The following is a 53,820-nucleotide window of genomic DNA, read 5'->3' as shown; positions in this document are numbered from 1 at the left end:
GTGACCTGATCCTTGCCCTCGTCGATGCGCTGGACTTGCGCCTTCTCGCCCTTGAACGGGCCGGCGATGAGTTCGACGATGTCGCCCTCCGCGATGCCTTCCACGTCCGGTTTCGGGGAGAGGAAGTGCTCGACTTCCGCCATCGAGGACTCGCCCTGCACGACGCCGTTGGCGTGGGGAATCTCGTCGAGGATGCGGTCGAAGACGTTGTGATCGTCCGCTTCCACCATCACGTAGCTGGTGAGCGAGTCCGGCGCGAGCGCGGCGTGGATCTCGTCTTCCTCACGGGAGATGATCATGTCCGCGACGGTGCGCTCCTGACTGGCCGTGGTTTTGACTGCGTAGATCCCCATCAGTTTACACCGGCTTGCTGCCAGGGATGAAGGTCATCACGGCGAAGATGATGAACCCGAGCAGTCCGACCAGCGCGATTCCCGCGCCGGCGATTTTCGCGATCTGGGAGAACTCCTCCCACGACGGCGTACTCGCCAGTTTGAGTACGCGGATGTAGGAGGTGAGATCGTATGGAACGTCCATAGCGGGTCGTACCCACTGGTGGCTTTTCTATATTGTGGTGCGCGACGACGAGCCTGCACTCCTCAGAGAGTATAGCGGCCACGAAAAAATCAGCCGACAGAGCGGCCGATACCCGCAATGGATCGTCCGAATTCGTTCGATCAGTCGTCAGTCAGCGCAGTTCCGCCCGATCCGTGTGTCCCCAGTTCGCTACCGTCACCGGCATCGCCGGTTTCGAACTGGTCGATAAGCTCCTTGAGGTCAGTCGCCTGACTGGAGAGCGACTGTATCTTCTCGGTGACCTCCGTGATCGACGCCGTCTGTTCCTCGGCGGACGCGGCGACGTTTTCGGCCTCGGCGGATGTCTCCTCGCTGATCGAGCCGACTTCCTCGGCCATCGAGACGACTTCTTCCATCGAAGCCGCCTGCTCGTCGGTCGCGTCGCTGATAGCCTGGACGCCGTCGTTGGCTTCATTGACCTGCTGGACGATACTGGTCAGCGAGTCGGTCGCGTTTTCGACCGTCTCTTTCCCGGTGTCGACGCTCTCGCCCATGTCCCGCATGTCTTCGACGGTGGTGTCCGTCCGGGATCGAATGTCGTCGATCATCGACTCGATATCAGTCGTCGCTTCCTGGGTCTCCTCGGCGAGCGTCTTGATCTCGCGGGCCACGACGGCGAACCCTTCGCCCGCTTCACCGGCCCGAGCGGCTTCGATGTTCGCGTTGAGCGCGAGCATGTTCGTCTGCTCCGCGATCTCGTCGATGAGCGTCGTGACCTCGCCGATGCGCTCCATCTCCTCTGCGAGGGACTCCACCTGTTCGATAGCCTCGGTGGACTTCCGTTCGAGCGCCTCGATTTCGGCGGCGGCCTGCTCGGCGTATTCACGGCCGGATTCGCCATCGTTGACGGCCTGCTGGGACTTCGATGCGACTTCGTCAGTGGACGAGGTGATTTCCTCGACAGTCGCAGACAGGTCGGTCATCTCGTCGCTCACCTGCTGGATGTTCCGGTTTTGCTCGTCAGCGCCTTCGGCGATCTGTTGCACCGACTCGCTCACCGACTCGCTGGCCGACCGCACCTCCTGTGCGCTTGCCGAAATGGTCTCCGTCGAACTGTCGACGGTGCCGGCGAACCCTTCGATGCGGTTGACCGTCCGTTCGAGTTCCGCGATCATCTCGTTGAAACTCTCCGCGATATCGACCATCGCGTCGTAGTCGCTGTCGGTGGCCATCCGCTGGGTGAGGTCTCCGGCCGCCGACTTGTCCATCACGTTGCTGAACTCGGCCGCCTTCGCTTCGAGGGCGGACGCCATCGACTCAGCGTCTTCTTTCGCCGCCTCCGCCTCGTCTCTGGCGGCCTCGACGTCAGTGATCAACGTCTGGATATCCTCGCCCATTTCCTCCAGCGCCGCACCGAACTCGCCGGGAATGTTCTCGTCGAGCGCCGGGTCGTCGAACCGCTTCGCAGCGAGCGCGTCGGCCTGGTCCGCGGCGGTCGTCAGGTACGCCTGCATCGACGCGAAGGAGTCGTACAGCTGTCCCATTTCGTCGACGCGCGTGGTCTCGGGGAGGGTACTGTTGATCTCACCCGCGGCGATGTCCTCGGCGCTTTCGGCCACGCGGGAGAGTGCGTTCGCGGTTCCGCGCCCGATTGTCACACCGACGACGAACAGCGCTCCGACGGCAAGCGCCACCAGGAGCGCGATGTTCTGGGAGACAGCCGACTGCAGTGCGAACGCGCGGTCCTGTGGCACGTGATACAGCAACGCCCACTCAGTGCCGGTCACGGGCGTGTACGCCATCACGTATTGCCCGTCTTCCATCCCCGTTCTGGCGGAGACGGACTTGTAACCGGTTTCGCCGTTCAGTGCTGCTTCGACACTCGTGTCGGTCGCATCCCCGGTCGCCGCGTACTCTTCGAGAATCGAGCTTTTCCGGTTGTCGAGTATGATTTGGCCGTTCGACCCGACGACTTTCACATCCCCGGTCGCAAACGGTGACGTGAACTCGTGGGAGCGAGCCTCGAGCGAGGCCGTCAGCACGACGTATTCGTCGGTACCGGAGACGGGCTGGACGAACGCGATAACCGATTCGTTACCGCTCTGGTACGCTTCGGACGTGCCCGTTGGTCCCGATGAGACGATTGCACCACTCGCGTCGGTCCACGGGTCGTCAACGTCGCTCAGTGCAACGCCGTTCAGGTTGTCGTCGGTGCTGGCGGTGACTGTGCCGTCAGCAGTATCGACGTAATGCAGCGCACGGACATCTCCCGGGAGCCCAATGAGCTTCTGTTCGAGCCACCGCTGGTGGTCTGTATCAGAGGTTGACTCGGACCGATCACCGATAGACGCCGCGAGGAACGACGCAGTGGATTGCTTGTTCGAGACCCAACTCGACACGGAACTCGACTGGGACTCTGCAACGCCGAGGATCTGCTCCTCGGTCTGTGACTCGACCAGGGACCCGGTGTCGAGGTGGATCGCTGCGCCGCCGAGCGCGAGCACGATGACCACGCCGAGCAACAGGACGCCGAACTTCGCCGCGTACCGCCGCCGAATAACGTCAGGGAGCGCACGCTCCGTCGCCTGAACCATCCGGCTCGGGAGCGAACTCATTGGGTCCCTCCCGATTTGAAGAACTGCGGTTGCAATAGCTCCAGTGACTCGACTGACCCGTTATTGACTCGTTCGATCAGGTACGAACTCAGGGGTTCAAGGTTCGAAGTCAGGTCAACGCTTCCGGACGCGCCCTGATAGTTCACTGCTCGGCCTGCGTCAGTGAGTGACCGAACACGACCGAAGTCACCGACTGAAACAGTGTGTCCAGACCCGCCGGAGACTGATTGAATGGTCTCGGCGATTGCCGGTCCGCTGGCTTCACCGGCCTGTTCGGCGGCACACGCCATCAAAAACAGCGCGTCGTAGGCGTTGACCGAGTACGCTCTGGGCTGGTCGATATCCGAGAGTCGGCGGACGAGTTCGAAGTACGCCTGCGTTCGCGCAGAGGACAGTGACGCACTGTAGAACCCATCGTAGTACGACGGGAGATCGCCGCCGAACATCCCCGCAGACAGGACCCATGGAACGTCGTACTCCGACTGACCGTACGCATCGAGGATGCCGCGCTCTTGCCCAGTGGCGCTGGTGAAGCTGACGGCATCGGGGTCGTTCTGGAACACGTCTGCGAGCGTGTCGTCGAACGATTCCGACGACGGGTCGTACCGAACATCGGCGACGACCTCGGCGTCTAGTGCCGCGCGTTGTGCCTCTGCCAGCCCGGCACCGAATGAATTGTCGATGCTCAGTAGCGCGACGGAGTCCGCGTCGATGTACAGCGAGTCGTCGACAGCTTTCGCCATCACTACCGCTTGTGCCCCGTCGTTCGGCACCGTTCGGCCGAAGTATTTCCGCCCGTTGGATCGGCCGGCGGTCGATAGTTGTGGGGCAGTACTGGCGGGGCTGACTTCCATAATCTCGTCGTTGGCCGCCTCGGGTGCGAGAGCGAGCGACGCGTCACTGACGAGGCCACCGACGAAACCGATGACACCACGGTCGACAAGCGTTCGATACTGCTCGACAGCGGTTTCGGCGCTAGCTTCGGTATCGAGGACGGTCACTTCGACGTCGGTACCGCCGATACCACCGCCTGCGTTGACATCGCTCGCTGCCTGCTCGACCATACGCTTGCCATGTTGCCCGAGTGGTGCGAGCGTCCCACTGAGTGGGAGGAGCGCACCAAACTGTACAGTGTCACCGCTCCCGCTCAGAGAGCCAAGGCAGCCGGACGAGAGTCCCAAGCTCCCAGCTGCAATACATTTTTTGAGAACACCACGCCTCGAATCTGAGTACATAGAGAAAGAGTCCGAATTTCCGGATAAACGCTTTTCGGCGAGAATATCACTTATGATAGGAAAAATGTAGATACAGCTGTACGTTCTGGCGATTAGAGAAAAATAAAAAAGCTGAGACGACGAGGCGGTTTAGTCGACGTAGTCGATGTCTTCGCCGAGTTGCTGGGCGGCCTTCTCCTGTTCGGCCTCGCTCTGGCCGTAGATCTGCGGGCTCTCGACACCGGTGACGACGATCATCGTCTCCATCTTGCCCTCGAACTCGTTGTTGACCGACGCGCCCCAGATGATGCGAGCGTCGGGGTCAATGCGGTCGTAGATCTCCTCGACGACGCCCTCGGCTTCCTCGATACTCATGTCAGGGCCGCCAACGACGTTGACGAGCGCGGAGTTCGCACCGTCGAACTCTACGTCCAGCAGCGGGGAGCGAAGCGCCGAGCGGATAGAGTCCTGGGCCTTGTTCTCGGAGTCGGACTCGCCGAGACCGATCATGGCGACGCCGCCGTTCTCCATGATGGTGCGAACGTCGGCGAAGTCCACGTTGACGAGGCCGGGTTTGGTAATCAGTTCGGTCATGCCCTTGACCGAGCGCATCAGCACGCGGTCACAGATCTTGAACGCGTCCTGCAGCGGCATCGACGGCGCGTAGTCCAGCAGGCGGTCGTTCGGCACGACGATGACCGTATCGGAGACGGAGCGTAGTCGTTCGAGCCCGGCGTCGGCGTTGGCACGGCGGCGCTCACCCTCGGCGGTGAACGGAATCGTAACGATAGAGATGGTGAGCGCGCCGGCTTCCTGAGCAGCCTGTGCGACGACCGGGGCCGCGCCGGTACCGGTCCCACCGCCGAGACCGGCGGTGACGAACACCATATCCGAGCCGTCGATGGACTGCTGGATATCCTCGATATCTTCCTGTGCGGCCTCCTCGCCGATTTTCGGGACCGAACCGGCACCGCGGCCGCCGGTACGCTTGCGGCCGATGAGAATCTTGGTGTCAGCGGCGACTTCGTCGGCGAGGTGCTGTGCGTCGGTGTTTGCGGCGACGAGCTTAGCCCCGTGGATTCCCTCCTCCATCATCCGGGTGACCGTGTTCCCGCCTGCGCCACCACACCCGACGACCGTGATCTTCGTCTCCAGGTCTTTGACGACGCTTGCCAGTTCCTCGTCGGACATCGTCCCCGACGTCGACATGTCCTGTGACGGCGTCGATGTCGTTTCGTCGACAGTTCCGCCAGCCGCGTCCTCCCCGTCTTGTTCTGCCTCGTCGATAGCGTCGTCAATTATCGAATCCATAATTTAAAGCGTCCTTGCAGACGAATAGTTATTAGTTTTCCCCCTGCGTCTGACGTCCGTCTGACGTGTTATGCCCCAGTTTCGACGGCTGACACGCCAGTGTTCACAGAGTATATCGACGTATACGCTCGCGCTGGAACCGCTCCGGGTCGATCTCTTCCCCATCGATTTCGACTGACTCGCCTGAGGCGAGTTTCCCGAACTTCGGTCCTTCTGGGATGCCGGCCGTGCGTGCGAGGTCTGGGTCGAACGCCACCTCGCGGGCGACGAGTTCGCCCGCGTTTCGCTCGACACTGTCGAAGCGCCGTTCCAGAATTTCGACGAGTGGCTCGACAACCACTTCCAGCTCCGTCGTCGCCGGACAGACAATCGGTCCGGTGAGCACGGTCCCGTTCTGTTCGGTCGCGTACCCGATGGACTGTCGTTCGACGGTCTCGCGCAGTGCCTCGTTATCGACGCCGCGTACGTCCGAGATAAGTTCGTCGGGGAGATCGATAACCGTCCACTCGCCGTCGTATCCGGGTGCAAGCTCTCCGAACCTGAGACCGTCGTCGACTGGCCGGACAGCGTCTTCCAGCGTCTCGACGAGGCCAAGGTCGACACCGGTCGTCTCCTGCACGAACGTCTCGCTGACGACGCGGTAGCCCAGCGATTCGATAGCTGCCTCGAGATCCGGCCGGTTGCCCTCCATGAGGGCATAGTCGGCCGCGCTGGCTCGGAAGGCGCGGTCGAGAACGGCATCGCGCTCCTCGTCGCTGTCGGCCCACTCCGCTAGTGCGTCCAACGACCAGTTGGCGGCGATGTGACCGACCGCCCAGTCCGTCTCGCGGACGACGCGCTCGAATCGCGGGGCGTAGTGACCGCCGCCGATACCGAGGAGGTGTCGGCGCGTCCCGTTCTCCCGTGGCTTGTCGGCCGGTTCGTCGGCGAGGTCCAGTATCGCCCTCGCGGCGGCCTCGGCGGCGTCTGGGTCCTCCCACTGTGGCTCCGCACTGCCGACCTCGACGAACATCGACGGGACGCCGACCGCCGTCGGGCCGTGGTGCGTACACTCCATGCCGACCTCGTAGTCCGGCGGGGCATGGCGCTGGAGCGCCGAAACCACAGCCTCGTGTGCACCGGGACAGGCGCGGGCGAACTGCCCGTCTTCGCCGCCGTATTCCGCGATGCCGAAGTTCCCAGTGTGGTGGGCTGTCAGGAGTTCATCCGTCTCGCCGGCGTGTTTCGAGGCGAACACCAGCAGGTCCAAGCTGTCGAACGCCGCCGCGACGTTGTCGATGTCCAGATGTAACGCCTCGAACTCACGGAGCTCGACGCTGTCTGTTCGGTACACTGTGCCGCCGCCCTCGTCGTCGGGCTGCGTTTCGTCGATGCTTGTTTCCCAGTCTCGCAACGAGTGCAGGAGCTCCCCGATGTGAGTCGATGCCGCATCAGCGTGTGAAACAACGATTCCGAGCATCAGTCGGCGTTCTCCGGGTGGATCGGTTCACGACCCATTGCGGTCCGGACGGCGTCTCCGGCCAATCCGAACAGGTGTTTCAGCGCCTCGCGGCGCTGGACGAACAGTCCGGCCCCGACGACGACATACAGCCCCGTGTACGCCAGCAGGAGGTCGTGGCTCGATAGCGGTACAGCGACGAGGTCCCTGATGATAGCGAACTCCAGAATCACCTGCGAGATGAACAGCACGAACAGCCCGACTGCTTCGCGGATACTGATCTCGAAGTTAACTAGGATGGCCAGCGCAAAGAAGGACTGGGCCGCCGTAATCCAGATTTCCGCGCCCTGTCTGGCATCGAACGGCAGGACGCCGTACCCGCCGAGCGCGATGGAGTACACCACCGCGATGGTCCCGATGAGCAGCGTCCACTGATTGAGTTTCGAAGAAATGAGAGCGTTGAACCCTGCCGTCGAGCGGGCCTTGTTGACCAGTACGGCGACGACGATGAGTTCGGGTGACTCGCTGGCCAGCGGGGCGACCCACTGGATCATGAAGAACTCAGGGATGCCGTTCGCGACACCGATCTCTTCGAGGCCGTGGGCGAACGGCTCGACCGCAGTGAAAATCATCGCGCCGGAGTAGCCAAACAGCACCAGGACGACGAGCGGCCGCCACGGTAGCGACCACTCCTGAAAGTACTTCGGCACGCCGACGGTGTGCTCGCTGTGTTCGATGTCGGACTTGAGCACGAGGCCGATGTACGCGACGTAGAGGCCGACCAGAAACAGCGTATCGAGGATACCGATACCGCCGCCGAGGGGGACGAAAAACGCCCACATCGTCGCCAGGAAGAGGAACGAAATCTCGGTCGCGATGTCGGTATCTAGCTGGACGGCGTCTTTCAGGAACCCGTCGCGTTTCTGTACTGCGGGGTCCCGCGTTTTCGCGGCGCGCCAGACGGTGAACACGGCGATACCGGCCCAGCCGATACCGATGAGGATGCGGTTCGCGCCGGTCATGTTCGCGATAGCCAGGTTCGCGTCGTGACAGGCACGAGCGAGCCCCCCAGTCGCGGACTCGATTTCTGCCGCCGTGAACTGCCGACAGGCTTCTGTCGTCGCGCCACCCGCTCCGGCGTTCCAGGCGTACAGCGCGTCGACGGCGTACTCGGGAGCCACAGCGAGAATGGCGAGGACGGCGATAGCGAACGCTCTCGGTACGTCTTTCTCGGCGGTTTCAGCGCCCCAGGCCAGAAGGAACGACGCCCCGAGGACGGCGAGCCCACTGACCGCGACGGTGGTCACGTTCCCGACCTCGATGCCGGAAACGAATAGGTAAATCCAGCCGACAGTCAGGGCCAGCGCGACTGCGACTTGCATCAGTGGATGGCGAAAACGACTCACTGTCGGAAGTGTGGCTGGGTCCGGCTGAAAAGCTTGCGAAAGTGTCGTCTGAGTACCCTGACCATTTGCTTGAGAGCGTGGCGTTCATACCACCGGGGGCGCTGGCGTTCGTATGGACGTTTACGGACTCATCGGCAACCCCGTCGGGCACTCGCTGTCGCCGCCGATGCACGAGGCGGGATACGAGGCACTGGGGCTTGACGCACGCTACGTCACGTTCGAACCACCAGCTGATTCCGGTGCCGAAGCCATCGAAGCGGCCGAGACGCTCGGGATCGACGGGCTAAACGTCACGATCCCGTTCAAACAGGACGTATTGACCGCCGTTGACCCCGCGCCGCTCGCTGAGCGCATCGGCGCGGTCAACACCGTTGATTTCACGGGCAAAACGCCGACGGGCTACAACACCGACGCGGTCGGTGCGGTCCGAGCGCTGGCACACCACGACGTGTCTCTGTCCGGTACGGCGGTCGTCGTCGGGGCCGGCGGTGCGGGGCGAGCGGTCGCGTTCGGCCTCGCCGATGAGGGACTGTCGGTGAAGATCGCGAACCGAACCGCATCGAAAGCCGACGGGCTCGCCGCTGAGGTCCCGAACGCGTCCGGCCATGGACTCGACTCGCTCTCCGGCCTGCTTGCGGACGCCGACATCCTCGTCAACTGCACGAGCGTTGGCATGGAGGAAGACGAGACGCCGGTCCCCGCTGATGCGCTACACGGCGACCTCGCGGTGCTTGATGCGGTGTACACACCCATTGAGACCCGCCTGCTACGGGACGCGGCGGCCGCTGGCGCAACGACAGTCGACGGTGCGTGGATGCTCCTGTATCAGGGGGTCGAAGCGTTCGAACGCTGGACCGGCGAAGATGCACCCGTAGATAGGATGAACAGCCAGTTGCGCGAACACCTGTAGCGAAACGGTCACCAGCAAGAGATTTGTGTGGGGGATAAATACGTCCATGTATGGGTCTGCTTCAGAAATTGAAATCCGTTCTCGGGCTTGACGGGACGGGGTCATCCGCGTCGGGGACCAATCGCGACGTGGACGTGACCGTCGAGCGAGAGCCCTCTACTGAAGACGAAGACGCCGTCAAAGGGACGAACACCGCGACGACTACCGAGACTGCTACCTCCGACACAGCGGACCAGACCGGTACCGACTCGGGGACCGGGAGCGACACGCCGGCTCCCGCGGACGAAGCGGCGACCGCGGAGTCACCGGCCACGGCCGACGACGAACCGTCTGCCGAAACTGCTGACGCCGCCACGGAGTCCGCCGCCGAATCCGAGCCGTCGGGCGACGACGCGGCCGGCGATTCGGAGGCCTCGCCTGCCGAGGAATCCGCCGAGGCTGCCGAGGAGACGGCGGAATCAGACGAGGCACAAGCCGAAGCCGACGATGAGGGGAGTACCGCTCCCGTTACGGACATCAAGGGCATCGGCCCCGCCTACGCCGACCGCCTCGCCGATATCGGCATCGAGACGGTGGGCGAACTGGCCGCCGCGGACGTGTCGGCCATCGCCGCCGACACCGACCTCTCCGAGAGCCGCGTCTCGGGCTGGGTCGAACGGGCACAGGACTACTGAGGCAGCCGCGACCACGCCGCGTCCGGCGTACCGTCGACCACTCGCTGAACCGCAAGGGAATTAGTCGCCGCGCTGTTTTCGTTCGGTAATGCCATCGGTCGCAACCGACCGGACCGCGTTCACCGACCTCGCAGCCGACGCACCCCCAGAGGCGCGCGTCCCCATCGAAGTCCGTGTGGACGTCGAGGACCCGTTTCTCGCCTATCGTCGGGCGCGCGACGAGACGGGCGGCGTGTATCTGGCGACCACCGGCGGCCAGTCGGGCTGGGGCTACTTCGGGACCGCCCCGGCTGACTTCCGCGAGGTCGATCCCAGGGAGGGGGGAACCCTCGCCACGCTGACGGAGTTCCTCGACGGCGAGCGACTGGTCCGCGGCGACTGCGACGTGCCGTATCCCTGCGGCGCTGTCGGGTGGCTCTCCTACGACGTGGCGCGGGAACTGGAGTCGCTGCCCGACAGCGCAGACGCCGACCGCGCCCTCCCGAACCTGCAGGTGGCCCGCTACGACCGCTTCGCCGCCTGGGAGGAACCACGTGGTGAGTCGGTGACGCTGCGCGTAACGGCCTGCCCGCGGGTCGGCGACTTCGAGACGCCCGGACTGGCCTACGAGTTCGGCAAGCAACACGCACTTGACCTCTCGCGGGCGGCCGTGGAGGGCGACCCCGCCGTCGGCGACCCGCCGGTCGAGGCCGACGAAGCCACCTTCGAGAGCGACTGCACGCGCGAGGCCTTCGCCGAGCGGGTCCGGACAGTCAAACAGTACATCCGCGACGGCGGCACGTTCCAGGCGAACGTCTCACAGCGCCTGCGCGCACCCGCCGCAGTCCACCCGGTCGAGGCCTTCGACGCGCTCCGGACGGTCAATCCAGCGCCGTACTCTGCCCTGCTCGAGTTCCCGGGCGTCGACCTCGTCAGCGCCAGCCCGGAACTCCTCTTGCACCGCGACGGCGACCGGATCGAGACCGAACCCATCGCCGGTACCCGCCCGCGGGCCGAGACGCCCGAGGCCGACGACCGACTGGAGGCGGACCTGCTCGACGACGAGAAGGAGCGGGCCGAACACGCGATGCTCGTCGATCTGGAGCGTAACGACCTCGGAAAGGTGAGCAAGTTCGGCAGCGTCGAAGTGTCGGACTACCGGCGCGTCGACCGCTACTCCGAGGTGATGCACCTCGTCTCGCTCGTCGAGGGCCGGCTCCGCGACGGCGCGACCTTGCAGGACGCCATCGCCGCGGTGTTTCCCGGCGGCACCATCACTGGCGCGCCCAAGCCCCGGACGATGGAGATTATCGACGAGGTCGAAGCCACGCGACGCGGGCCGTACACCGGCTCTATCGGCCTGTTCGGCTTCGACGGCCGGGCGACGCTGAACATCGTCATCAGGACCCTGGCCCGGTACGCCGAGGAGTACCACCTCCGCGTGGGGGCGGGCGTCGTTCACGATTCGGACCCGGACAGCGAGTACCAGGAGACGCTGGACAAGGGTCGCGCGCTTGTCAACGCCGTCGATGAGGCGCTGGGGCGGCGCGTCGACCTGGCGATGGAGGACCGGCAATGAGCGGCCGTCGTGACAGCGAGGGAAGTGGCGGCGACGGCACCATCGCTGGCGACGGCCCGGAGACAGACTCGCTGGCTCCGACCGTCCTGGTCGTCGACAACTATGACTCCTTCGCGTACAACCTCGTCCAGTACGTCGGCGAGGTGGTCCTCCGGCTCGGCGGGGCCGAGGACGACGTGGTCGTCCGGCGCAACGACGCCATCGACGTCGCGGGCATCCGCGAACTGGACCCCGACGGCATCGTCGTTTCGCCGGGACCGGGGACGCCAGAGGTGGCGGGCGTCTCGATGCCGATATTCGAGGAACTGGAATACCCCACCCTTGGAGTCTGTCTCGGCCACCAGGCCCTGTGTGCGGCCAACGGCGCACCCGTGGACCACGCCGAGGCAGTCGTCCACGGCAAATCCTCGTCGGTTACCCACGACGGCACCGGCGTGTTCGAGGACCTGCCGGACCCCGTCGAGGTCGGTCGCTACCACTCGCTAGCGGTCGACCGCGAGGACCTCCCCGACGTGCTGACCGAGACAGCGTACACAGTCAGTGACGACGCCTCTGAGGGCACTGTGGAATCGGCGTCAGCCGACGCTGCCACCGTCGACGGCACCGACGAGTCCCAGGTCGTCATGGGCGTTCGCCACAGCGACCGCCCGCACATCGGCGTCCAGTTCCATCCAGAGAGTATCCTGACCGACCACGGCAAGACCATGATCGAGAACTTCTGCCTGCTATGCAATACCACGTAGACGGGGCGCTCGTCCCCGAGGACGAGGCGACAGTGTCGGTGCGCGACCGCGGGTTCATGTACGGTGACGGGGCGTTCGAGACGCTTCGGGCCTACGGCGGCGACCCGTTCCGGTGGGACGCCCACCGCGAGCGCCTCCAGCGGACGGCCGAGACGCTGGGGTTCGCCGACGCCGTTCCCGGGGACCTCCGGGAGCGTGTCGACGAGACGCTCGCGGCCAACGACCTCGACGAGGCGTACGTCCGGCTGTCGGTCACGCGGGGCGTCCAGCCCGGGAAGCTCACGCCGGGAAGCGATGTCGACCCGACGGTCGTCGTCATCTGCAAGGGCCTTCCGCGGGGCGGGCTCGACGGCGAACGCGTCTGGGACGGACCGGCGTCGGTCCAAACGGTCCGGACCCGGCGGATTCCCGGCGAGGCCGTCCCGGCGGACGCGAAGACGCACAATTATCTCAACGGGATTCTCGGCAGACTCGAACTCCGGAAAGCCGCCGCTGGCGGCGAACCCGCCGACGAGTGTCTCATTCGGGACACGGACGGAAATCTGGCCGAAGGAGCGACGAGCAACCTCTTTTTCGTCACGGACAACGGCCTCCGGACGCCGAGTACGGACCTCGACCTGCTGCCGGGGGTCACCCGCGACGTGGTGATGGACATCGCCCGAGGCGAGGACTTCCCCGTCGAGACCGGCCACTACTCCCTCGATGCGCTACGCGACGCCGACGAGGCGTTTCTCACGAACTCGACGTGGGAAATCCGTCCCATCGGGACCGTCGACGGCATCTCGGTCGGGAGCGGGCCGATGACGAAGCTCCTCCAGCGGCTGTTCGACGAGCGCATCGAGGAGCAACACTACTGAGACCGAGTCAGTCTTGACGTTCGTCTCCGCAATACGCGAATAGGACCGGGACCGGCGGTTTGAAACGGCTTACTTCCTTACAAGTGGGTAGTATGGACGAGGACAGCCGCATCGTCTCGCTGGCGGAGGTACCTGATGACGGAACGTTTCTGTTCACTGTTCGCGACGGGTTCGACACCAAGGAAGCGCTTATTGTCGAGTTGTCCGACGCGGTCGTCGCGTTCGAGAACTACTGCCCACACTGGACAGATGTCCGGCTTGACAAGGGCAGTGGAGCGACGGTCCGCAACGGGGAACTGGTGTGTGAGAAACACGGGGCGACGTTCGAATCCGATTCGGGGCTGTGTAACTTCGGCCCCTGCGAGGGAGCGGTTCTGGAAGAAGTCGCCATCACAACCGAAGACGGTGACATCTATCTGACCGACGATCGTTACGAGTTCGAGAACCAGGGACCGTCGGGCGACCACGATCTCTCCTCGCGCGGTCGCATCGGCTTCTCCGGGAACTGAACGCACAGAACCGGTGCCGCTTGGAATCGGTCCTGTCTCAGCTAATCCGGTACGCCGGCTCCGAGACGGCTTCGCATTTACACTCCGGACACCGGCTCGGTCGGTTCGTCAGGTCATCGAAGTCGGTGAAGCCGCACTCCTCGCATTCGGGTGGGGCGACGAGAAGCTGTTCGTCGGTCGATTCCAGGGATTTCGAAATGTGTTCTACGTGCGTGAGCGCGTCGCTGGTCTGTATTTCGAACTCGTTCGCGATTGTCCCGGCGGCCATCGCTTCGTCGCGTAGTTGGTCAGCGATGCGCTGGCGCGTCGTCCGACTTGCCTCGCGCATGGGAAAAATTGGCATCCGACTGTTATAGGCTTTGTTCTGCTGTCGTTGCGTCACCGTTGCCGGCTCCCGTCCGGTTCCTGTCTCAGCCACGATACTTTATGACCACCGGCGGTGAACAGCGTGACCAACGGATGTTCGATACTATCCTCGTGCCGACCGACGGGAGTCCCGGTTCCGAGCGCGCGTTTGAGGCCGCCGTGGCGCTCGCAAGGACTCACGACGCCACCGTCCACGTCCTTTCCGTCGTTGATAAGCACGGACCCACAGACGACTGGGATTACGACGGCGACTCGCCAGCAGCGGCCTTCATCGAGTCCCAGGCCGACCACGTCGACAGCGAGGGCCTGTCTGTCGCCTCCGCCGTCCGCGAGGGAGTCGTCCACGATGCGGTTCTCGACTACGCCGACGAGAACGCCATCGACCTCATCGTCATGGGGACCCACGGCCGAACTGGTGTCCGGCGGTTCCTCCTCGGCAGTGTTACCGAAAAGATCGTCCGTCTCGCCGACGTACCAGTCCTCTCAGTCAAAGCTGACGCGGAGCCGGGAACCATCTCATTTGATGACATTCTGCTCCCGACCGACGGCAGTAGCGGCGCGGAGGCAGCTATCGAACCGACGGGCACACTCGCGAGCGAAACCGACGCCACTGTCCATCTCGTTTCGGTCGTGGACACGCGGTCGCTCGGTGTCGATGTCGGATCGAGCGTCATCGTCGACGAACTGGAGTCGGTCGCGACGGACGCAATAGGGGATGCGTCCGACCGACTCGCCGAGTTGGGAGTCGGAACGATTGAGACAGCGATCACTCACGGTACCCCTTACCGGGCTATTCTCGACGCTATCGAGGACGCTGACGCTGACCTCGTCGTCATCGGCACTCACGGTCGCACGGGCATCGACCGTTACCTGCTGGGCAGCGTCGCCGAGAAGTTGGTCCGAACCTCGCCGATTCCGGTGATGACTGTTCGAGCGTCGGACGCCGGTGAGGAGCAATAACACCGCTACCAGCGGTCTATCGTAGGGACGCCTAGCCGAGAAGACAGCGCTCGAACAGCACTCGACCGACCTATCCGAAGTTCTCGACCTTCGCGTCGTCAGTGTTGACCCCAGCAGCTTCCAGCGCTTCCGTGGCGGCGTCGAGGAAGTCCGCGAAGCCGTAAATGAACACCTGCCCGCCGTCCTCGACGGCGTTGGCGACTGGCTCGGTCAGGGACTCCTCGCTGCCGATGACCGCGATGAGCGCTCCGGCCTCGGCGAGCGCGTCCAGCCGCTCCTCGTGGACCGGTGCATCGTCCTGATACACGACTGCGGCCTCGTTCCCGTCCTCCAGCGCGCGCTCGGCAATACCTACGGCCGGACCGACGCCGGGACCGCCGGCCAGGACCACAACGCGGCTCTCGCCCTCGTAGTAATCCGACCCGAACGGCCCGGCGATACGGACGCCGTCGCCAGCTTCGAGCGCGCCGAGTTGGGGGGCCAGCTCGCCGTCGGGATCGATGCCGACAGTGATCTCGAAGGCATTGTCGACCGTCGGCGAGGAGATCGTATAGAACCGCGAGACGTCCTCCCCCTCAACGGGCAATGTCAGCTTGACGAACTGACCCGGCTGTGCGTCGAAGGCATCCGGTGTCTCGAAGTCGATTGCCACGGTATCGGGTCCGACATCTCGGACGGCAACCACGTCGAGGACTCGTTCATCCATACCCGAGAGTTGCCGTGACTGGGCAAGGGGGTTACGGTCGCGGAGTTTCACGCCCTTCGGAGCATGTTGCCGGTATTTTGCCACATACGGGTGATTATGCCGGTTTTCACTCGAAACTACCCCGGTATTCACTCGAAAACGAGTAGTGCGCGCGCGGGCGGTTACGGAAGGCTTTTCCTACCACGCTGGCTACCCGAGGGATATAATGCCAGAGGACCTGAACTGGGCCATCGGCGGCGAAGCCGGCGATGGAATCGACTCCACCGGGAAGATTTTCGCGCAGGCACTCTCCCGGGCTGGTCGACACGTCTTCACCTCAAAGGACTTCGCCTCCCGCATCCGCGGCGGGTACACCGCGTACAAGGTACGGACGTCAGTCGACCGGGTCGAGAGTGTCGTCGACCGACTCGACATCCTGATCGCACTCACCGAGCGAACCATCCACGAGAACGAGGACGAGCTCCACGAGGACTCCGTCATCATCTACGACGGTGAGCGCTCGACGATGCAGGACGTGGAAGTCCCCGGAGACGCGACAGCACTCGAAGTACCGCTAAAACGACTCGCAGAGGACGCGGGTGGGGCTATCATGCTCAACGTCGTCGCACTGGGCGCGGCGTGTGAGGTCACCGGTTTCCCCATCGAGAACCTCGACGAAAGCCTCGAAAAGCGCTTCGGCGACAAAGGCGAGGCCATCGTCGAGAACAACAAGGAAGCCGCCCGGAAGGGGCAACACTACGTCCAGGAGGAGTACGGCGAGTTCGACTACGACATGGAGACCACCGACGAGGACTACGTCCTGCTGAACGGCGACGAGGCCATCGGCATGGGCGCTATCGCCGCCGGCTGTCGCTTCTACGCCGGCTACCCCATCACGCCAGCAACGGACGTGATGGAGTACATGACCGGCCGCGTCGACCAGTTCGGCGGCAAGGTCGTCCAGGCCGAGGACGAACTCTCGGCTATCAACATGGCCCTCGGTGCGGCCCGTGCCGGTGCCCGAGCCATGACCGCCACGTCCGGTCCAGGTATCGACCTGATGACCGAGACGTTTGGACTGGTCGCCACCAGCGAGACGCCGCTCGTCATCTGTGACGTGATGCGCTCCGGTCCCTCGACCGGGATGCCGACCAAGCAGGAACAGGGCGACCTCAACATGACGCTGTACGGCGGCCACGGCGAGATTCCGCGGTTCGTCGTCGCCCCGACGACCGTCTCGGAGTGCTTCTGGAAGACCGTCGAGGCGTTCAACCTCGCCGAGAAGTACCAGACGCCCGTGTTCCTCGTCTCGGACCTCGCGATGGCCGTGACCGAACAGACGTTCTCGCCCGACACCTTCGACATGGACGAGGTCGAAATCGACCGCGGGAAGGTCGTCGACGAGAACGAGATCAACAGCTGGCTCGACGAGAAGGGTCGCTTCCAGGCCCACTTCGCGGCCGCTGACGGCATCTCGCCCCGAGCGTTCCCCGGGACGACTGACGGCGCACACATGACGACCGGCCTCGAGCACGACGAACTCGGTCGTCGGACCGAGGACACGGACGTGCGCATCGAGCAGGTGGACAAGCGCCAGCGGAAAGTCGAGACCGCCCGCGAGCAGGAGGACTTCGACTACCGCGAGTTCGGCGACCCCGACGCCGACACGCTCGTCATCTCCTGGGGCTCCAACGAAGGGGCCCTGCGCGAGGGGCTGACCCTGCTGGAGGAGGACGGCTACGACGTGCGGTTCCTCTCAGTACCGTACATCTTCCCGCGGCCGGACCTCACCGAGGAAATCGAGGCCGCCGAGGACGTCATCGTCGTTGAGTGTAACGCCACCGGCCAGTTCGCGGACGTCATCGAGCACGACGTCCTCGAACGGGTTCAGCGCATCAACAAGTACAACGGCGTGCGGTTCAAGGCAGACGAACTGGCGACAGAGATCAAGCAGACGCTTGACACACCTGCGGAGGCTACACAATGAGTTCCGACGTTCGCTTCACAGACTTCAAATCCGACAAGCAACCGACCTGGTGTCCCGGCTGCGGTGACTTCGGGACGATGAACGGCATGATGAAGGCGCTGGCAGAGACGGGCAACGACCCGGACAACACCTTCATCGTCGCCGGTATCGGCTGTTCCGGCAAGATCGGGACATACATGCACAGCTACGCCCTGCACGGCGTCCACGGCCGCGCCCTGCCGGTGGGCATCGGCGTGAAGATGGCCAACCCGGACCTCGAAGTGATGGTCTCGGGCGGCGACGGTGACGGCTACTCCATCGGTGCCGGCCACTTCATCCACGCCGTCCGCCGGAACGTCGACATGAGCTACGTCGTGATGGACAACCGCATCTACGGGCTGACGAAGGGGCAGGCCTCGCCGACCTCGCGCGAGGACTTCGAAACCTCGACCTCGCCCGACGGGCCGAACCAGCCGCCGGTCAACCCGAAGGCGCTGGCGCTGGCCTCCGGCGCGACGTTCATCGCGCAGTCGTTCTCCTCGAACGCACAGCGACACGCCGAAATCGTCCAGAAGGCCGTCGAACACGACGGCTTCGGCTTCGTGAACGTCTACTCGCCGTGTGTGACGTTCAACGACGTGGACACCTACGACTACTTCCGCGACGCCATCGTGGACCTCGACGAGACCGACCACGACCCATCGGACCGCGACCAGGCCAAAGACAAGATCCTCGAAAGCGAGAAGGAGTACATGGGCGTCCTGTATCAGGACGAGGACTCCGTTCCCTTCGAGGAGCGCGAGGGCGTCGACGAGTCGATGGCCGAGATTCCTGATGGCGCGCCCGAAGGCGCGATGGACCTCGTCCGCGAGTTCTACTAACCCACCTTTTTTTATCTCGCGCGCGAACCGCGCTCTGCTCACGGCGATTTCGCGGCGACATCGTGACGTCCTGAAACAGCGGCCTGCGGCCGCCGAATGCTACCTGGCGTTTCTATTGACTTCCCAAACAGGCCTTCTTGGTGATACATTCCGATAGCAAGTCGTGGTGAGTGCAACGCTGCTGAATGGGGTTCTTTATGACAACCGACTGAGGACTGTACGGAGATGGGTGACACGCTCGATTATGACGAGGCTGAAGCCCGGCAAGAGGAGGCGATATACAGAACGCCGGCCGCAGCGGCGCGTCGGGAGCGGGTCCGGACCCTACTCGCACCCGAACCAGGCGACACAGTTCTTTCTATTGGCTGTGGGCCGGGCTTCGAGCCGGCAGAGATCGGCTGGGCGGTCGGCAACGAGGGACACGTTCACGGTATCGACCGGAGCGAACCGATGCTCGAACTCGCCCGAGAACGTTGTGCCCCGCTCCCGCAGGTGACCCTCTCGCAGGGAGACGCCGATGCCCTCCCGGCGGCTGATGAATCTGTTGACCGGGCTGTTGCGGTACAGGTGTTCGAGTACCTCGAAACAGTTGCGTCGGCGGTTTCGGAACTGAATCGAGTCCTCCAGCCCGGCGGGTCCGCCGTCATCTGCGACGTCGACTTTTCGTCGCTGGTCTGGCGCAGTCCCAACCCCGAGCGTATGGCCCGCGTGCTTGACGCGTTCGACGACCACTGCCCACACCCACGTCTCGGCTCCCGTCTGGCTCCGATTCTCCGTGAGGCAGGTCTGGCGGTCGACCAGGTCGAACCGAACACTATCGTCAACAATCGACTCGAAGCGGGGACGTTCGCGTATCATCTCATGCAGTTCATCGAGGACTATGCGGCCGATCATGGGGCCATCGGGCGGACAGCGGCACGGGCCTGGGCCGATGACCTTCGGGAACAGGACGCCCGTGGAGAAACGTTCTTCAGCTTCACGCAGTTTTGCTATCTGGTCCACAAACCGAAGACGGCGTAGGCCGGGAACAGACAGGTGAGAGCGCCCGGTATCGTGGCTCCGGTTCGCACACACAATAGAATCGGGTTCGGACCCAAATGCCGGTATCCCTAACAGAGGGTATGCACGTTTTCTGGCACCAGCGGGACCTCCGGATACCGGACAACCGGGGACTGACTGCCGCCGCCGCGGACGACGAAGTACTATCGGTGTATGTTCTCGACACGGACCTACTGTCGACGGTCGGGAAGCGCCAGCGAGCCTTCCTGCTGGCGGGTGTCCGAGCGCTGAAACAGGCGTATCGGGACCACGGCGGGGACCTGCTCGTCAGGAAGGGGAGCGCCGTCGAGGTGCTCTCGAACGTCGTCGATGAGTACGATGCCGACCGGGTGTACTACAACGAACACTACCGGCCCGCACGGCGGAACCGCCAGCGGCGAGTCGACAAGTCGCTGCCGACGAAATCGCTGACAGACCTCGTGCTCGTCGACCCAGCGGGGCTCGATAGCCAGTACGAGAACCACAGTCGCTTCTACGACGACTGGCAGGCCCACCACAAGCTACCGCCCGTTGGCCGGCCCGATGCGGACTCGCTCGTCGACATGTCAGACCCGACGACGGCCCCGAGTATCGAGACGGAGCTCGACTTGCCCACACCCGGCTACGAGGGCGCACGGCAGCGGTACGACGACTTCCTCACCGGCGGTATCGAGACGTACAACAACACCCGAGATGATATGCGGGCCGCCGTCGAACGGCCGACCAGCGCCGTCTCGCGTATGTCGCCGTACCTCGCGGCGGGGATGATCGGCATCCGCGAGATGTGGCGGGATGCGTCCGACCGACATACAGAAGCCACCGGAGACACCCAGCGGAATATCCAGAAGTACCGCTACGAGCTCTCGTGGCGCGAACAGAGCTACCACCTGCTGTACCACAACCCGACGCTGCTGTCGGAGAACTACAAGTCGTTCCCGAACCGTATCGAGTGGGAAAACGACGAGGACAACTTCGAGGCGTGGAAGCGCGGCGAGACAGGGTATCCGTTCGTCGACGCCGGGATGCGACAACTCGAACGGGAGGGATACATCCACAACCGGCCGCGCCAGAACGTCGCGTCTTTCCTCACGAAACACCTCCTCGTTGACTGGCGTGAGGGCGCGCGCCACTTCCGGAAGCGACTGGTTGACCACGATCCCGCTACCAACGCCGCCAGCTGGCAGTGGACGGCCTCGACCGGAACCGACTCCGTGGACGTGCGCATCTTCGACCCGGTCGCACAGATGAGTAAGTACGACAGCGGGGCGGACTACGTTACCGAGTACGTGCCGGAGCTTCGTGGCGTCCCGGCGAAGAAGATTGTCGACTGGCCGACGCTCTCGGACGGCGAACGCGGGGAACTGGCCCCGGACTACTGCCATCCAATCGTCGACCGGAACGCCGCCTACGAGCGAGCACAACGCGTGTTCGAGACGGCGCTTGGGAAGCGGTAATCGGGTCGAACGTTTTGTTGACGCCGTTCTCAGTCCTTATTCACCATCACTTCGCTGGCCTTGATGACCGCTTCCACATCGTCGCCTTCGGCGAGGTCGAGCCGGTCAGCGGACCCTCGTGTAATCGTCGACGTGACTGTCTCGCCACCGTCCAGTTCGATGACGACCTCGGCCATCACTTCATCCATCGTCACTGAGCGAATCGTCCCGCTGAGATTGTTCCGGGCACTGAGTGCCATGCGAACTAGTTAGGAATGTAATAGTAATACAGTTGTCATCCCGGGAAGTATGGCCGCGGGACTGGCAGGCGGGCAGCCCCTGAAGTCACGAGCGGGCCGCGAACAGCCACGTTGCCACCGCGACGGTTCCGGTGACGCCCGTGAGCCAGATGTCCGTACTCAGATACAATCCCGGCGTCGGCGGGTGGTACTGCGTCAGCGGCCACAGCACTTCGTAGGACCGTCCAGAAGCCTTCAACAGGAGCGCATCGGCAAACAGGTGGCTGGCCGCCCCGAGCGACAGCAGCCCGAACACGCGCCGTCGGTCGGCGCGGTTCACAATAACTGTGCCCACGAGGACGGCGACGAACGCGCCGCCAAGCGTGTGGACACCAAGCCAGTCGAACGGAATACCCAGTGCCGCCTCGACGGCCGCAGCGTCCACGAGAATCTTGATCTTCGCCATATCCGGGATGAACGCACCAGCCATCCCCACAGTGACGTACTCGCCGGTGAGCCAGTCATACCGGAGTGACAGGAGGGTACAGACGGTGAACGCGATGAAAGCGTGCGAGAGTAGGTCCGGCATCAGATAAGTACCTCCCGTACCTTACCGAGAAGCGTCTGTATCGGCCGGAGACGGTGCTCTCGTCGGCAGAGCGACCACGTCTGCCAGTTCAGCCGCCAGCCACAGACAAGCCGCCCGAGAGTCCACAGGCCGGCGATGGCGGAAACGATGTACATCGCCGTATAGTTCACCGCTGGCACGCGCACGCTACTTTGTGCGGTGATGGTTTGGTCCGGGCCGAGTGTCCCGTACACCTGCAGTGATTCGCCTTCGGCGACGGCTTTGTCGACGTTTTGGACCATGATCGTGAGCGTCCCGCTGTGGTACTCGCCGTTGTCAGCGTACTCGTACCCGACGGCGATCTCGACTGGCTCGGTCTTAGTCACCGTGCCGGTCACCTGAACGGACTCGCCGACGTACCTGTCGTAGTCCGCAGCCAGTGCGTCCTCCGCGGGATAATCGCCCAGTTCGGGGGCTGGCGTGGCTGTACCGAGTCCGACCATGAGAGCGAACAGCACGGCCAGCAGTCCACAGATAGCTGTAACCCTGCCCACCCGCGAATGAAGCATTCAAATCTCGGTGCGGGCGGTGGGATATAAACTCTGGCGCTCGGGCCGGGCCGGTGTCACTTGTGGCCCTACTCAGGCTTGCCGGGCAGGACGTCCGGGTCGCCAGAGCGGTAGATGTACTCGACGGCGACGCCAGTCAGGGGCGAGTCAGCGGCCGTCGCATACGACTTCGCGAGATCGAGATACTGTTCGGTCACGTCGACAACACGCCGATAGGCGGCTTCGTCGTCGGGCGCGAGCAGGTACTCGGCGGTGACGGGCGTCAGTTGTCCCTCCGCGCGGTCGTCGTCGTAGTCGTCCACGTCGTCGAGCCACACCTGCGCGCCGATGATGGCGAGGACGATAGCCTTCGCGAATTCGTCGTCGATGTCGAGGCCAGCGAGTCGGTAGAGATCCAGCATCCCGTCGTAGAGGACGCCCACGCGGGCGTACTGAGTCTTGCTGTAGGGGAGGTCCTTCTCCGTCTCGGTGAGCGTCGCCGGCTCCTCGTCGTACTCGGCAAATTTGTACGTCTCGCGGATATCGGTCAGAGCATTGGCGTCACCGTCCTCTGCCGCAGTCATCAGCTCCCGGAAGTGGTCGTCACGGTCCTGATGGGCCTCGCTGAAGTCGACGGCCCACTGATAGGCCTCCTCGACGACAGGCGGCATATCTTCCAACAGGCCGTCGAGGTGGGACTGCAGTGCAGACTGGGCGACCTCGGCGACGCGGCGGCGGTCGGCCTCACTCGCGTCAAAGTCGACCTCGAAATCTTCGAACTCGTTGTCGTTGATAGCGTCGCGCATGTCGCCGTCGATGAGGGCCTCGATGGAGAGGCGCGTCATCTGCTCGGCGCGGACGACCATCTCGCGGGGCGCGAGGTTCTGTGCCGGCCCCTGTTCCAGCGCCGTCTCGTCGACCTTTGGGACCCCGTCAGCGATTGTGTCGGTGACCGGGTCGCCGGGGGCCTGCTGACGGGCGTTTCGGTAGACGTACCCCAGCGTCAACTGTGCAGGCAGGATGAGTTTCGTGTCGTAGGAGAACTCGACCGGACGGGCAAACTCGTCTTCGAGGGCATCCTCGATACGGTCGGTGACGTCGTCGACCATCGTCTCGGTGCGCTCGTCGATCTCTGACTTCAGCGAGAGGCTGCCAGCGTCGAACACGCCGGTGTCCGCGTAGTATCCCAGCACTGCCCGTAGTGCCGTGGGAAGTCGCCGTCTGTCCGCGAGCACGCCCGCGCCTGTCTTGAGAACCATTGTATGTCGCCCCGGGTGTTCCCGTCATGGTAGTGGGGCCGTCTTTACCCTTTCGAGAACGCCCTCGGTGTATTCGGAAAGACTGATTACCGACAGGGAATACCCACAACCATGCGCGAGCGCTTTGACGTGGTGATAGCCGGGGCCGGGCCTGCTGGGGCGCAGTGTGCCCGTGATCTAGCGGAGCGAAACTACGAGGTGCTCGTTCTCGAAACCGAGTCCGAAGACGGGTTCCCGCGTCAGAGCAACAAGTCCACCGCCGGGACGTTCATGTCGGCGATGACAGGGTTTGGGATTCCCGACGACGTGGTGATGAATTACACGGACAACGTCGTCCTTGAATCCCCCAACGACCACTACGTCCGCAATCAGACCGGGGCCGTTCTGGAGTTCGCGGAGTTCAAACAGTGGCTCGTCTCCGAGGGGCGGGACAAGGGCGCGACCTATCGCTTTGATTCCCGCGTCTCAGCACCGATCATGGAGAACGGGGAGATCGTCGGCGTCCGCTACGACGGCGACGAGGAGGTGTACGCCGACATCGTCATCGATGCCACTGGCCCTGCCGCGCCGCTGGCGAAGAAACTCGATGTATGTAACCTCCAGCGGGACCACCAGGCCATCGGCGTCGAGTACGAGTTCGAGGGCGTCGAAGTCGACCACGACGACTACGCCGACCTCAGGGGCGCGATGATGCTCCGTCTAGATCACGACCTCGCCCCGGGTGGATATTCCTGGATTTTCCACACCGGCGACGACACGGCGAAAGTCGGTCTCTGTTACATCCAGAACGGCTCCCACCAGAAGTACGCGAAAGACGGGATGGGCATCGACGACTATCTGGAGTACTGGCTCGATTCGGACCCTAGGTTCGACGACGCCGAGCGGATCGAGGGCACGCAAGCCCACCGCGGGTCGGCCCACATCCAGCCACCCGATTCGATGAGCACGGACAACTTCATGGCCATCGGCGACACCGTCCCGACCGTCGACCCGCTGTGGGGCGAGGGTATTCACAAAGGGATGAAGTCGGCTCGTGCCGCCGCCGCGACAGCCGATTCGGCGCTCAAACCCAACGAGCCCGATACGTCGGCGGAGAACCTCTCTGTCTACGATCAGCTCTGGCACAGCGAGGTGGCCCCGAAACACAACGCCCGCCTGATGATGACGGAACTGCTGTATCTCGCTCCGAACGGCCGGTACGATCAGCTGATGGAGGACCTCCGGAGTACCGGACAGGACACCCTCAGGCAGATCAACGGCGGCGACCGGCGGGCGATTGCGAAGCTAACCCACCTCTCTGACATGCCGATTCTAGTCGAGTACGCGCGCCGTCGCCTCGATATCTGAGCACCATCGCGCGAAGTGCGGCAGGTTTTTTTCCGCCGGCCCGGAGTTTCAGATGATGGGAACCCTCGTTGGTGTGGTCGGTGACGACGCCCTGGGAGACGCGCTTCGAGACGCCGGTGAGGCCGTCGAACGGGGTAGTGACGGCGCGGTTCCGGAAACTGATCAGGTCGTTGCCGTCGGCGAGGACGCCGTCGCCGCCGTGGCACGAGCCGACGGCGACCCGCTCGTGTTACCGGTCGCGGCCGGTCGCGGCGTCCGGTCAGTACCCAGAGACGACGCCGTCGCCGCAGTGTCGGGACTTGCTGATACCCGGATTGAGACGCATCCAGTCCTCCGGGTGACGCTGCCCGACGGGACAGTCGAACAGGCGTTCTGGGACGTGACCCTCGTCACCGCCGACGCCGCTCGCATCTCTGAGTTCACTATCGCGTCGACAGCCGACCGCATCGGCCGGTTCCGAGCCGATGGCGTCGTCATCGCAACGGCAGCTGGCTCACCGGGTTACGCCCACCGAGTCGGCGGCCCGATTCTGGCGCCGTCGGATCAGGCAGTGGTGGCACCGATCGCGCCGTTCGCGACCGATCCGGATCACTGGGTGCTGCCGGTCGCCGGGCTCAGCGCTTCGGTCGAGCGCGACGAGGCGACCGTCGAGCTACTGATCGATGACCGAGTCTCGCGGACCATCAGCTATCAGGAGTCCGTCACGATATCGCTCGGTACCCCCGTCCGGACCGCCGTCGTCGGCGAGAGCCAGTCCAGGTTCGAGTGAGATTGGAAAGACACTAATGGACGGTGGACAGAGATTTGCATATGCAGCCATCCGTAACGCTCTTTGGGCCACTGGATACCATCCTGGGGAGTCCCGTACTCGGTGGCGCGTTCCTCATCGAGTACATCATCTTCGCAGTGGTGGTTGTCAACTTCCTGACCCGGCAGCTCGCCCACAGACGGCACGTCAAGCAGTACGAAAACGACGGCGCGGATGCGATCAGCCGCCATCCGGCGCACGTCTTCACGAACATCGCACTGGTCGTGCTATCGTTTTTCTACATGACGCTCCACCATCACGGCGGGATGGTTCTATCGGTACTCGTTCTCGGCGCAGTCATCACCGACTTCTTCGAGTTCGAGTCCCGGAAAGTCGAGGCGCGCCGTGACATTCCGCTCGAACGGCCGAAGGGAGCCATCGTCGCCGCCCTCGTAGTGTTCATGTACGCGGGCTACCAGAGCCTGTTCTGGGTCATCAAGGGTCCCTGGAGCGCCATCATCTAAACACGGGTTCTCCTTCTGTCGGCTTCGAGTACCTATAATCCGATAGTCGTGCGTACAGATAGCCCTACGTGTGTGGTCGGCAAGCAACTATTTCAATATCTCATATTTGCATTGTCCTATGCCAGAATAGGCACTATACATCCACTTTTTCTCGATAATTCAAACGATTTCTTATAAATAGTCGTCATGGTTTAATATCCACACTATATTTGTGTCGATGGAGACGAAGGTGTCACACAGGCCCCTCACAACGGCACTGACACTGTATCGCGGGGAAACACTCATACTCGAAGAGGCGGCGACGTACAGCGGGGTGTCACCAACAGCATCCGCTGTGGCGCTTCGCTCGCGCGGCATTCAGGTACGTGACGCAGACTGCACGCCAGTCGATCAGACTGCGAACTGAGGGCGGTGTTGGCCCCGCGGAAAAGGCTACTGCGTACTGTTATGCCGACCGCTCGTTGAGATACGCCTGGAATTCACTGACCAGCGGGAGCACGACCCAGAAGGTCAGCGCGCCCAGCACTGCGAACCAGAAGAACGCTTCGCCCATGAACAGTGCGATCTGGTCGAACGTGGTCGGTTCCTCGATAGTAAGTGCGCCGGTGAGCTGTGCTCCCTCGAAACTCGGCGTGTTGTACCAGCCCTTGATGGTCATCCAACCCAGTCCGCCGACCATGAGGCACGCGAACCCCTTCATGAACTCGTCAGCCATTATCCGAACGTTAGGTAGCGTCGTCTTTAGACTTTCCCATTTCCTCGGTACGGAAGCGCGTCGAGAACGCATAGACGACTGTGCCAGCGAGGATGCACGCGATCCCGGCGATGCCGACCGGGACGTCGATCTCCGAGGCAGGCGCTGACGCCCGCTGTGTCGCCACGTCGACGAGGATGAATCCGGCGACGACGCTGACGACCGCAAACAGCGTCGAAAACACCGTCACGGCCTTGTACACGCGTAGCGGCACCACAACGTCCCGCCGCTCCGAACCGTCCTCAGTCCCCGCTGACTGGTCCCCTGTCATCGGTACCACTAGGGACGGGAGCCACTTTACTGCGGCGAGATGAGGTCGTAGCGCTTGCGATAGCCACGAGCAGAAAACGTGAGAAACGACGGAGAAATCGACCGATCAGATTACTTCGGCGGCCGAAGCCGGTAGTACCGACGGTTGAGGTCGAACATGTACCCCTCGCGCATCGTCTTGAGCACCGCGTAGGTAATGGTGGCGCTGACGATGGGGACGAGGAACGTCAGGTCGAACAGCAGGTGGGGAGCTATCGGGGCGAGGTTCTTGATCGACAGTGCGGCGATGGTTAGGCTGAAGATGACGCCGGACATTCCGACCGCAGCCCAGAACGGCTGCTCGACGGGACGGCGAGCGGACCCCTTGTTCAGGAAGGGGACGATGGCGACGAAACCGACGACCACGACGTTTGCCAGCACACCGTAGGTTCGGTCAGCCATGAGCTTCGAGCCGCCGAGGATGCTCAGCTCGGGGTTCAGCGGGCCGAGCTTGAGCAGGCCAAAGGACCAATAGAGATACCAGTCCGGCAGGATAATCGCCGGCGTCACGCCGGAGTTAGCGGGGTTCGGCATCTCTGGCGGTAGCGTCGCTGAGACGAACAGGATCATGCCCACGAAGAAAGACGTCAGTGCGATATTGCGCATCATCTCGTGAGGCCAGGCCGGGAACGCGAGCACGTCACGCTCGACGTAGTCCGACTGCTGGCGAAGGTCCTGGTCCTCGCGGCGCGCCCGTTCGAAGTACTCGTACGTCAGCCGGGAGAGCCCCTGGGTCCGCTCTTTGCGTTCGGACCACGCGGGGGTCTCGTCGTCCGGTGAGACGATACCGGTGCCGGAACCGTCCGTGCGAACGTCGTCTGTGTCGTTGTCGCTCATAGTATTAGTGTGGTTCAGCGATCCCCTGCATCCAGACGATGCCGATGTGGACCGCGATGATGGCAGTCGTGATGAACGGCAGGAAGAACACGTGCAGGATGTACATCCGCTGTAGCGTGGCCTGCGATAGCGTGAACCCGCCGAACATCAGCTGTGCGACCCACTCACCGATAAGTGGGATGGAGAGGGACATCTCGACGCCGATCTGGCCGGCCCAGAACGAGAGCTGGCTCCACGGCAGCAGGTAGCCGGTGTACCCGAACACCAGCGTCAGCGAGATCAGGATGATGCCGATGAGCCAGTTCAATTCTCGTGGCTCCTTGTACGCCCCGGTGAAGTACACGCGGAGCATGTGGAGGAACACGGCGGCGACCATGATCTGCGCGGCCCAGCGGTGGACCGAGCGCAGGAAGTAGCCGAGGTTGAGCTGGCCCATAATGAGCATCACCGAATCATACGCGACTGTCGGCGACCCGTCAGCAGCCGCGGCGGCCGGTGCGTAGTAGAAGCCCAGCAGCGCGCCGGAGATCGCGGCGACGACGTACGCGACTGTCGAGAACGACCCGAGCGCGTACAACGGATACCAGTACCAGAATTTGTTGTCGAGGTTGTACTGTTCAGTGTGACTCTTCGGCATCTGCATGTTGACCTTGTAGTAGAGATCTTCGAGGATCTCAAGATAGTCAACGACGCGGAGCCGCCTGTCGAGCCAGATGAGCACGGTCAGGTACACCGATTCGATCGGTGTCAGCTCGCGCGATTCCATCCAGCCTTTGTGGTCGTGTTCGTCTTTGCGTTCGAGACTCATTGATTACTCCGTTTTTGGTGGGCGTGGCAGCGCCACGAACGTCGATTGCACGGGACTGAACGGGTCATACACGGACTGGTGGCACTGACAGTAGATGTCGTTGGCCGCGCCGAAGTTGGCGCTCCCGCTCTGCGTTTTGAACCCTGGCACGCAACAGAAGTGCGTGCATTTGTTCAGCCAGGCGATGAAGCCCTGGTCAGTCGCCTCAGAGACGAACGACTGGACGCTTCCGGGAAGGTCCGCGTACTCGCCCTCGCCATTGGCCATCTTCTCGACTTCGACTGACCTGATTATCTGCACCGGAGCGCCGTTCTTTCCATCGCTGTTGGTCCGCCAGACGACACTTGCGGGCTTTCCGATGCCGGAGTCGCCGATGCCGTTGCCCCAGTCCTGGTAGTCCTCGAACATATCGACCGTAAGTGGTTTTCCGGACTCGTACTCCCCCTGCCAGGAGAAGCTCCCAGTGTCGTTGAGGAACGTGTTGTTCCGGTCGGATTGTGGGTAGATAGCTGCAGTACTCTGGATACCGCAGTACTGGAACCACTGCGAGGAGTAGTCAATGCCGCTTCCACCGAAGTCCGTCTCGACAGCTGCACCGGCGTCTTCGTCGTACTCCGGCCAATGGCCGCTGATCTCGCCACCGTCGATCTCGATAGGGATGATCGGCATCCCTCGCGGGGCCGGTCCACCGGTATTCTCGACAGCGACGAACGGGGTCGTCCCGCCACCTTCGCCGGCGGCGTCAGTCGTCGCGTCGACGGCTGCGGCGCCACCGACGCCGACGCTGGAGAGTGCCGCACTCCCGACGACGCCCTTTACGAAGCGACGACGGCCTGTTTCGGCCGGGTATTTGTCTTCATCAAGTGGCATGTTATTTCTTGTAGTATGGGTACACCGCGCGTTTGAATGTCTCTGCGAACTTGTCTCCGTCCGCCACCGTCTCTCCGTCGACGTCTTCCTGACGGATGTAGAGGTCTTCCCACTTGCGACGGCGCTTCTTGACGATCATCACGTCGGGGAGGAACTCCTTGCGATACAGCAGCATGATGAACGACAGGTCGATGAAAATCGCCGTCAACACGCCGCCCATAAACATATTGGCCTCGATGAGGCGGACCGTCAGTGTCGTCCCGATACCGGATGCCCACCCGGCAATCATGCCGTAGGTGAAGAGTCCGACGAGACCGACCTGAATAATCGTCAGGAGCACGATACCGACAGCCGCTGCCGTGCTCTCGCGTGGCGGTTCGTATCGGTGAATATCACCGTACGTGGAGCCTTCGGATGCCATCAGTTGTTCCCTCCGCTAGTGTGGGGCGACTCGCCGTACTTCAGTTGGAAGAACGTATAAATCAGCGGGATGATGACCGCGAGTCCAGCGCCGAACCCGACGTAGTGTGGCTGAATCGGGACGCCGGCCTCGTGGGGGTTGACTTCGACCGGGCCGCCGCCACCGATTGTCTGCGTTGGGTACTCTTCGCCGACGACAATCGCTCCCTTCATGTTGAGTCCCTCGTGGGGGACACAGAGGAATGGGTAGATGCCGTCCTCCTCGAAGGTGTGCTCGTAGTTGACGCCAGCACTGGAGGTCGTACTCCCGGAGTCCAGTGGTCCGTCGCCGTCCGAGACGACGTTGTGGCCGCCGCCGTTGCCCGTCCATTCCCACTGGACGGTCGCACCGTTGTCGACGTGAATCGCCGGCGGACCGAACCCGTACGCGCCGCCGTTGGCCTGTACGCCGACCTCGACAGTTGCTGTGTCCTGCCCGGTCGCGTCGACGGTCGACCCGTCGAAGTTCCCGACCTGGTCCAGGTAACCGCCGTAGTCCGGGACGGTTTCGCCACCGCCACCGCCTTCCTCCTGTGCGGCGGCTGCGCCGGTGGCACTGAGGGTCGCCGCGGCACCGGCGGCCCCCCCTGCTGTCCGGACGAACTCCCGTCTATTCATATACACTCTGGAATCAGGACTGAGTTTGTATAAACCCACCGAATACCACCCGCAGGAACCGTCATTACCCGGCTTCGTCAGTCTCGGTCGCCCCGTCTCCAGACCCCGAATTCTGTGGGTCAAGCTCCGGAACGAACTCCGGTCGTTCGCCGTCCTCGAGTCCGATAGCCCGGAGTCTGTCCCGGTATTCTTCGGCGCGGAACGTATCCGAGAGTCTCGCGTTTGCGACGGTGAAAAAGAGGACGAGCGATACACCGATGAAGGCAGCGCCAGCCACGACCAGGAGCGCAATGCTGGTTCCCCTGTTGCCGATAACGCCAGCGGTCGCGAGCACTGCGCCCCCGAGCAGGGCAATTCCGGCCAAGAACTGGGCCCCGGCAATCGCCTGTAACATCCAGTTTCCGAGTTCGCCGCCACCCTCGGGAACTGACTCCGGTTCGGGAAGGGGCCTATCGGGGACGTTCTCGGGCACGTCGTAGGAATCCATAGAACACAGCGCGACCGTGGGCTTCACGTCACGCATGACGGTCCCCTCCCCTTCGAGGCTTCCGTCCGGGTAGATGACTGCGTAGCCTTCGTCGGAGTACGCGAGTACCCGCGGCGGGTCCCGATGGCGTTCGATGCGGGCGAACACGTCGCGGTTTGCAACGCGGTTCCGCAGGTCCCGCGTGACCCGGTCAAGGAGTTCGTCGCCGGTTATCCAAGAGTCCTCGTCGAAGGCAACGTCCCACTCCTCGGCAGTCATCTCAGCCATATCCGCCGGGCCGAAGTTGTCGAAGTCGTACTTTTCTTCGACCTGCTTCCGGAGCGCCTCCGTGTCGAGCGCCTCGCCCGAATCGCCACCGTCGTCCGCCTCAGCGCCATCGCCCTCGGCCACGGGTTCCCCGGGTTCGGTTTCGGCAGTCACCGAGTCCGCAGGGGTGTTCCCGCGCTCGTCCTCCGTGGGAGACGTCGAGTCCGGGTCGGCCATTGCCCGAGTGTACGGACCGCGATGGCTTACAAGTTCTGACCTTCTGCATCCGGCAGTCTTTAGCGAGCACTGTCCCTAGGTCGGCCCATGGTGTCGGACGGCCTCGTGGCCACAGTCGTGTTACTGTCGGTGACGCTCAGCCTCCCCTGTTTCCTGTACGGCGCGTACTACATCATCGAGACGGATCCGGTGACCTGGGACGTGCTCATGCATCACCTGAAGTTCGTCACGACGGGGCTGGTGCTGACAACCGTCCCGATGGTGTTCTGGATGATCCCGCGCTTACCGGACCAACTCGGCGGTCTGTCCGCTGTTCACGCGATGCTAGGGTTGCAGGCATACGCATTGCTTGCCTTCGGTGGGACGGGAATCGTCCGTATCTTCCGGGCGAAGCGGGAGCATGACCTCTACAACGAGTACGACGAAGAGCTGTTACTGGACGAAATCGGCGATGAAACGTTCAGTCACTGGCGCTCGCGACTCCGTATCGGTGTGTTCGGCTACGTCATCTTCTGGTTACTTGCGTATCTGGTCGGTATTGCCCGGTACGCCCTCCGGTACGTGGCGTGAGTCCCGCCGACAGCGGGTCTGATTCTCGGAAACTGCGAACAGACTAGATGTTTCATTAGGATTGCATATCCATCGCTAGCTGTGGCTCCAATGTACGAACACATTCTCTTTCCGACGGACGGTAGTGACGGAGCAGCCGCCGCACTGGCACATGCACGCACTCTCGCCGAAACACACAACGCGACGTTACACATCATGACCGTCCTCGATACGTCGTCACCGCATATCGGGATGACTGCCGCAGGCCCAGAGGGGGCGACGACCGGCATGACTGTGGAGGAGCACGACGAGTCGGAGTCGGGTATGGTCGGCGAAGAACACAACATCGAATCGTCGCTGCAGGAGCGGTCACAGGCCATCGTCGATGCAGCGGCAGACGAGGTCGACGCAGTCGACACCGTCACCGCCGTTGAACGCGGTCCACCGCACAGCGCAATCCTTGACTACGCTGACGAGCATGACATCGATCTCATCGTCATGGGGACCCACGGTCGGACGGGCATCGAGCGGTATCTGCTCGGCAGCGTCGCCGAAAAAGTCGTTCGGACGTCCGACGTGCCCGTACTCACTGCACGCCTCGGTGACGACGAAGGCTGAGCCGTTCGACGCGGAGCTACCACGCCTCGCCGCTGGCGAGGTCGACCTCGCTGTCCCCCTTCTCGGAGGGACAGATGTCCGAGAGCACGCACGCTCCACAGTCCGCGGAGCGTGCGCCACACACCGCTCGCCCGTGGTCGATGAGCAGGTGCGTGAACTGCTGCCACTCGCTTTCGGGCACCACGTCAAGCAGGTCCTGCTCGATGGCTTCCGGCCGTTCCTTCTCAGTAAGCCCAAGCCGCCGCGACAGCCGCTGGACGTGCGTGTCGACGACGATGCCCTCGACGACATCGTGGCCATGCTGGAGGACAACGTTTGCCGTCTTGCGGCCCACGCCCGGGAGATCGGTCAGCGCCGACATCGTGTCCGGAACCTCGCCGTCGTGTTCTTCGATCAGAATTTCACCGATTCCCTGGAGGTAGCCGCCCTTGTTGTTGTGGAAGGTGATGCCGTAGATGTCCTCGGCGAGTTGCTCCTCGGTGGCCGCGGCGTATTCTTCGGCACCCTGATACTTCTCGAACAGGTCTGCGGTGACTTCGTTGACTCGCTCGTCAGTACACTGCGCCGAGAGGACGACAGCAATCAGCAGTTCCAGACGGTTGCTGTAGTTCAGTGAAATCGCCGAGTCAGGGTATTCCTCGTGCAGTCGGTCGACGACCTCCGTTGCCTGTTCCTCGCGTGAATCCAGCGGCGTTCCCATACCTCAGGGCAGTGCTGGGTTCCCTTTGACGTGTCGTTTCTCACTGCTTGGTATTCGCACATCATCACTATTTCCAGCGGGAGGGACGACGCCGCGACCACGGCTTCGTCACCGGCGAGTACGTCAATCTGCTGGAGTGTGGCTTGCTCGCCGACGACGGGAAGCCGTGAAACTCACTCACACACCTTCCGAAGCTTCTTTCAGTAGCCCCTTGTCGGTTTGTGTATGCCCGGACCAGCATTCCTCCGGGGCGAGACAGTAACGCTCCGAACGGTCGAAGTCGAAGACGTCGAGTTCCTGCAAGAGACGATCAACGACCCGGATGTCAGATACGGCCTCTCGGCCACAGAGCCGATATCCGAGGAGGCTGAGCGTGAGTGGGTCGAATCCGTCGCCAGTGGCGAAACCGACGACGTGCATCTGCTCGTCTGCGTCGACGGCGAGGCAGTCGGTATCATCGGGCTGAACGACGTCACAGACCGGATGGGGATGGCCGAACTCGGCTACTGGCTCACGCCGGACGCGTGGGGCAACGGTTACGCGACCGACGCCGCCCGGACGCTCACCGAGTACGGCTTTCAGGAACGTCGGTTCCATCGGGTGTACGCGAAGGTCTTCGACGGAAACGAAGGGTCCCAGCGCGTGCTCGAAAAGACGGGGTTCCAGCGCGAGGGGACGATGCGGGACCACTGGTTCCGCGACGGCCGCTACGAAGACGTACACATCTACGGGCTGCTAGAAGGCGAGCTAGACCGCGGTGAGTAGCTACAACTCGGCGAGGCAACGCAGAACCTTGTCGAGGGCCGACGTGGTCCCGTCGGTGTCGTCGAACACAGTTGCCGCCCGAACACGACATCGCTTGTCGACGACGAATGTAGCTCGCTGGACGCTCCCGTCCTGTTTTCTGACGCCGAACTGCGTAGCGACGCCGTGGGTGTCGGCCAGCAACGGGTAGGGGAGCGACAGCGCTGCCGCGAGCGACCGACAGTCGTCAATACCCGCCGGGAGAACGCCGAAAACTGCTACAGCGTCCGATACGCTCGCCCAATCTGTCTGGGCTAACTCGGTAAGGACGGTCCGTGACTCGGGGTCGTCATCAGGGAGAAAGGCTACGACCGCCGGTGCGCGGTTCGTTGCGGCCGACAGCCGATAGGCACCAACACCTCCGTCAGCGGTCCCCTGCAGGTCGAAGTCCGGGGCTGGGTCGCCAGGGCTGAGCATACCGAGCTAACGGGGAAGCGGGACAAAAGTCCCGCGACCCAGACAGGCGACTGCTCCCTGTGTGGGTACGCTGGCAGCGGAATCAGAGTGAGACCAGCAGTCGTTGTCCGGCGAATCTCGTAGCATTTGCTCCCCCGAGCCGGAGACGTTTCAGTCGCAAAGAAGCTTTATAAGCCGTCCGACCAACCACCGTCGTATGGGAATGGAGAATCTGCCACAGGAGATTACAGCCCTCGTGGGTCGCGAGGTGTATTCGAAAAACGGCGTGTTCGTCGGCGAAGTCGAGGACCTTCGGCTGGAACTCGACCGCAAGGAAGTGACAGGGCTGGCACTCCACCAGCTTAACACGGAGCTGTTCGACGAAGAAGTGAACGCATCGCGAGGCGTCATCATCCCGTACCGGTGGGTTCAGGCTGTCGGCGATGTCGTCATCGTCAGCGATATCGTCGAACGGCTCCGCCAGCCCGAAGCCAGCGACGAAGAAGAAGAAGTCCCCGCCTAGTTTCCGTTCGAACTCTCGCTACTGGAACTGTCGACGCCCATCGCTTCGAACAGTTTCCGTTTGACCGCTTCTTCGGTGAGTTCCAGCAGTGTATCTCTGTTGTCGTCGCTCGTATCCAGACCGGTGAAGATGCCCAGCGGTATCTCGACGCTAGCGTCGGTGGAGTGACCCGCTGTCTCCCCCATCCCGCCGAACGCGTCCGACAGCACCTTGCCGATGTTCATCCGGATGTCCTTCGAGCGCGCAGCGAGGTAGATCGTGTCGTCGGCGATGGCGAACACGGCCGTCGTCGTGATCCCCTCCAGATTAAGGAGGTGCTGGGCCGCCTGTGCCAGCGCGTCGCGGTCCCGAATGAACCCGGCGTTGGAGACGAGGTGGCTCCCCTGAACCTCGCGGTTCCGGATCGCCTCGGCGAGCACGTCGAGCGTCTCCGGACTCATCGACGGCGACTCGACCTGTTCGAGCGTGTCGTGGTCGGCGAACGGGTACAGATACGCCGCGGCGGTCAGGTCCGCCGGCGTCGTATCTCGCTTGAAGTCCAGCGTCTCGGCGCGGATGCCGTACAGCAGCGCCGTGGCGACGCTCTGGTCGAGATTGAGATCGAGTTCCTGAATGTACTTCGTCAGAATCGTCGACGTGGCCGAGATGTTCGGTCGGATATCGGAGAAGGCGGCGTCGTGTTCCAGTTCGTGTTCGTGCTCGTAGTGGTCGACGACAATATCGACCGAGTCGATAGCCGGTTCGCCGCCCTTGGCAACGTCCACCAGCGCGAACGTATCGTACTCGTCGAGGTCAACATCTTCGTTCGAAGTCAGTTCGATGCCGAGGAGATTGACGAACGCGCGGTTCTCCTGGTGCCCGATCTCGCCCTCGTAGATGATGTCTGCGTCTACGTCACGGCTCGCAGCGATGGCTCGCAATGCGGCCGCCGAGGCGATGGAGTCAGGGTCCGGCGACCGGTGGATAAGTATCGCCATGCGTTCCTCGGTCCCGTCGATGACGTCTCCGAGCTGGGAAGCCTTGTACTCCAGTTCACCAGTTTCCAGCGCTCGAAGCGCCGAATCCGCGATAACCGCGGAGGGATTGATAACCACGTCCGCACCGAGTTCCGTGAGGTCGTCGGCGGACACCGGGTCGTCGGCGCGAGCGACGATAAACTGCTCGCCGCCGGACTCGCGGATGTTCTGCACCGCTTCGGCGTTGGCGTTCACGTCCGGGGACATGATGAGAACCACATCGCGGTCGGCCACCGTCTGGGCGACGTCAGCCTCGCAGATGTCCGCCTGCTGTGCGTTGAGGTCCTGGTCACGGAGCGCCTCGACTCGCCCCTCGTCCGCGTCGAGGATGAGGACGTCTTTCCCCTCCTCGACGAGTTCTTCCGCCACGGCGTGGCCAACACTCCCACACCCGAGGATGGCGTAGGTCGACATAGAGGCCATCGTGATGCCGCTGGCTGTACTCATTAGTGTCTGTATCGCTTGGCGTCAAGCCTCTTTAATGCCAGCTATTTCACCAACAACTGGGAACGCTCTCCTGAAGAACTGGCCTGAGAAGCCGTCAAACGTCGTCCAGAACGGTCACAGTTTCGCCCCCCACGGCTCCGAGGCCGGTCAGTTGCCGCTAGCCGACTATTGTGTACAAGAAACGTGAGACCGACCGACACGAGGCGTCCGAATGAAAACCTATTTTACCGGGCCGTCCAGAGAGTTGAGTGCACTGGGCCGGTAGCTCAGTCTGGCAGAGCGACGGCCTCTTAAGCCGTCGGTCGAGGGTTCAAATCCCTTCCGGCCCGTATTCTTGCGCTGCGAACAAAACCGTGAGCGGCGCGAATTCGATAGGAAAGGATTTGAACGATGGAACGAGCGACCGAAGGAAGTGATGTTCAGGTGGTTCAAATCCTTTCTGATCCGTCTGACAGGCAAGTCAGCCGTTCAGTCGCTTTCGCATCTTGACGTGTGGGATACCTGCTTCCTCGAATTCGTCGCTGACCGTCTCATAGCCGAGTTGTTCATAAAACGGCTCCACGTGGGTCTGTGCGTGGAGTTTGAGCTCCATTGCGCCGTCGTCACGAGCGGCGTCTTCGACGGCCCGCATCAGTGCCGCACCGACGCCATCCCCTCGGTAGGGCTCACGGACCGCGACTCGCTCGACCTTGCCGACCGTGGGCTCGGGGAACCGGAGCCGAGCAGTCCCAACGGGATACTCGTCGTCACGGGCCAGAAACTGAAGGGCTTCCGAGTCGTTTCCATCGAGTTCCTCATCCTCGGAGACGCCCTGTTCCTCGACGAACACTGCTTTTCGAACGGCAGTTGCCGCGTCTTGGAACGCATCCCAGGTACCGACATCGACTTCCAAGTTGCTCATGACTGTCGCTTCGAGCGGGCCCCCTGTATGTGCTGTCACTGAGAATCGGCGAAACCATCAACACAGACCCGGGTGTAGCGGACATGCATGACGTACGACTACGCTCGCGACCACGAGCACGAACTGTCGGCGGAGTATCTGTACGCCTCTGATGCGGAGGTTCTGGGAATCTACGACTCCGATGATGCTCTACAGGTCGACGTGGCAGTCATCTGCCCCGAGTGCAGCGAGACACTCCGTCTGGAGGCGACTGTCGACAAAGTCACGTCGTCCGGAACGGAACTGCCGTTGGACGAAGACTACTACGACTGACCGACGAGCCCGAAATAGTTTTTTCCGCGGCGCGAGTACAGTGGGCCGCTATGTCCGACTTCGACACGTTCGAGTGTGCGAGCTGTGGTGAGTCGTTCAAAGCGTATCCCGACGCGAATGCAGCACAGAAAGAGGCGTGTAGTCCGGCCTGCGAAACCAGCTTATAATCGGCTGCGGCTTTCTGCGTCCACTCCGGTCGACAGCGTTAGCTGTCGGGGCTGTAGTTGGGTGCTTCGTCCGTAATCATCACGTCGTGCGGGTGACTCTCCTGCTGTCCCGCGGCGGAGACCCGCACGAACTCGGCGCGCTGCTTGAACTCGGGAATCGTCTCGGCACCGACATAGCCCATCCCGGACTGCATCCCGCCGACGAGCTGGTGGAGTTCGGAGGCCAGCGAGCCCTTGTACGGCGTGGCGGCTTCGACGCCCTCGGGAACGAACTCCTCGCCCTCCTCGTCGTCCTTGAGGTAGCGCTCGCCGCCACCTTCATTCATCGCACCGACGCTGCCCATCCCGCGGTACTGCTTGTACTTCTTGCCGTTCATTGTGATGACGCGGCCCGGAGCCTCATCTGTGCCGGCGAAGTAGGAACCGAGCATCACCGCGTCCGCACCGGCGGCGATGGCCTTGATCGCGTCGCCGGAGTAGCGGATACCGCCGTCGGCGATGACTGGCACGTCGTGCTGGCTCGCCACGTCGGCGACCTGTGCGACGGCGGTGATCTGTGGCATTCCCGCACCGGTGACCACGCGGGTCGTACAGATGGAGCCGGGGCCGATACCCACCTTGACACCGTCGGCGAAGTCGACGACGGCTTCAGCGGCTTCACGGGTCCCGATGTTGCCGACGACCACGTCGGCGTCTACTTCGGCCTTGATCTCGCGGGCGCTCTCGATGACGTTCGCGTTGTGGGCGTGCGCACAGTCGATGAACAGGATGTCAACGCCGGCCTCGTCCGCGACCTGTGCACGGTCGAGTTCGAAGGGGCCGACGGCCGCGCCACAGCGGAGCGAGCCGTCGTTTGCGCGGGCGGCCTGGTCGTACTCGCGACGCTGGAGGATACCCTGCATCGTGACCAGCCCGACGAGTCGGTTCTCGTCGTCGACGATAGGGACGCGCTCGATTTTGTGGTCATACATCAATTCTAGCGCTTCCCGTGGCGTCACGTCCTCGGGGGCGGTGACGACTTCGTCGGTCATCGCATCAGTGACGGCGTCGTCCTCGCCGACCTCCAGATACGGTCGGATATCCGTCCCGGAAATGATACCTAGCACTTCGCCATTGTCGTCGCCGACGACCGGCGCACCGGAGACACCCTCGCGTTCCATCATCTCGTCGACCTCGCGAACGGTCTGGTTCGGGCTGGCCGTCACGACATCGCGGATGATGAGTTCGTCTGCGCGTTTGACCCGCTCGATTTCGGTCGCCATCTGGTCGGCGTTCATGTTGCGGTGGAGAACGCCGATACCGCCCTGTCGCGCCATCGCGATCGCCATGTCGCTCTCGGTGACAGTGTCCATCGCCGCGGAGACGACAGGGACGGTCAGTTCGACCGACTTCGAGACCCGCGTTGTGGTATCTGCTTCGTCTGGTTCGACGCGGGACTCCTTGGGTCTGAGGAGTACGTCGTCGAACGTCAGCGCCTCCGGCACTCGGAGCTTCTCTGAGAAAGGCTCGGAATCGTTCGCCATGTAAATCGTCCACGACGGCCCGGCAAAAACGTTGCGAGACTCGGCGCTACGTGGGGTTCGATGGCACACGTGTCTCCGGCAGCCCCTTCCAGAAATCCGCCATCGATCTCTCATTTGTCACTCCCTGATCCCGAAGGTGAGACATTCGTCCACAAACATCGGGGCATTCCGGAAAACCGGTGGCGTATGTGCGCAGTTCTCACGCAACGGTTATGTGCGAATGAAGGATAATTAAAAACATGCGACTCACCGAACCCGCACGGAACGGTACTGCCCGTCAGATGACGTCCACAGCGTCGGGCAACACAACGTTCACGCGGTTCGGTAAGAAATTCTGGCAACTCTGTCGTGTTCGTCAGGACCGAGTGAGAACCTCCCAACGAGAGTTGGGTTACGCTCGACCGTAACACGACATGAGTAGCTCCAGACACCCGATTGCACTCGACATCGAGCAGCAGGTCGGCCGCGGTGGTCGGCTCTTAGCGACCGTCATGGGTCTGCCGCTCGTTGACGGCATCTTCCCGGTGCTCGTCCTCGCAGGAGCACTTTCGACCTGGATGGGCGTCCTCGAAGTGGGCTTGCTCGTCTTCGGCGGATCGGCCACCGTCGCCGTCGTGTTAGCCGAACTCGAAGGCGGTCCCCGGCAGCAGGCGCGCTCGGTACTCATCATCGGAGCCGTCCTGATGCCGATCGCACTCGTCGAAGCAGCCCTTGCCCCGACGATCGCGGGAATCGTCAAACTGGGGACCCTCGAACGGTTCGCCGGCCTCGTCATCCTCGCCATCGCAGCACAGACTGCGAGCGCACGTATCGGCGAGTACCTGCCGCGGCCGGCCGTCATCGTCGGGCTCGGTCTGTTAGCCAGCCTCGATCCCGCAGGCGCAAAGCTGGTCACCGCCATCGAACCCGAGGTATTGCTCCGAGCGGCTGCTACCACCGGCGTCGGGATCGGCTTCGCCCTCGCCGTCGCGCTGGCGAGTCCGTGGCTCCGCAACGCCGTCGACATCGACCGGTTCCGCTTCGGAAGCGCTGTCGCGCTTGGCGTCCTCGCTCTCTCTGTCCTCGGCGTGATGCCGACCGACGCGCCAGTTGCGCTGGCCGTGCTGGCCGTCACGGCGCTGCTGTCATTCGACCCGGAAAACGCTCGCACGCGTCACACGGAATACCGACCTGACGCCGTGGACCTCACTGCCGCCTTCGCCGACGGCGGCGCGTCCCAGGGCGTCGCCGCCGACGAGCAGACCGACGAAGGGGCCGCAGTCGAGTACGAGCCTGACCAAGAACGCGCCCCGTGGCTGTGACGAGGGAGAACTTTTAGGCCCATCAGGCCCGGCTGTCCGGTATGAGCGACAATCGCGTGGTCCAGGGACGGATGCAGACTCCCGAGAGCCTGGCCGAACTCATCGAAGGCGAAGACGTCATGGACGCAGAGCCTATCGAAGACGCCGACGACGACTGCCCGGACTGTGGCGAGAACGTTATTTCCGTAGGGTACATGCCCTCTGCGCTGGAGTTCGTTACTGGATACAAGTGCCAGGAGTGCGATTGGTCTGACACCGACCGCGACTGAGCGCCGTCTGCCAATCGAAATCCCTTTAATGCGAGTCGGCTTACGCCGGAGTGCGGGGTCGTGGCCTAGTCCGGGAAGGCGGCTGACTCCAGAGGCCACGCGCCTGGGACGACACTTCGAGGGCTGATATACTGAGCGGCCGGCTGATCACCGGTCCGCGACGATGACCCTCTGGAGTTCCGAGGCGCAGGACGGAGATATCAGCCGATCGGGGGTTCAAATCCCTCCGACCCCATACTATTATTCTTCCAGACCTGTCTGTTCGTTTGCTTTCACCGTAATCGCACGTCTAAACCCCTCCAGACCTGGGTTTCAAAATCGTCCTCGATGCAGCCAGAGCGGTCCGGACAGGGGACCGAGTCGGCGTCAGGTTTGGGCAGGGCAACACTGCCCAAGTCCAATGAGTTTACTGCATGGCGGCTATCTGCCCACGCATGAGCCAGCTATTACGTGATTTACTTGCCGGAAACGCCGACCACACGGCGGAGTTCCGGGACCGGTTCGATCAGGTCCAGAACTCGCAGACACCCGACGCCGTCACGGTCTGTTGTTCCGATTCGCGGGTACTTCAGGACCATATGTGGGGAAACAGCGAGCCGGGGCATCTCTTTACCTGTAGCAACATCGGGAACCGAGTCATCCAGCAGACCACCTCCGGCGAGACGGTATCCGGTGACGTGTTGTACCCCATCGAGCACACGATGACCGAAACAGCCGTCGTCGTCGGCCACACCGGTTGTGGAGCGGTGACGGCAACCTATGACGACCTGACCGACGGTCTTGATGAGCCGGCTGGCATTGACCACTGCCTCAGTCTTCTCAAACCCCATCTTGAGCCTGCGCTGGACCATCTCCCAGAGGATATCGAGCGGGCAGCGGCCATCAACCGACTCGTCGAGTACAACGTCGACAGGCAAGTCGAGTTTCTTCGAGACAGCGACGACGTGCCCGACACCGTCGATGTGTTCGGTGTCGTCTACGACTTTCAGGACGTGTACGGGGGGCAACGGGGTGAGGTCCACGTCATCAACGTCGACGGCGAAACCGATGTCGGCGCGCTCCGGGCGGTTCACCCCGACATCGACTCACGGATCAACCGCCTCTGGGAGTACTAACAGGACGGCGGTGGCGGTAGGCGGAGCGTTGAAACTGAGTCTCGGACTAGACCGACCCATTGCAGCAGACTCTTGCTATCTGTTCTCTCGCTGTTCGACCTTTTTCGGGTCTGAAACTGGTGTTACAAGGCATGTACAAATTGTCGATTTCGCCCTCCCAATAGACAAATACGGGGAGTCGAGCGAAGTGAAGCAGCCTGACTAAAGGGGTTTCTCCATCCACACAGTATCTACATCGATGTCGTTCGTAGTCGTGTTTGTCACGCGCTCTACCTTCTGGTACCCCTGCTGTTCGTAGAACTTGACGGCGTTGAGAACGGCGCGTAAACGAACCACGTCGAACCCTTCGTCTCGAAGACGCCGCTCGAAGTGATGGAGGATAGATGACCCGACTCCTTCTCTATCGTGCTCCGGGTCTACAAAAACAGCCGCAACTTCCCCGCTTTCCACGTCAAGTTCGCCGAATCCGACAACGCGACTGTCGGATTCTGCGACGACGAGTTCGGTCGTAGCGTCTTTAATAGCGTTCTCATATCTCTCAGTCCCTTCTGTCTTTGCTGCCCACGCCGCAACCTGCCTATCAGTATAGGCAGACGGCCCATGAGCGAAGATGGCAGCGACGTGAATGAGTAAGATCGCCTCCACTTCGGTGGTCGTTGCAGTGCGAACGCGCCATTCAGGAGCCATACGCGATCATGAAAGACTGCGAAGATGTACTCTGTCGTTCGGGTGCCAGAAGTGCCCGTCGTCTACCTACTCTCTCGCTGTTCGACCTTGTTCAGTTCGATCAGCAACCGGAAAATTGCTTTCACGAGGTTTTCGTCGACGTCGAACTGCTCCGCGTTGTCGCCGGCGCGGTCCATGACGGCCTGCTCCTGTTGCTCGTCGGTCGTCGGCAGCCCCTTCTCGTCTTTGACCTGTGCGATGGTATCGGCGACGTAGGTTCGCTGTGCGATCTTCTCGACGATCTCCCGGTCGATAGTCCGGATTTCGTCGCGCAGTTCGTCCAGCGACATGTCCTCTGGGTTCGGGTTCGTGCTCATACTGTGTGTGTCCCTTCTGTCTGTGTCGTCGTCAGCCATGTCTCTCCGGGTCGTTTGTCCCAGGCGTCCCGTACGGCTTCAAGTGCCGCTCGCTCACCGACAGCAGTAAACGACGGCCCCGTCCCGGACAGGGAGACGCCCTCGACGTACTGTAGCGCGTCGAGAACCGGGTCCGTTTCAAAATCCAGCGCGGCCGAGAACGCAAGGCCGTTAACGGTCATCGCCCGCTGGTAGTCGCCGTCGAGCGCGAGGTCCTCGACGAGGCGGGCCATCGGCGCGATCTGGCGGCACCGCTCGACGTCCGCGTCGGCGCTGAAGGACTGTTCCGGCGGCGTCCAGACGAGCACGTCCCAGTCGATCTCCTCGCGGGCCAGGAGCGCGTCGTCCTCGTTGTCGGTGACGGTGACGCCGCCGAGCATCGACGCCGAGGCGTCATCGAAGGCCCCGGTGACGGTGACACCCACGTCGCGGGCCGCCATGACGCCCAGGCGAGCCATGTCCTCGCGGCTCATCCGTTCGGTCGCATCGAGCGCATCGAGCGCCGCCATGACGGTCGCGTTTGCGGCCGCACTGGAGCTCTTGAGCCCCGAGGCCATCGGGACCTCGCTCTCGGTGCGGACCGTCCCACCGGAGACCGCCGGCACGCCCACGTTCTGCGGGCCGCCGTGGGCGTCGATGACGTACTCGACGCAGCGTTCGATGAGTCGCGTGTCGGCGTCCGGCGCACCGTCCACTTCACCGGTGACACCGTCGGTCTCGGTCGAGAGCTCGACAGTGGCAGTCGTATACTCGTCGATAGCAAACGCCGCACCGCGGCCGGTCGCCAGCGCGTTGAGGACCGTCCCTGCTGCGGGCGCTGCTGCCTTCCCTTCCATCGACGTGTACTCTCGCACGGACCTATTTACTAACTGCGATACCCCTGTAGCGGCCATATTGACCGCAGCAGCGAAGCGATCGCGTCACAGTAAGACGGACAACACTATACCGCCCAGTTCGAAGGGAACCAGCAACGGGAAATGAGCATCGGGGACACACTCCGTGGACTCTCGGCAGGCATCGCGGTTCTGGGCTACGTCAGCCTGTTTCTGTTGTTGCAGGTCCGGGCGGCTCCAGTATCGGCGCTGGCGGGAATTGCAGTGCTCTCCACTGCTGCGCTCGTCATTGCTGGCGGTCGGCCCGCAGTTCGCCAACTTCTGGGTCACGGGTCGTCCTCTCAGGCGGACACGTCCGGGTGGTGGCTCGCTCGCGTCGAACCCGCGCTCGAAGACGCCTGGAACACGTATGCGGACCTCGTACTAACGGTCGGCCTGTGGAGCATCAGTATCGGCTCCTTTGGCGGACTCATAACCTACCCCGGCGATAATCCACCGTTCGGCCTCGCTATCGTTGGATTCCTGTCAATGGTCTGTGGACTCATCTCGCTCGGGTTTCTCATCGATTCGAGATACGAGTGAAATCAGGTGGTTCGGGGTCCGTTCAGGCCGGGAACAGAAGATACGGCAGGATGAACAGCAACAGGAACATGAACAGGAGAATGAGGCCATAGCCGGCCAGCGTCCCGGCGGCTGTCAGCCACGCCGGATGGTCAAACTGCTCGGTGAGGTGTGCCATACCGGGGGATTCAGTCGGGGACAGTATAGTGGTTTGGGAGCGGCGCGGGCACCGACAGGCCGAACCGCCGCAGTGGCTTGCTTGTGATTGATAACGGTAGTCTTTCAACCATCGGTTCAGTACACTGGCAAAAATGTATATTGTCATCGTCGGTGCGGGTGATATCGGGTCGCCATTGCTTGAGATCGCGACAGCGGGGGGGAACGAGGTCGTCGTCATCGAACGCGACAAGGAACGAGCGGAACGTGCGTCGAGACAGTACGACTGTCTCGTTATTCACGACGATGCGACCTCGAAGGACACGCTTGAAGACGCCGGTGTTGATCGTGCCGACGCGCTTATCTCGACAACCGACCAGGACGCGACCAACATCATGGTCTGTCTGCTGGCACAGGAACTGGAAGTGCCGGACATCGTCTCGGTCGTCCACAACCCCGAGCACATGAACGTGTTCCGCCAGATCGGCGTCAACACGATGCAGAACCCACAACGGCTCATCGCCGAGTACCTCTACCGGGCCGTCAAGCGGCCGTCTATCGTCGACTTCATGCGTATCGGCGACAGGGCGGAAGTGTTCGAGATCACTGTCATGCCCGGCGCACCGATTGCGGGCAAAACGTTGCAGGATGCCAACGCGGAAGGTCTCATCGGCGGCCAGACACTCATCGTGGCTATCGAACGCAACGGCGACGGCGACCCGATAACGCCCCGCGGCGATACGCGCATTGAGGCCGACGACCTCCTCACGGTCTACTCGGGTGACGGTGCGACGCCTGAGGTGACCGACATCTTCGGTCACTCCGAGGACCATAACTGACATGTCACGACGGAACTACGGGCTGTTCCCGACGGACCTGAAGACAATCGCCCGCGATATCGGGTCGCTCCTGCTGATGGAGGCCGGGCTCATGACGATTACAGCCGTGATTGCGCTAGGCTTTCGGGAGTTCTACGCCGCTTTCGGGTTCTTCACTGCGGCCGGGATGACCGCCGCCGTCGGCGGTCTCGCGAACCGTGGATTCACCGATGCCCCAGCTCCACAAATGAAACACGGCATGGTCATCGCCGCTGGCGGGTGGCTGCTGGTCGCCGCGTTCGGGTCGTTGCCGTTTCTGTTGACCGCGTGGTTCACGCCCCCTGCTGTCATGGATACGTTCGTTCCGGTCGGGACGGACACGAGTACGTGGGACCCGATCAGGGTTGGCGGGACAACGACGTTCTCCAGCTTGGCGTACTTCCGGAACCCGCTTCACGCCTTCTTCGAGAGCATGAGCGGGTGGACCGGGAGCGGCCTGACGATGGCGATTCACGAGCCCTCGCTCCCCCGCGCGGTCCAGTGGTGGCGGTCGTTCATCCAGTACATCGGCGGCGTCGGCGTCATTGTCCTGACCGTGTCTATCCTTTCACGGCCCGGCAGCGGCAGTTACGCCCTCTACCAGAGCGAGGCTCGCGAGGAAAAAATCCATCCAAGCGTCGTCTCTACCGTCCGAACGGTCTGGAAACTCGTCGCCGGCTACACGGTGCTCTCGTTCGCGCTGCTGTTCGGTGCTATCCTCGCCAGCGACAGCGAGTACGCGGAGTCACTGCCGCTGTGGGAGGCCGCTTGGCAGGCGCTCAACCACGCCATGACCGGGCTGACGACCGGCGGGTTCTCGGTCACGGACAACTCGATTGCGACGTACAACTCGCCGCTCGTCGAGACGGTCCTGTTGCCGATTATGATTCTCGGCGCGATTGCGTTCCCGGTCCACTACGTCGTCTTACACGACAGGCAGGTTCGTGAACTGGTGTCGGACTTGCAGACTCGCTGGCTGTTCATCCTGCTTGCGCTCGGCGTCGTCGGGCTCTCAGCCCAGAACATGTGGTCCGTGTCCGCGACGACTGAGGCGTTTGCCACCCAGTCGTTCCTGCCGTTTTCGGTGCCGATGCTCGACGCTGCACAGCTGGATGCGGTCCGAGACTCGACGTTCCAGTGGGTCAGCGCCCTCAGCTGTACCGGCTTCCAGTCAGCACCGATCGGTCGCTGGCTCGCCGGCGGCAAGGTGCTCGTGACCGGCGCGATGGTGCTTGGCGGCGCTGCGGGGTCCACTGTCGGGGGCATCAAAATCATCCGGGGATACACCATCGCTCGCGGGATCATCTGGCAATTCTCGCGAGTGTTCCTCCCGACGAACGCGGTTATTACGGCCCGCATCGGCGACCGGACGCTCGACCGCGAGTCGATGGAGCGGGAGTTCAGCGAAGCGGCCATCGTCACGCTGCTGTGGCTCATCATTCTGGTGACCAGCAGCGTCGTCCTCACCAACGTCGCGGGACCGGCGTTCGGTTACGCTGATGCCCTGTTCGAGGTCGCCAGCGCGCAGGGGAACGTCGGCCTGTCCTCTGGCATCACCGGTCCGTCGATGTCCCCGCTCGCAGAGGGGATGTTCGTATTGAACATGTGGGTCGGCCGGCTGGAGATCATCCCGATACTCGTGTTCATCCGCGCCGGACTGTACGGGTTAGATCCGTAAGCCGTCGAGCGCCCTCCAGTCTCTAGCACTCACTCGTTCCAGAACGCACCGGTGAAGAGTACGAACACCGGAATAATCTCCAGTCGACCGATCCACATCAGGAAGATCATCAGCAGTTTGCTGGTCTCCGGGAAGAGTTCGTAGGTTCCGAACGGCCCCAGAAATCCGAACCCGGGACCGATGTTCCCAATGGTCGCCAGGCTTGCGCTGATGGCTTCGAAGACAGTTAGGTCGAGGCCGACACGGCCGGCATCGAGGAGGAGAAACACTGTCGCGACACCGAACGTAAGCAGGTACAACAGCGTGAACCCGTATATCGCGTTGATAACGTCCTCATCGATGACCTGCCCGCCAAGCCGAACTGGTTTGACGGCGCTGGGATGGGATGTCGTGAACAGTTGGCGTCGGATACTCTTGAACACGACGAGCCACCGGACGATCTTGACACCGCCACCGGTCGACCCTGCGGAGCCGCCAATAAACATCGCGAACAAGAGGACTCCCTGTGCGGTGTTGCCCCACTGGGCGAAGTCACTCGTCGCGTACCCGGTCGAGTTCAGCAGGGAGGCGACCTGGAACGTGGCTTGTCGGAGCGAGTTCTCCAGCGCCCCCTGTGTTACGCCGCCGAGTTCAAGCGGCGGTGCGGACCCGGTGAACAGCAGTCCCCAGAGGATGACGGCCACGCCGGCGTTCGCACCGAGGTACGCCTGCAGTTCGCGGTCTTGGAGGAAGGCGGCGTACTCGTCCTGTAACAGGAGGTAAAACAGCGCGAAGTTCATCCCGGCGATGAGCATGAACGGAATGACGGCCCACTGGACAGCCGGTGAGAAGTAGGCGATGCTCTCAGCCTGTGGGGAGAAACCGCCGGTCGGCAGCGTTGTGAACCCGTGGGCGACGGCGTTGTAGGCGTCCATATTCGGCGCATAGCCCGTGTAATGAAGGCCGAGCAGAATGAGAATATACAGCACGGTAAAGCCCAGGTAAAACAGCCAGAGGAGCCGTGCAGTTTCGGCTATCTTCGGCGTCAGCTTCTGGAGTTCGGGGCCAGGCGCTTCGGATTCGATCAACTGCGCCCCGTTGACGGCCGCTTCCGGGAGAATGGCGACCATCAGGACGATGATACCCATTCCGCCGAGCCACTGGGTGAGCTGTCGCCACATCAACAGCGCGTGCGAATGGCGGGTAAACGATATTTCGTTGGTGACGGTCGCGCCAGTGGTCGTAAACCCGGACATCGACTCGAACAGCGCGTTCACAGGCTCACCGAGCGCCGATTCGGTCCCGTACCCGGCGATAACGTAGGGGATCGCACCGATAACCGCGACGGCCCCCCACGAGAGACCGACGAACAGCAGCGCTTCGCGTGGCCCGAGTTCGTGACTGTCGCTGACTTGCTCTATCGCTACGCCGAGCGTGATGGCGATTGCGATAGAGATCAGGAAGACAACGGTATCTTCTCCGTACAACAAACCGATCCCAAGCGGGACCAGCATTGCGACGGCGAGATACTTGATCACAGTGCCGGTTAGAGCGACACTCTGTCGCCAGTCGACGCGAACCGACATCACTGATCACCGACCATTAACTGACGCTCACACTCCCGATATGAAAAAGCCCCACATTCTAACAGCGCTTTTTCCGGCACCTTCACTCGTGCACAGCGTCACTCGATGCGTTCTCTGTTCTGGAGGCGTATTGCGTTCGTACGCAGTCGTGTCCCTGGTGTGGATAATACCGCTGGACCCACTGGAGGCGCTGAAGCGGCGACTCAGGCGTGGCCCTGTTCTTTCGCTCCCTCGCGGATCTTCTTTGACCGTTTGCGGACGCGTGAGATATACCGCTCGATTTTCTCCGGTTTCTCGCCGTAGAACGACGCTGCCCAGTGGACATCGACACCGTCCTGTGTCAGGAAATACGCGACGAGCGTATCGCGTCCCGCCTGTATCACTGTCGGTGGTACGCCACGTTCACCGGTTCCGGCCTCCTGAAAGCCGTTCACGTCGAAGTACACGTCGGCATACAGCGTCGCCATCTCGGGGTCGCCGAATTCAATTCCCTGATGATCAGGGGCCTCAAATCGGTACCGGGTCTCGCCGTCAGCAGTGGTTCGTTCGGTGATTCGGACGCCGAGGATATACTCGCGATACGTCTCTAAGTCGGTTACAGTATTTGAGCTGTCAGTCTGAGCCATGTCTTGGGTGAAATCGAAAGCTGTGTAGCTGTCTGAGTGGTGTCTGGTCAGCGCCTTGTCTCGTTAGCTGTTGCCGTTGTTGCCGTTCCCGTTGCCATTGTTACCGTTTCCGTTGCCGTTGTTGCCGTTGTTACCGTTCCCGTTGCCGTTGTTGCCGTTCCCGTTGCCGTTGTTATCGTTACCGCCATTCTCGTTTCGCTCTGATTCCTCTTCTGGCTCGGGTTCGTAGACATAGAGCCCATCGTTCGGGTACGAACGTGCGGGGCCGCCGAAGCCGTCCTCACAGCAGAGCACGCGTCCGTCGTCCATCACGTAGACGTTATCTACGTTCCGGAGCGCGTCGTCGGCGTCTTCCGGCTCGTCGGTGAAGTCCGGGCCGACGATGACCGGCTCGAGGGTCGAGATATTATAGTCCGATTCCAGCACGCCGCGATAGACGACGCCGCCGTCGACGCGGTCCATCTGGATGTCACCGCTGTCGTTTGCGAGATCGTCGTTGAACTCCGAAATACCGAAGTAGACTGGGTCGCCCGGTCCGGCACCGTCCTTGCTGTCGACACCTTCTGCTTTGTTGAACTCGATAGATGCGCCGATTTCCTTTGCCGCCGCACGGGTTTCGAGGAAGGGGACGCGCCGGAGTTTCTCGTCGACGTTGTCGGGGCCTTCGGCGTAGTACTGGTCGGCCCACTCGACAATTTCCTCGTTCGTGATGTAGTTCTGGTTCCCGTTCTCGATGACTTCTCGGTCAGCCTCTTCAAGAGCGGCCTCGCGGTCCTCCACCCAATCAGACTCGGCGTGGGCTCGGAGATAGTCAGATTGCGTGATGTCATCGTATTCGGCGATCCACTCTTCGATCTCCGCGTTGCTTGCGCTACCCAGCGGAATCCACTCAATGTCAAGCGAGTACTCAGCCGGGGACTTCCGTGTGCCAACCGTCGATGCGTCCGCCTGTGGGTTCGTAATCTTCGGCGCGTACAGCGTGCCCGACACCTCCATCGGGTCGTCGTACTCCGGAATGACCTCGTCGGCGACGAACTTGTAGATGCCCTTGCTGTCGCCGTCTGAGCACATATAGACAGTTTGCTCGTCGGCCTGGATGTTCGGTGCCTCCCAAGAAGCCCGCCCCATCACGTAGTACTTGACTGGCTGTGGCGGGTCGGCAGTCGGCTCGCGGAAGTCGACGTGGTAGCCATACCGGTACGGGTTCGGATACGTATCAGAGATCGGCTCGGTGCTATTGCTGTTGGAGTTCTGGTCGGACTGCTCAGCACCGAGATAATACGCGAGGAACTCCACGCCGTCCAGCGCCCAGTATCCCTGGATGCTCCAGGCTTCGTCGCCGTAATAGTCGTCGACGGCGCTCTGAATGCCAGTCGGGTTCGGTCGGTTCCAGAACTGACACCCGCCGATGCGTCCCTTTCCGGTGCCGGCGTCGACGATGTCGCCGACCTGGTTGGTCAGCGAGACGCGCGGGTGGGCGTAGTTCTCCTCTGAAGAGATCATTGTTCCCCACGGGCTCAGATCGCCGTAACAGTTGATCCGCGTGCCACCGATCTCACGGAACGGCTCTGTGTTTGCTAGATTGATCGCGTCTTCGAGGTCAGCTTCCCACTCGCCATCGCGGGTCTGACGCAGCGGGATTCGACTGACGTTGCCCGGACTGTTCTCCCAGTTCGTAAACAGGTAGCCTTCAGTTCCGTCCTCGTCTGTCGGGACGAACTGATTACAGTCAGGGTTCGTCCCTGCGGCACCGTACTGCGTCCCTTCGAAATTGTCCAGCGTGATGTCCGTACCGTCCGGCGTCTGCGTGACGCCCAGGCGCTCCTCGCCGCCGTTGATCTCGTCCCGGCCGTGGGCGAAGATTGTGTAGTCGCCGTTGCCTGACCGGACCTGACGCTGTTCCGCCTCGGTTTGTGGCGTCGACAGTTCGTCGAAGTCGTCGTTAGTCCCATCGAGTTCGAACTGGAAACCACTGAAATAGCCGATTCCGGCAGTGTCGAACGGTTCCGGATTTTCCGCTTCAGGATGCTGGAGACTGTACAGGAGTGAGCCGTTCTGGAAGACAAACGGCCCTGTCACTTCTGCCCCGAACGCCGTCGTTGAGAACCGCTTGAGTTCCCCTTTCACACTCGGTGCGCCGGGTGTGTCGGATTCGTCGACCTCTTCGCCACTCGCCACACCGATGACGCTGGCCCCAAGCGCAGCCGCCACCGATTTCGAAAGCACCTGTCGTCGAGTAAAGTCGACCATGCACCTGTTCAAGAGGAGAGTGTTTTAAAACCGCTTTATAATATAACCCTATACAGACATGTTCTGCATAGAGAAATCCGGACTGTGAGGTAACAGACAGTTTGTGAATAAATAACAATGCAGCGCTATTTTCACCAGACATACAGTACTTATTGTGGTGGACGAGCTAGACGGTGCAGTACGGCAGGAGCAGGGCTCTTACGAGAGGCCTGTCGTCTCCGTCAGTTGGCTCGGCCTGCAGCCCGTCGCGGTGTATCGGCACTCATGTGAGCTGTTTCTGTTTCGCCCCCTCACGGATCTTTTTCGAGCGCTTGCGGACGCGTGAAACGTAGCGTTCGATTTTCTCCGGTTTCTCGCCGTAGAACGACGCGGCCCAGTGGACGTCGACGCCGTCCTGTGTGAGGAAGTAGGCGACCAGCGTATCACGGCCAGCCTGTATGACCGTCGGCGGCACGCCGTGTTCGCCGGTCCCGGCCTCCTGAAAGCCGTTCACGTCGAAATACACGTCGGCGTACAGCGTCGCCATCTCGGGGTCGGCGAACTCGACCCCCTGGTGGTCGGGGGCCTCGAATCGGTAGCGCGTGTCGCCGTCGCCTGTCGTTCGTTCGACGATGCGTACGTCGAGGATGTACTCACGGTAGATCGAGCTGTCCGTCGGTGCAGCAGTAGTGTCTGGCTGTGGCATGGATAGGTTAGTCTGGTGCTATGGTTGTCGGCCCGTTCTGGCTGCGAGCGCCGTTACCGCGGCGAGTGCGACGATGGCCAGTGCTATCGGGAGTGACCCGTTCGCGCCGGTCGTCGACTGGTCGCCGCCGCCCGTAGAGTCGTCCTCCGTGACACCTGCGGCGCTCGCGGTATCCGCTGACTCGGTTGTGGACTCGCTGGCGGGCGACGATGCTTCGGTCGCGGCCGCCACTGCCTCCGTCGTCGCGCTCGGTGACACTGTGAGCGCCGCCGGCTCGGTTGCTGGTTCAACTGCGCCGCCGCCGTCGGCGTCGACCTGATTCGACGCGACAGTCACCTGCGTCTCACCGCTGTCGACGCCAGCAAGCGTGACTGTCGCGAGCGTCACATCGCTCGCTCCGGGTTCGATCTGCCCGTCAAGGTCGGCCGCTTCAAGCGTGACCGTCCCGCCATCTGAACTAACGACGGGATCGGTCGTGAGTCCGAACCGGTCGGGGTAGCTCGCGTTCTCGAACCGGACGACAGCGGGGTCGTCGACAGCGAGTTCGAGCTGGTAGCCGGCAAGGCCGTCCGGCGCGGTCGTCAGGACCACTGGAACGGTCGTTGTCTCGCCGGCGGCGACGGAGCCGGCCTCAATGCTAATTTTCGGCGTGCTCTGCCCAGTGGCGAGTGCGGGGACCGTCCCTGCGAGGAGGACGAGCGCGACGAGCGCGAAGGGGCGGCTGACGGTTCGGACGCGACCGCGTATCGAACAGGTAGTGTCGTCGGTCATTGTGTTGCTGTATCGAAAGATGGGAAGGGTGCTCGGTCGGAGTCGTCAGTTGACCTCTTCGTAGAGGGCCGTCACGTCCGCGAAGTCGATCTTACCGTTCTCGTTGAAGTCGTACGCGCCGGTGTTCAGCTGGACGCTGTCGGAGTCCATGTTCGAGAACCTGTCTCTTATACACAT

At 62.5% G+C, this 53,820-nt stretch carries 62 protein-coding genes and 2 tRNA genes (1 of these 64 only partly in view); 29 read left to right on the top strand and 35 right to left on the bottom strand.

The window, feature by feature from the left end; translation table 11 throughout:
* The 7 genes from C444_RS11200 to C444_RS11170 form a co-directional block, all read right to left on the bottom strand.
* Positions 1 to 353, bottom strand: partial view of a transcription elongation factor Spt5 gene (locus tag C444_RS11200; protein WP_004516836.1) — the 5' portion only. The gene continues 85 nt to the left of window position 1, outside the view; only the first 353 of its 438 coding nucleotides appear in the window; the start codon lies at positions 351 to 353; its stop codon lies beyond the left edge, outside the window.
* 4 nt (positions 354 to 357) lie between these two features.
* A complete protein-coding gene (locus C444_RS11195; protein ID WP_004592944.1) occupies positions 358 to 537 on the bottom strand; it encodes a protein translocase SEC61 complex subunit gamma in 180 nt (59 codons plus the stop codon).
* A 140-nt stretch (positions 538 to 677) separates the two neighbouring features.
* A complete protein-coding gene (locus C444_RS11190) occupies positions 678 to 3,131 on the bottom strand; it encodes a methyl-accepting chemotaxis protein (RefSeq protein ID WP_004592943.1) in 2,454 nt (817 codons plus the stop codon).
* Positions 3,128 to 4,366: an ABC transporter substrate-binding protein gene (locus C444_RS11185; RefSeq protein ID WP_239641293.1), complete on the bottom strand. Its 1,239-nt coding sequence runs from the start codon at positions 4,364 to 4,366 to the stop codon at positions 3,128 to 3,130. Before C444_RS11185 ends, C444_RS11190 begins: the two co-directional genes overlap by 4 nt.
* A 129-nt stretch (positions 4,367 to 4,495) precedes the next feature.
* Entirely contained in the window at positions 4,496 to 5,656 is a 1,161-nt protein-coding gene (gene ftsZ / locus C444_RS11180) for a cell division protein FtsZ (protein ID WP_004592941.1), read from the bottom strand.
* A gap of 103 nt (positions 5,657 to 5,759) precedes the next feature.
* Positions 5,760 to 7,115 (bottom strand): D-aminoacyl-tRNA deacylase, encoded by a 1,356-nt coding sequence (locus C444_RS11175; RefSeq protein WP_004592940.1) that lies wholly within the window; start codon positions 7,113 to 7,115, stop codon positions 5,760 to 5,762.
* On the bottom strand, positions 7,115 to 8,476 hold the full coding sequence (locus C444_RS11170; RefSeq protein WP_004592939.1) for a Na+/Ca2+-exchanging protein: 1,362 nt from the start codon (positions 8,474 to 8,476) through the stop codon (positions 7,115 to 7,117). Before C444_RS11170 ends, C444_RS11175 begins: the two co-directional genes overlap by 1 nt.
* Before the next feature lie 136 nt (positions 8,477 to 8,612).
* On the opposite strand from C444_RS11170, the gene C444_RS11165 reads away from it, so the two are divergent.
* The 6 genes from C444_RS11165 (at position 8,613) to C444_RS11140 (ending at position 13,751) form a co-directional block, all read left to right on the top strand.
* Positions 8,613 to 9,410, top strand: a complete 798-nt coding sequence (locus C444_RS11165) for a shikimate dehydrogenase (RefSeq protein WP_004592938.1) — start codon at positions 8,613 to 8,615, stop codon at positions 9,408 to 9,410.
* A gap of 50 nt (positions 9,411 to 9,460) precedes the next feature.
* The gene (locus tag C444_RS11160; RefSeq protein ID WP_004592937.1) at positions 9,461 to 10,084 is read left to right on the top strand and encodes a helix-hairpin-helix domain-containing protein; all 624 of its coding nucleotides are present in this window, start codon (positions 9,461 to 9,463) and stop codon (positions 10,082 to 10,084) included.
* A gap of 88 nt (positions 10,085 to 10,172) precedes the next feature.
* Positions 10,173 to 11,642, top strand: coding sequence for an aminodeoxychorismate synthase, component I (gene pabB / locus C444_RS11155; RefSeq protein ID WP_004592936.1), 1,470 nt, complete (start codon positions 10,173 to 10,175; stop codon positions 11,640 to 11,642).
* Complete coding sequence (locus C444_RS11150) at positions 11,639 to 12,385, top strand: anthranilate synthase component II (protein ID WP_004592935.1); 747 nt, start codon at positions 11,639 to 11,641, stop codon at positions 12,383 to 12,385. The genes pabB and C444_RS11150 overlap by 4 nt, the downstream gene beginning before the upstream one ends.
* Positions 12,370 to 13,242 carry an aminotransferase class IV gene (locus C444_RS11145; RefSeq protein WP_004592934.1) on the top strand — a complete coding sequence of 291 codons (873 nt, stop codon included), beginning with the start codon at positions 12,370 to 12,372 and terminating at the stop codon, positions 13,240 to 13,242. The genes C444_RS11150 and C444_RS11145 overlap by 16 nt, the downstream gene beginning before the upstream one ends.
* Positions 13,243 to 13,334: 92 nt before the next feature.
* Positions 13,335 to 13,751, top strand: a complete 417-nt coding sequence (locus tag C444_RS11140) for a Rieske (2Fe-2S) protein (RefSeq protein WP_004592933.1) — start codon at positions 13,335 to 13,337, stop codon at positions 13,749 to 13,751.
* 37 nt (positions 13,752 to 13,788) lie between these two features.
* Here the strand turns inward: C444_RS11140 and C444_RS11135 are convergent, their stop codons facing one another.
* Positions 13,789 to 14,079 carry a transcriptional regulator gene (locus tag C444_RS11135; protein ID WP_004592932.1) on the bottom strand — a complete coding sequence of 97 codons (291 nt, stop codon included), beginning with the start codon at positions 14,077 to 14,079 and terminating at the stop codon, positions 13,789 to 13,791.
* A 131-nt stretch (positions 14,080 to 14,210) separates the two neighbouring features.
* Here C444_RS11135 and C444_RS11130 point away from each other — a divergent pair, with 131 nt between their 5' ends.
* Positions 14,211 to 15,077 carry a universal stress protein gene (locus C444_RS11130; RefSeq protein ID WP_049909439.1) on the top strand — a complete coding sequence of 289 codons (867 nt, stop codon included), beginning with the start codon at positions 14,211 to 14,213 and terminating at the stop codon, positions 15,075 to 15,077.
* 70 nt (positions 15,078 to 15,147) lie between these two features.
* Here C444_RS11130 and C444_RS11125 read toward each other — a convergent pair whose 3' ends face one another.
* Positions 15,148 to 15,783 (bottom strand): FAD-dependent oxidoreductase, encoded by a 636-nt coding sequence (locus C444_RS11125; RefSeq protein ID WP_004592930.1) that lies wholly within the window; start codon positions 15,781 to 15,783, stop codon positions 15,148 to 15,150.
* Positions 15,784 to 15,988: 205 nt separating this feature from the next.
* On the opposite strand from C444_RS11125, the gene C444_RS11120 reads away from it, so the two are divergent.
* The 4 genes from C444_RS11120 to C444_RS11105 all read left to right on the top strand — a co-directional run bounded on the left by C444_RS11120 (position 15,989) and on the right by C444_RS11105 (position 21,101).
* Complete coding sequence (locus C444_RS11120; RefSeq protein WP_004592929.1) at positions 15,989 to 17,749, top strand: 2-oxoacid:acceptor oxidoreductase subunit alpha; 1,761 nt, start codon at positions 15,989 to 15,991, stop codon at positions 17,747 to 17,749.
* The gene (locus C444_RS11115) at positions 17,746 to 18,609 is read left to right on the top strand and encodes a 2-oxoacid:ferredoxin oxidoreductase subunit beta (protein WP_004592928.1); all 864 of its coding nucleotides are present in this window, start codon (positions 17,746 to 17,748) and stop codon (positions 18,607 to 18,609) included. The genes C444_RS11120 and C444_RS11115 overlap by 4 nt, the downstream gene beginning before the upstream one ends.
* 225 nt (positions 18,610 to 18,834) lie before the next feature.
* Complete coding sequence (locus tag C444_RS11110) at positions 18,835 to 19,629, top strand: class I SAM-dependent methyltransferase (protein ID WP_004592927.1); 795 nt, start codon at positions 18,835 to 18,837, stop codon at positions 19,627 to 19,629.
* Positions 19,630 to 19,730: 101 nt separating this feature from the next.
* Positions 19,731 to 21,101 carry a cryptochrome/photolyase family protein gene (locus tag C444_RS11105; protein WP_004592926.1) on the top strand — a complete coding sequence of 457 codons (1,371 nt, stop codon included), beginning with the start codon at positions 19,731 to 19,733 and terminating at the stop codon, positions 21,099 to 21,101.
* A 29-nt stretch (positions 21,102 to 21,130) separates the two neighbouring features.
* On the opposite strand, the gene C444_RS11100 is transcribed toward C444_RS11105, so the two are convergent.
* From C444_RS11100 to C444_RS11085, 4 genes are all read right to left on the bottom strand, one after another.
* On the bottom strand, positions 21,131 to 21,340 hold the full coding sequence (locus C444_RS11100) for a TOBE domain-containing protein (protein WP_004592925.1): 210 nt from the start codon (positions 21,338 to 21,340) through the stop codon (positions 21,131 to 21,133).
* A gap of 85 nt (positions 21,341 to 21,425) precedes the next feature.
* On the bottom strand, positions 21,426 to 21,908 hold the full coding sequence (locus C444_RS11095) for a metal-dependent hydrolase (RefSeq protein ID WP_004592924.1): 483 nt from the start codon (positions 21,906 to 21,908) through the stop codon (positions 21,426 to 21,428).
* On the bottom strand, positions 21,908 to 22,456 hold the full coding sequence (locus C444_RS11090; RefSeq protein WP_049909432.1) for a hypothetical protein: 549 nt from the start codon (positions 22,454 to 22,456) through the stop codon (positions 21,908 to 21,910). Before C444_RS11090 ends, C444_RS11095 begins: the two co-directional genes overlap by 1 nt.
* A gap of 68 nt (positions 22,457 to 22,524) precedes the next feature.
* On the bottom strand, positions 22,525 to 23,694 hold the full coding sequence (locus tag C444_RS11085) for a hypothetical protein (RefSeq protein WP_004592922.1): 1,170 nt from the start codon (positions 23,692 to 23,694) through the stop codon (positions 22,525 to 22,527).
* A gap of 111 nt (positions 23,695 to 23,805) precedes the next feature.
* On the opposite strand from C444_RS11085, the gene C444_RS11080 reads away from it, so the two are divergent.
* The 4 genes from C444_RS11080 to C444_RS23250 all read left to right on the top strand — a co-directional run bounded on the left by C444_RS11080 (position 23,806) and on the right by C444_RS23250 (position 26,719).
* The gene (locus C444_RS11080) at positions 23,806 to 25,041 is read left to right on the top strand and encodes a digeranylgeranylglycerophospholipid reductase (RefSeq protein ID WP_004592921.1); all 1,236 of its coding nucleotides are present in this window, start codon (positions 23,806 to 23,808) and stop codon (positions 25,039 to 25,041) included.
* Between the two features lie 55 nt (positions 25,042 to 25,096).
* Entirely contained in the window at positions 25,097 to 25,810 is a 714-nt protein-coding gene (locus C444_RS11075; RefSeq protein WP_004592920.1) for an NAD(+)/NADH kinase, read from the top strand.
* A 41-nt stretch (positions 25,811 to 25,851) separates the two neighbouring features.
* Positions 25,852 to 26,313 carry a DUF7313 family protein gene (locus tag C444_RS11070; protein WP_004592919.1) on the top strand — a complete coding sequence of 154 codons (462 nt, stop codon included), beginning with the start codon at positions 25,852 to 25,854 and terminating at the stop codon, positions 26,311 to 26,313.
* Positions 26,314 to 26,530: 217 nt separating this feature from the next.
* The gene (locus C444_RS23250) at positions 26,531 to 26,719 is read left to right on the top strand and encodes a DUF7317 family protein (protein ID WP_004592918.1); all 189 of its coding nucleotides are present in this window, start codon (positions 26,531 to 26,533) and stop codon (positions 26,717 to 26,719) included.
* 39 nt (positions 26,720 to 26,758) lie between these two features.
* Here the strand turns inward: C444_RS23250 and C444_RS11060 are convergent, their stop codons facing one another.
* The 8 genes from C444_RS11060 to C444_RS11025 all read right to left on the bottom strand — a co-directional run bounded on the left by C444_RS11060 (position 26,759) and on the right by C444_RS11025 (position 31,938).
* Entirely contained in the window at positions 26,759 to 27,028 is a 270-nt protein-coding gene (locus C444_RS11060) for a DUF7314 family protein (protein ID WP_004592917.1), read from the bottom strand.
* A 10-nt stretch (positions 27,029 to 27,038) separates the two neighbouring features.
* Positions 27,039 to 27,338 carry a DUF7315 family membrane protein gene (locus tag C444_RS11055; RefSeq protein WP_004592916.1) on the bottom strand — a complete coding sequence of 100 codons (300 nt, stop codon included), beginning with the start codon at positions 27,336 to 27,338 and terminating at the stop codon, positions 27,039 to 27,041.
* 110 nt (positions 27,339 to 27,448) lie between these two features.
* Positions 27,449 to 28,213, bottom strand: a complete 765-nt coding sequence (locus C444_RS11050; protein WP_004592915.1) for a cytochrome b family protein — start codon at positions 28,211 to 28,213, stop codon at positions 27,449 to 27,451.
* Between the two features lie 4 nt (positions 28,214 to 28,217).
* Complete coding sequence (locus C444_RS11045) at positions 28,218 to 29,021, bottom strand: cytochrome b (RefSeq protein WP_004592914.1); 804 nt, start codon at positions 29,019 to 29,021, stop codon at positions 28,218 to 28,220.
* 3 nt (positions 29,022 to 29,024) lie between these two features.
* Complete coding sequence (locus C444_RS11040; RefSeq protein ID WP_004592913.1) at positions 29,025 to 29,891, bottom strand: hypothetical protein; 867 nt, start codon at positions 29,889 to 29,891, stop codon at positions 29,025 to 29,027.
* A 1-nt stretch (position 29,892) separates the two neighbouring features.
* Complete coding sequence (locus C444_RS11035) at positions 29,893 to 30,312, bottom strand: DUF7318 family protein (RefSeq protein ID WP_004592912.1); 420 nt, start codon at positions 30,310 to 30,312, stop codon at positions 29,893 to 29,895.
* Positions 30,312 to 30,968: a halocyanin domain-containing protein gene (locus tag C444_RS11030; protein ID WP_004592911.1), complete on the bottom strand. Its 657-nt coding sequence runs from the start codon at positions 30,966 to 30,968 to the stop codon at positions 30,312 to 30,314. Before C444_RS11030 ends, C444_RS11035 begins: the two co-directional genes overlap by 1 nt.
* Positions 30,969 to 31,032: 64 nt before the next feature.
* The gene (locus C444_RS11025; RefSeq protein ID WP_004592910.1) at positions 31,033 to 31,938 is read right to left on the bottom strand and encodes a DUF7319 domain-containing protein; all 906 of its coding nucleotides are present in this window, start codon (positions 31,936 to 31,938) and stop codon (positions 31,033 to 31,035) included.
* 87 nt (positions 31,939 to 32,025) lie between these two features.
* Here C444_RS11025 and C444_RS11020 point away from each other — a divergent pair, with 87 nt between their 5' ends.
* Positions 32,026 to 32,508, top strand: coding sequence for a DUF7321 family protein (locus tag C444_RS11020; RefSeq protein ID WP_004592909.1), 483 nt, complete (start codon positions 32,026 to 32,028; stop codon positions 32,506 to 32,508).
* Between the two features lie 90 nt (positions 32,509 to 32,598).
* Positions 32,599 to 33,105, top strand: a complete 507-nt coding sequence (locus tag C444_RS11015; protein ID WP_004592908.1) for a universal stress protein — start codon at positions 32,599 to 32,601, stop codon at positions 33,103 to 33,105.
* Between the two features lie 16 nt (positions 33,106 to 33,121).
* Here C444_RS11015 and nth read toward each other — a convergent pair whose 3' ends face one another.
* The gene (nth, locus tag C444_RS11010; protein ID WP_004592907.1) at positions 33,122 to 33,805 is read right to left on the bottom strand and encodes an endonuclease III; all 684 of its coding nucleotides are present in this window, start codon (positions 33,803 to 33,805) and stop codon (positions 33,122 to 33,124) included.
* 47 nt (positions 33,806 to 33,852) lie between these two features.
* Here nth and C444_RS22960 point away from each other — a divergent pair, with 47 nt between their 5' ends.
* Complete coding sequence (locus tag C444_RS22960) at positions 33,853 to 33,975, top strand: hypothetical protein (protein WP_275039448.1); 123 nt, start codon at positions 33,853 to 33,855, stop codon at positions 33,973 to 33,975.
* A 55-nt stretch (positions 33,976 to 34,030) separates the two neighbouring features.
* Complete coding sequence (locus C444_RS11005) at positions 34,031 to 34,570, top strand: GNAT family N-acetyltransferase (protein ID WP_004592906.1); 540 nt, start codon at positions 34,031 to 34,033, stop codon at positions 34,568 to 34,570.
* Here the strand turns inward: C444_RS11005 and C444_RS11000 are convergent, their stop codons facing one another.
* The gene (locus C444_RS11000) at positions 34,571 to 35,026 is read right to left on the bottom strand and encodes a redoxin domain-containing protein (RefSeq protein ID WP_004592905.1); all 456 of its coding nucleotides are present in this window, start codon (positions 35,024 to 35,026) and stop codon (positions 34,571 to 34,573) included.
* Between the two features lie 202 nt (positions 35,027 to 35,228).
* Between C444_RS11000 and C444_RS10995 the strand changes: the two genes are divergently transcribed.
* Complete coding sequence (locus C444_RS10995) at positions 35,229 to 35,528, top strand: PRC-barrel domain-containing protein (protein ID WP_004592904.1); 300 nt, start codon at positions 35,229 to 35,231, stop codon at positions 35,526 to 35,528.
* On the opposite strand, the gene C444_RS10990 is transcribed toward C444_RS10995, so the two are convergent.
* Positions 35,525 to 36,991 (bottom strand): DHH family phosphoesterase, encoded by a 1,467-nt coding sequence (locus C444_RS10990; RefSeq protein WP_004592903.1) that lies wholly within the window; start codon positions 36,989 to 36,991, stop codon positions 35,525 to 35,527. The two genes, C444_RS10995 and C444_RS10990, sit on opposite strands and share 4 nt — an antisense overlap.
* 255 nt (positions 36,992 to 37,246) lie before the next feature.
* Between C444_RS10990 and C444_RS10985 the strand changes: the two genes are divergently transcribed.
* Positions 37,247 to 37,320: transfer RNA gene (locus C444_RS10985), tRNA-Lys, on the top strand.
* A gap of 131 nt (positions 37,321 to 37,451) precedes the next feature.
* Here the strand turns inward: C444_RS10985 and C444_RS10980 are convergent.
* Positions 37,452 to 37,892, bottom strand: a complete 441-nt coding sequence (locus C444_RS10980) for a GNAT family N-acetyltransferase (RefSeq protein ID WP_004592901.1) — start codon at positions 37,890 to 37,892, stop codon at positions 37,452 to 37,454.
* An 87-nt stretch (positions 37,893 to 37,979) separates the two neighbouring features.
* Here C444_RS10980 and C444_RS10975 point away from each other — a divergent pair, with 87 nt between their 5' ends.
* Positions 37,980 to 38,204 carry a hypothetical protein gene (locus C444_RS10975; protein ID WP_004592899.1) on the top strand — a complete coding sequence of 75 codons (225 nt, stop codon included), beginning with the start codon at positions 37,980 to 37,982 and terminating at the stop codon, positions 38,202 to 38,204.
* 205 nt (positions 38,205 to 38,409) lie between these two features.
* On the opposite strand, the gene guaB is transcribed toward C444_RS10975, so the two are convergent.
* Positions 38,410 to 39,894 (bottom strand): IMP dehydrogenase, encoded by a 1,485-nt coding sequence (gene guaB / locus C444_RS10970; RefSeq protein ID WP_004592895.1) that lies wholly within the window; start codon positions 39,892 to 39,894, stop codon positions 38,410 to 38,412.
* Between the two features lie 413 nt (positions 39,895 to 40,307).
* On the opposite strand from guaB, the gene C444_RS10965 reads away from it, so the two are divergent.
* The 4 genes from C444_RS10965 (at position 40,308) to C444_RS10950 (ending at position 42,579) form a co-directional block, all read left to right on the top strand.
* A complete protein-coding gene (locus tag C444_RS10965; protein WP_004592894.1) occupies positions 40,308 to 41,195 on the top strand; it encodes a DUF5794 domain-containing protein in 888 nt (295 codons plus the stop codon).
* Between the two features lie 41 nt (positions 41,196 to 41,236).
* Positions 41,237 to 41,464: a DUF5795 family protein gene (locus C444_RS10960; RefSeq protein WP_004592893.1), complete on the top strand. Its 228-nt coding sequence runs from the start codon at positions 41,237 to 41,239 to the stop codon at positions 41,462 to 41,464.
* A 54-nt stretch (positions 41,465 to 41,518) separates the two neighbouring features.
* Positions 41,519 to 41,699: transfer RNA gene (locus C444_RS10955), tRNA-Trp, on the top strand.
* 199 nt (positions 41,700 to 41,898) lie between these two features.
* Positions 41,899 to 42,579, top strand: coding sequence for a carbonic anhydrase (locus C444_RS10950; protein WP_004592892.1), 681 nt, complete (start codon positions 41,899 to 41,901; stop codon positions 42,577 to 42,579).
* A 201-nt stretch (positions 42,580 to 42,780) separates the two neighbouring features.
* On the opposite strand, the gene C444_RS10945 is transcribed toward C444_RS10950, so the two are convergent.
* From C444_RS10945 to C444_RS10935, 3 genes are all read right to left on the bottom strand, one after another.
* Complete coding sequence (locus tag C444_RS10945) at positions 42,781 to 43,266, bottom strand: GNAT family N-acetyltransferase (protein WP_004592891.1); 486 nt, start codon at positions 43,264 to 43,266, stop codon at positions 42,781 to 42,783.
* Positions 43,267 to 43,328: 62 nt separating this feature from the next.
* On the bottom strand, positions 43,329 to 43,622 hold the full coding sequence (locus C444_RS10940) for a chorismate mutase (RefSeq protein ID WP_004592890.1): 294 nt from the start codon (positions 43,620 to 43,622) through the stop codon (positions 43,329 to 43,331).
* Positions 43,619 to 44,497: a shikimate kinase gene (locus tag C444_RS10935; RefSeq protein ID WP_004592889.1), complete on the bottom strand. Its 879-nt coding sequence runs from the start codon at positions 44,495 to 44,497 to the stop codon at positions 43,619 to 43,621. Before C444_RS10935 ends, C444_RS10940 begins: the two co-directional genes overlap by 4 nt.
* A 141-nt stretch (positions 44,498 to 44,638) precedes the next feature.
* Here C444_RS10935 and C444_RS10930 point away from each other — a divergent pair, with 141 nt between their 5' ends.
* Positions 44,639 to 45,076 (top strand): hypothetical protein, encoded by a 438-nt coding sequence (locus tag C444_RS10930; protein ID WP_004592888.1) that lies wholly within the window; start codon positions 44,639 to 44,641, stop codon positions 45,074 to 45,076.
* A 22-nt stretch (positions 45,077 to 45,098) separates the two neighbouring features.
* Here the strand turns inward: C444_RS10930 and C444_RS22955 are convergent, their stop codons facing one another.
* Complete coding sequence (locus C444_RS22955) at positions 45,099 to 45,233, bottom strand: hypothetical protein (RefSeq protein ID WP_004592887.1); 135 nt, start codon at positions 45,231 to 45,233, stop codon at positions 45,099 to 45,101.
* Between the two features lie 133 nt (positions 45,234 to 45,366).
* Here C444_RS22955 and C444_RS10925 point away from each other — a divergent pair, with 133 nt between their 5' ends.
* Complete coding sequence (locus tag C444_RS10925; protein WP_004592886.1) at positions 45,367 to 46,050, top strand: potassium channel family protein; 684 nt, start codon at positions 45,367 to 45,369, stop codon at positions 46,048 to 46,050.
* A 1-nt stretch (position 46,051) separates the two neighbouring features.
* Positions 46,052 to 47,746: a potassium transporter TrkG gene (locus C444_RS10920; protein ID WP_004592885.1), complete on the top strand. Its 1,695-nt coding sequence runs from the start codon at positions 46,052 to 46,054 to the stop codon at positions 47,744 to 47,746.
* A gap of 29 nt (positions 47,747 to 47,775) precedes the next feature.
* Here C444_RS10920 and C444_RS10915 read toward each other — a convergent pair whose 3' ends face one another.
* The 5 genes from C444_RS10915 to C444_RS10895 form a co-directional block, all read right to left on the bottom strand.
* Positions 47,776 to 49,311 (bottom strand): TrkH family potassium uptake protein, encoded by a 1,536-nt coding sequence (locus C444_RS10915; protein WP_004592884.1) that lies wholly within the window; start codon positions 49,309 to 49,311, stop codon positions 47,776 to 47,778.
* A gap of 203 nt (positions 49,312 to 49,514) precedes the next feature.
* Positions 49,515 to 49,937, bottom strand: a complete 423-nt coding sequence (locus C444_RS10910; protein ID WP_004592883.1) for a hypothetical protein — start codon at positions 49,935 to 49,937, stop codon at positions 49,515 to 49,517.
* A 63-nt stretch (positions 49,938 to 50,000) separates the two neighbouring features.
* A complete protein-coding gene (locus tag C444_RS10905; RefSeq protein WP_004592882.1) occupies positions 50,001 to 52,187 on the bottom strand; it encodes an alkaline phosphatase PhoX in 2,187 nt (728 codons plus the stop codon).
* 262 nt (positions 52,188 to 52,449) lie between these two features.
* On the bottom strand, positions 52,450 to 52,872 hold the full coding sequence (locus C444_RS10900) for a hypothetical protein (RefSeq protein WP_004592881.1): 423 nt from the start codon (positions 52,870 to 52,872) through the stop codon (positions 52,450 to 52,452).
* Positions 52,873 to 52,890: 18 nt separating this feature from the next.
* The gene (locus C444_RS10895; RefSeq protein WP_004592880.1) at positions 52,891 to 53,643 is read right to left on the bottom strand and encodes a hypothetical protein; all 753 of its coding nucleotides are present in this window, start codon (positions 53,641 to 53,643) and stop codon (positions 52,891 to 52,893) included.
* Positions 53,644 to 53,820 lie beyond the last annotated feature (177 nt).

Origin of the sequence: Haloarcula japonica DSM 6131, from assembly GCF_000336635.1 — an archaeon.
In the GTDB taxonomy this organism is placed as follows: Archaea; Halobacteriota; Halobacteria; order Halobacteriales; family Haloarculaceae; genus Haloarcula; species Haloarcula japonica.
Note: the sequence above shows the minus strand (reverse complement) of the source record. Positions and strands in the feature narration are given on the sequence as shown.

Bases quoted from the DNA above. Each gene is read 5' to 3' on its own strand.
- C444_RS11195 (WP_004592944.1), bottom strand. From the start codon at position 537: ATGGACGTTCCATACGATCTCACCTCCTACATCCGCGTACTCAAACTG.
- C444_RS11190 (WP_004592943.1), bottom strand. From the start codon at position 3,131: ATGAGTTCGCTCCCGAGCCGGATGGTTCAGGCGACGGAGCGTGCGCTC.
- C444_RS11185 (WP_239641293.1), bottom strand. From the start codon at position 4,366: ATGTACTCAGATTCGAGGCGTGGTGTTCTCAAAAAATGTATTGCAGCT.
- ftsZ (WP_004592941.1), bottom strand. From the start codon at position 5,656: ATGGATTCGATAATTGACGACGCTATCGACGAGGCAGAACAAGACGGG.
- C444_RS11175 (WP_004592940.1), bottom strand. From the start codon at position 7,115: ATGCTCGGAATCGTTGTTTCACACGCTGATGCGGCATCGACTCACATC.
- C444_RS11170 (WP_004592939.1), bottom strand. From the start codon at position 8,476: ATGCAAGTCGCAGTCGCGCTGGCCCTGACTGTCGGCTGGATTTACCTA.
- C444_RS11165 (WP_004592938.1), top strand. From the start codon at position 8,613: ATGGACGTTTACGGACTCATCGGCAACCCCGTCGGGCACTCGCTGTCG.
- C444_RS11160 (WP_004592937.1), top strand. From the start codon at position 9,461: ATGGGTCTGCTTCAGAAATTGAAATCCGTTCTCGGGCTTGACGGGACG.
- pabB (WP_004592936.1), top strand. From the start codon at position 10,173: ATGCCATCGGTCGCAACCGACCGGACCGCGTTCACCGACCTCGCAGCC.
- C444_RS11150 (WP_004592935.1), top strand. From the start codon at position 11,639: ATGAGCGGCCGTCGTGACAGCGAGGGAAGTGGCGGCGACGGCACCATC.
- C444_RS11145 (WP_004592934.1), top strand. From the start codon at position 12,370: ATGCAATACCACGTAGACGGGGCGCTCGTCCCCGAGGACGAGGCGACA.
- C444_RS11140 (WP_004592933.1), top strand. From the start codon at position 13,335: ATGGACGAGGACAGCCGCATCGTCTCGCTGGCGGAGGTACCTGATGAC.
- C444_RS11135 (WP_004592932.1), bottom strand. From the start codon at position 14,079: ATGCGCGAGGCAAGTCGGACGACGCGCCAGCGCATCGCTGACCAACTA.
- C444_RS11130 (WP_049909439.1), top strand. From the start codon at position 14,211: ATGTTCGATACTATCCTCGTGCCGACCGACGGGAGTCCCGGTTCCGAG.
- C444_RS11125 (WP_004592930.1), bottom strand. From the start codon at position 15,783: ATGGATGAACGAGTCCTCGACGTGGTTGCCGTCCGAGATGTCGGACCC.
- C444_RS11120 (WP_004592929.1), top strand. From the start codon at position 15,989: ATGCCAGAGGACCTGAACTGGGCCATCGGCGGCGAAGCCGGCGATGGA.
- C444_RS11115 (WP_004592928.1), top strand. From the start codon at position 17,746: ATGAGTTCCGACGTTCGCTTCACAGACTTCAAATCCGACAAGCAACCG.
- C444_RS11110 (WP_004592927.1), top strand. From the start codon at position 18,835: ATGGGTGACACGCTCGATTATGACGAGGCTGAAGCCCGGCAAGAGGAG.
- C444_RS11105 (WP_004592926.1), top strand. From the start codon at position 19,731: ATGCACGTTTTCTGGCACCAGCGGGACCTCCGGATACCGGACAACCGG.
- C444_RS11100 (WP_004592925.1), bottom strand. From the start codon at position 21,340: ATGGCACTCAGTGCCCGGAACAATCTCAGCGGGACGATTCGCTCAGTG.
- C444_RS11095 (WP_004592924.1), bottom strand. From the start codon at position 21,908: ATGCCGGACCTACTCTCGCACGCTTTCATCGCGTTCACCGTCTGTACC.
- C444_RS11090 (WP_049909432.1), bottom strand. From the start codon at position 22,456: ATGCTTCATTCGCGGGTGGGCAGGGTTACAGCTATCTGTGGACTGCTG.
- C444_RS11085 (WP_004592922.1), bottom strand. From the start codon at position 23,694: ATGGTTCTCAAGACAGGCGCGGGCGTGCTCGCGGACAGACGGCGACTT.
- C444_RS11080 (WP_004592921.1), top strand. From the start codon at position 23,806: ATGCGCGAGCGCTTTGACGTGGTGATAGCCGGGGCCGGGCCTGCTGGG.
- C444_RS11075 (WP_004592920.1), top strand. From the start codon at position 25,097: ATGGGAACCCTCGTTGGTGTGGTCGGTGACGACGCCCTGGGAGACGCG.
- C444_RS11070 (WP_004592919.1), top strand. From the start codon at position 25,852: ATGCAGCCATCCGTAACGCTCTTTGGGCCACTGGATACCATCCTGGGG.
- C444_RS23250 (WP_004592918.1), top strand. From the start codon at position 26,531: ATGGAGACGAAGGTGTCACACAGGCCCCTCACAACGGCACTGACACTG.
- C444_RS11060 (WP_004592917.1), bottom strand. From the start codon at position 27,028: ATGGCTGACGAGTTCATGAAGGGGTTCGCGTGCCTCATGGTCGGCGGA.
- C444_RS11055 (WP_004592916.1), bottom strand. From the start codon at position 27,338: ATGACAGGGGACCAGTCAGCGGGGACTGAGGACGGTTCGGAGCGGCGG.
- C444_RS11050 (WP_004592915.1), bottom strand. From the start codon at position 28,213: ATGAGCGACAACGACACAGACGACGTTCGCACGGACGGTTCCGGCACC.
- C444_RS11045 (WP_004592914.1), bottom strand. From the start codon at position 29,021: ATGAGTCTCGAACGCAAAGACGAACACGACCACAAAGGCTGGATGGAA.
- C444_RS11040 (WP_004592913.1), bottom strand. From the start codon at position 29,891: ATGCCACTTGATGAAGACAAATACCCGGCCGAAACAGGCCGTCGTCGC.
- C444_RS11035 (WP_004592912.1), bottom strand. From the start codon at position 30,312: ATGGCATCCGAAGGCTCCACGTACGGTGATATTCACCGATACGAACCG.
- C444_RS11030 (WP_004592911.1), bottom strand. From the start codon at position 30,968: ATGAATAGACGGGAGTTCGTCCGGACAGCAGGGGGGGCCGCCGGTGCC.
- C444_RS11025 (WP_004592910.1), bottom strand. From the start codon at position 31,938: ATGGCCGACCCGGACTCGACGTCTCCCACGGAGGACGAGCGCGGGAAC.
- C444_RS11020 (WP_004592909.1), top strand. From the start codon at position 32,026: ATGGTGTCGGACGGCCTCGTGGCCACAGTCGTGTTACTGTCGGTGACG.
- C444_RS11015 (WP_004592908.1), top strand. From the start codon at position 32,599: ATGTACGAACACATTCTCTTTCCGACGGACGGTAGTGACGGAGCAGCC.
- nth (WP_004592907.1), bottom strand. From the start codon at position 33,805: ATGGGAACGCCGCTGGATTCACGCGAGGAACAGGCAACGGAGGTCGTC.
- C444_RS11005 (WP_004592906.1), top strand. From the start codon at position 34,031: ATGCCCGGACCAGCATTCCTCCGGGGCGAGACAGTAACGCTCCGAACG.
- C444_RS11000 (WP_004592905.1), bottom strand. From the start codon at position 35,026: ATGCTCAGCCCTGGCGACCCAGCCCCGGACTTCGACCTGCAGGGGACC.
- C444_RS10995 (WP_004592904.1), top strand. From the start codon at position 35,229: ATGGAGAATCTGCCACAGGAGATTACAGCCCTCGTGGGTCGCGAGGTG.
- C444_RS10990 (WP_004592903.1), bottom strand. From the start codon at position 36,991: ATGAGTACAGCCAGCGGCATCACGATGGCCTCTATGTCGACCTACGCC.
- C444_RS10980 (WP_004592901.1), bottom strand. From the start codon at position 37,892: ATGAGCAACTTGGAAGTCGATGTCGGTACCTGGGATGCGTTCCAAGAC.
- C444_RS10975 (WP_004592899.1), top strand. From the start codon at position 37,980: ATGACGTACGACTACGCTCGCGACCACGAGCACGAACTGTCGGCGGAG.
- guaB (WP_004592895.1), bottom strand. From the start codon at position 39,894: ATGGCGAACGATTCCGAGCCTTTCTCAGAGAAGCTCCGAGTGCCGGAG.
- C444_RS10965 (WP_004592894.1), top strand. From the start codon at position 40,308: ATGAGTAGCTCCAGACACCCGATTGCACTCGACATCGAGCAGCAGGTC.
- C444_RS10960 (WP_004592893.1), top strand. From the start codon at position 41,237: ATGAGCGACAATCGCGTGGTCCAGGGACGGATGCAGACTCCCGAGAGC.
- C444_RS10950 (WP_004592892.1), top strand. From the start codon at position 41,899: ATGAGCCAGCTATTACGTGATTTACTTGCCGGAAACGCCGACCACACG.
- C444_RS10945 (WP_004592891.1), bottom strand. From the start codon at position 43,266: ATGGCTCCTGAATGGCGCGTTCGCACTGCAACGACCACCGAAGTGGAG.
- C444_RS10940 (WP_004592890.1), bottom strand. From the start codon at position 43,622: ATGAGCACGAACCCGAACCCAGAGGACATGTCGCTGGACGAACTGCGC.
- C444_RS10935 (WP_004592889.1), bottom strand. From the start codon at position 44,497: ATGGAAGGGAAGGCAGCAGCGCCCGCAGCAGGGACGGTCCTCAACGCG.
- C444_RS10930 (WP_004592888.1), top strand. From the start codon at position 44,639: ATGAGCATCGGGGACACACTCCGTGGACTCTCGGCAGGCATCGCGGTT.
- C444_RS22955 (WP_004592887.1), bottom strand. From the start codon at position 45,233: ATGGCACACCTCACCGAGCAGTTTGACCATCCGGCGTGGCTGACAGCC.
- C444_RS10925 (WP_004592886.1), top strand. From the start codon at position 45,367: ATGTATATTGTCATCGTCGGTGCGGGTGATATCGGGTCGCCATTGCTT.
- C444_RS10920 (WP_004592885.1), top strand. From the start codon at position 46,052: ATGTCACGACGGAACTACGGGCTGTTCCCGACGGACCTGAAGACAATC.
- C444_RS10915 (WP_004592884.1), bottom strand. From the start codon at position 49,311: ATGTCGGTTCGCGTCGACTGGCGACAGAGTGTCGCTCTAACCGGCACT.
- C444_RS10910 (WP_004592883.1), bottom strand. From the start codon at position 49,937: ATGGCTCAGACTGACAGCTCAAATACTGTAACCGACTTAGAGACGTAT.
- C444_RS10905 (WP_004592882.1), bottom strand. From the start codon at position 52,187: ATGGTCGACTTTACTCGACGACAGGTGCTTTCGAAATCGGTGGCGGCT.
- C444_RS10900 (WP_004592881.1), bottom strand. From the start codon at position 52,872: ATGCCACAGCCAGACACTACTGCTGCACCGACGGACAGCTCGATCTAC.
- C444_RS10895 (WP_004592880.1), bottom strand. From the start codon at position 53,643: ATGACCGACGACACTACCTGTTCGATACGCGGTCGCGTCCGAACCGTC.